Raw genomic sequence first — 47,669 nt, forward strand, 5'->3', positions numbered from 1 at the left:
GAACGCGTGTCTCCTCCCGCGCGCCGCCGACTTGCGTGCCCTTCTCGGCCATGATGTAGGCGGTGAGGAAGATGAGCAACTCCGAGTCACTGTAGTCGTAGCTCGTGCCGGTGAACAAGATCTTGCCGATAATGGGGATCTCGCTCAGCAGCGGCACTTTGCGTTTGCTCTCGCTGATGTTCTTGCGGATGAAGCCACCCATGACTATCGTCTCGCCGTCGTCCACACGCAGCCGCGTCGGCAGCGTGGTTGCCGTGGGCTGCGGTATCTGCTCGCCGTCCGGGCCAGTGATGAAGCCCGCGATGTCGGAGATCACGGTGGTGACGTCACACGTGATGGAGTTGTCCCCATTCACCTGCGGCAGAATTGTGAACGTGGTCACGACCGGCAACGCGTTGAGGATGTTGCTGGTGATGACCTGGCTGCCGGCGAACCCCGGCGGCTGCACGACGGTTTCGCTGGTGAAGTAGAAGAAGGTACGGCTGATGGTGAACGTCACCGGCTGGTTATTCATGGTCGCCAGGCGCGGCGCGTTGATAACGCGCGCCCGCTGCTCGTTGAGCAGTGCCTGAAGCAGGGCTGTGAAGTTGCCCTTGGCAAAGGATATCCCCACGTTGCCGCCTGCGGCTATACCGGCAACATCCATGCTGGTCTCGCCGCCGATCCAACTCCAGTCAATCCCGAACCGGCGCGCATCCTCGACGCGCATTTCGACGAACTGCGCCTCCACCATCACCTGCGGGATGCGCACGTCGAGAGTCTCGACCAGCTTGCGGAATTGTTCGATGGCTTCGGGCGGCCCTTGAACGATGAGTGCGTTAAGCGGCGCGAACGCGACGGGCGGCGATAGGCCTTCGGGCAGCATGTGCTCGAGAGGCGCCCCCGCGCTAATGGCCAGCTCCTCTTCCGCGGCGAGTTCCTCGCCCGGGAGCACTTCCCCCGCGCCCGGCGCCGGCTCGATGACGCCGGGCAGGACGACCTGGCTCAGCTCCTCGAACGGGTTGCCGGAGACCGCCGCGGCGGTCCTGGCGCGGGGGCCCGATCTCATGTTGGCTTGATTGCCGACACCGAGCGGCTGCCCCACGCGCTCGCCGGGCTGGCCGTAGGGAAAGACCACTTTCTGCATCCTGCGATAGGAGTCAGTGTACGGCTCGTCGGCGCCGCCGAAGAAATATGCGAGGTCCTGCGCCTTCATGTATTCGAGGGTGAGCACGGCCCTGGTCTCTTCCGGCTTGAGAGACTCCGGCAGCGGCTCGGCCTCGACCGGCTTCGGCTCCGAGTGACTGCCCCGCGGCTCGCCGCTGACGACGTACACCCCGCGCTCTTTCCACCAGTAGAGCTTGTTGGCCGCGCAAATGAGGTCGAGGATCTCCTCGGGCGTCTTCTGCGAGAGATTCATGGACACCGTGCCCTGGACATCGTCAGTCATCAGGACGTCCATGTCTTGCGCCTGCGCGATCAGGCGGATGACCTCCTCCACTGGCGCGTCTTTGAGGGTGAGGGTCTCAATGCCCGTCGGCGGCTCCTCGCCGATTGCGGGTAACGCGATGAGCACAGAGACTGCGCACGTCAGTGCGAGGATGGTGCGCCTGAGCGTCGCTACTCGTATCATTTGGCACCCTCCTACTTTGGGCCTGCGGCGAACCGCTTTTACGCCGGGAAATCGCCCCCCGAGGCATCCTACACAGTCGACCGGCGCCCGACGGGACGGACGGCCCGCCGGGCGCGCAACGAAACGCGGCCCGGCCTGCTACCACTCCGGCAGCAGCCGGTCTCAGCAACGCATGCCGTTTCTACGCCGGCGTGCCACGTACCTCTTAGAAACCTCGCCCAAATCCGCTGCCGCCGAAGCCGGATCGGCCACCGAAGCCGGATCGGCCGCCGTAGCCGCCGACGCCGCCACGCCCGCCGACGCCGCCCATCCCGCCGTAGCCGCTACGCCCACCATAGCCGCCTATGCCGCCGTAGCCGCCGACCCCGCCGTAGCCGCTACGCCCACCATAGCCGCTCATGCCGCCGTAGCCACTACGTCCGCCGTAACCACCCATGCCGCCGTAGCCACTACGTCCGCCGTAACCACCCATGCCGCCGTAGCCGCCGCCGTAGCCGCCGCGCCCACCGTAGCCGCCGCCAATACCGTAACGAGACATCCCCGGCATACCGGCCGTGCTGGAGTAGGCCGCGGTCCCGCCGAACCAGAACGCCATGTCCATGACCGAAGCATGCCGCACCGGGATGATCCCGAGGTGATCCGCGCCTTCGGAGGTCGGAGCCTGATCCGACACCGGGACGATCGGCGGCTCACTGACGCTCGGCGGGGGCGGGGGCGGCGGGGTCATTGCAGCCGGGTAGATGTGGTACACCTCACCCTCGAGCCGGTACGTCAGGTTGAGACTCTCCAGCACCGCGCGCAGCGCTTGGTCCCAACTCACGTCGTTGAGGCTCACATTGGCCGTTCCCCGAGCGCCACCTTCGAGCACGAAACTCCGGTCCGTGTTCTTGAAGAGCATGGTCAGAGCGCTCTGCAGGTCGGCGTCCTTCAACTCCAAGGAGATACGATCTTCCTGGGCCAACGCGGCACCCGATGAGCTGAACGCCAGACCGATCATGAACGCGCACACTACCACCCACGCTGTCGTCCGCATCGTACACCTCCCTACCCGTGACGGGTAGCAACCAGATTCGTCCGCTTCGCCTCCGCCACTGCACGCTGCACCGCGCCCGACTGCCTGTCGTCGCGGCGCCCCGAGAGCAAGTCTGTCTGCCGCTGCAGGCCACGGCCCGCGTGCTACGCCTCAGTACGCCTGGGGAGCCGCGGGCCCGGGCAGGCCCGGGCGGCCCGGCGGCGTCGCCGTACGCACCACCGATGGCGCGGGCCCCGTGCGGTTGCGCAGCGGCACCTCGACCTCTTGGCCGCCCGTCGTCGCCAGCATCAGCGCCTCCGGGCTAATCGAACGCACCGTGCCCCCGTCCACCGTATCCCCGGGTTGCACCACAGCCACAGTGTTTTCCGTCTCGATGATTGCGTACACTCGATCGTTCCACAGCACGCCAGCCATGCGGCGCCGCTCCTCCGGCGGGCGCGGTACGGCTTCCGGAGGCAGCTGGGCTATCACCGGGGGAATGCCGACCTGCACGACCGCCGGCGGCGGCGGCGGCGGTGGCGGCGGCGGCGGCTTGGGCGGCGGCGGGAATAGCGGCGCAAATGGATCGACGCGGTACGGCTCAGCGGGCGCCGCCGCGGGCCCTGCGGGGGCCCCCGGTTTCGGCCCACCGGCAGCCGCCAAAGCGCCGGGGGCGCCCGGTCGCGCGGCAATGCCTACCGCACCTGCCCCAGGCCGGGCCTTCGTCTTGCTCGCCGCCGTCGTCTCTTTCGTTGCGGCGGAGGTCTCGGCCGCGGTGGTCTCCTCTCCCTTGGGCTTGCGCAAGACCAAGAAATACAGGGCTACGAGCACGACGACCGCAAGCCCGATAGCGATACCCAGTCTCTGCTTATCCTTGGCGCTCATTGCCTTCTCCACAACTTTGGACGACCGGCACTGGCCCAGGGTTCCCCGACGTCAGTCGCGGCCGCCACCGCCCATGCGCAACCGGATCTTCGTGCCGCCCGGCGCGCCCGGCGCACGCGCTCCGCCAGCCTTCGCAGCCCCGGCAGGCCCACGCATTGCCGCTATGGCGGCCGGTGACGGCCGGGCCAGCGCCTGCTGCGTCATGATGTACACGGTAAGCGGCATGGTGACATTGAGATTCGGGCTCGTGCCCTGGATAGTGATCCCCCCGATGACCCCAATGCGCGGCATATCCTTGAGCTGGCGCAGGAAGTTGAGTGCGGCAGGCAAGCTCTTGGCCTGGATGCCGAAGCCTCCCATCGGCAGAGTCAGGAGCGGCGGCAACAGGGTTGGCTGTAGGGGCGAAGCAGGCACAACTATGCCTCGCGGTTGGTAGCCCCGGGAGGCGAAGAATTGCAGCAACGCCGGGCCGGTGCCCGTGCTGTACTCGCGGTGCAAATCGAACATGGCCTGGAACGGCTCGGTCGATAGCTTGGGCATCGAGGCCAACAATTCCTCTGCCGCGCTTTGCGCCGTGTCCCGGCTCTGCTGCGCTTGGCTAAGGGCGGCGACTTTCTCCGGCAGTTGTCGCCACGTCGCCTCGGCCTGCTCCTGCTTCGCGCGCACATCCTTGATGTGCTGCAGCTGCGGTTGGAGGAATGCGAGCGAGAACGCGACGAGCAGCGCCACGAAGATGACCCCGCTGGCGCCTATTATGTGGAGTCTGTTGACACGCGACAAGAAGTTCATGGCTGATCCCTCAACCCGATTCAGTTGCGGCCGCCGCCCAATCTCAGCTTGATCTGGCCGGGTTGTGCGCCCCGCCCGCCGGCACGCCCGGCACGGTCGCCCGCCGCGGGCGCCCCGCCCACCGGCGGTCGCGGCGGGACCAACCGCCGCGCGGCTTCCGGCCTCATGGTACACACGAAGGTCACGGCGATGGGCAGGCGGTCGGTCATCAGCGCCGCCGCCCCGCGCGCGGCGCCTCGCGCTCCCGGTCCGGCGGTGCGCCGGGCGAGTGGGCCCACACCGCCGGCGGCAGGCCGAGCGCCGCTGCGCGACGGCTCATTGCGCCCCCCGCCGAGACGCAACTGAAGCCCCCCCGACGCGGCAGGTCGGGCCGCACCAACCCGTGCCCTGGCGCCGGGTGCCGGCCGCGCGCCGGCTCCTTGATTCCAACCGCCAGGGACGCCTCCGATAGAGAAGGCGACGTTTGCGTAGACCGGCGAACGAATGATGTTGAGGTACGCCTTGCGGAACGTCTCCAGACTCTCGGTTCTTCCCTGGATCTGCACCTGCAGCGGGGATGGCGCCAGCGAGTGGATCTGCACCCTGCTGTAGATCCACTTCGCCATCTCGGCCAGAGTGTCCGCCCAGGCCGCATGGTACTGGTCAATCTGCTTGTCCCAGGTGACCCAGCGACCGTAGAACCCGGCCTCCGCCTGGGTGGTCTGGATGGCCTTGTCGTACTTGCCGACGTTGGCCGCCAGGTCTTGCCAGTATGCGAGTTCCCTTTCCGCATCGGCGACCTGACCCCTGACTCTCGTCATGACGAAGCCGAGCACCGCCAACTCCAGGAGGATGACGACGATGACGAGGATGATGACGCTGCGGATGCGCTGCCGTTCGAGAATGTGGGCGGGCAGGAGGTTAATCTTGATCATCGTCTCACTCCAGGATATCTCGTATGGCCAGCCCGACGGCGATGGGCAACAGACACCCGACCTCGTCGAGGTACTGCTTCCTGTAGAAGGGCGGCAGGAAGTCGAGTTTGATCAGAGGATCGCCGAGGTCGACGCGGATTCCGATTTCGTTGGAGATGAAGGGGGCGAGGTTTTCGAGCTTGGCGGTACCCCCGAAGAGCACGATCCGATCCACGCTCGAGTCCGGATAGCGAGAGCGATAGTATTCGAGGGAGCGGCGGATCTCGGCGACCAACTCCGAGAGCGCCGGCAGCATCGCCTCGTATACCCTGCGCGTGACGGCATGCGTGCTGAGCTCGATGCTCGGCGCGGGGAAGGATTCCGCCGGCGCCTGCTCAAGCGGCTGTTCCTCGGCGGCTTGGGCCTCGGGCGGCGGCTCGGCGGCTGTCGGCTCTGGAGGCTGGGGAAAGTCGAAGATCTGCTCCGGTACCGGAGCCGCCTCGCGCCGAGCGGGCACATCATCCAGCTCGGCTGAGAGATCGAAAACGGGTTCGGCGGCAGCGCCCTCCGCCGCGGCGGGCGCCTCCTCGCCAGCTTCGGCGGGCGCCTGTGGCGTTTCGGGCATCTCGATCTCTGTCTCAGCGGGCGGGGGCATGGCAGCCGCGGGCCGCTCGCCGAGTATGACCATGCCGGCTTCTTTCTTCAGCCGCTCGGCTTCGGCGAGGTCGCGGCCGAGGTTTTCGCTGATCGCATTGGTCAGACTGTCGCCCGCCATCGGGACCGGGCGGTTGAAACTGAGCAGCCCGTCGCGGATGATGCTGATGTCGGTGGTGGTGGCGCCGACGTTAACCAGCGCGATCGTCTCGTCGTACAGCCCGTCGTCGGCGCGCACGTCCACCAGAGAGCGCGTCGCCGCGAGCCCTTCGATGTCCAACGCGCGGGGCCGCAGTCCGGCGACCTGAAATGTGGCGAGGTAGGCGTTGATCATGTCCTCTTGCGCCACGGCGAGCAGGACTTCCATATTCTGCCGTTCCTCGGGCAGCTCTTCGGGCTCCGCCAACGGCTGGTAATCCATGATCACCTCGCTGGCGGCGAAGGGGATGTGGCGTTCCACCTCCCAGCGCATGGTGTCGGCCAATTCCGGCCGCGACATCTTGGGCACCTCGATCGGACGCACAACGAGCGAGGACTGCCCGGCGACGGACGCGACCGCCTCGCGGGTGCGTATGCCTTGCGCCTGGAGCAGCCCGCGAATGGCAGTACCCAGCGCTGCGGGGTCGACGATGACGCCGTTCGCGATCACCTCCGGCGGGGTCGGGCGGATGCCCACGTTGAGGAGCTGCAGCGAACCCCGTGAGGAGCGCATCTCGACGACCTTGATCAGGTTGGTGCCGATGTCCAACCCGAGAACGGTCATGTCACGGGCGATGCTAGGAATGGCTGGCATATACGTTCCCTTGCTGGCGTGGCCGGCGACCCAGGCTTTCCGCGGTCATTATAGCACACGCGCAGTGCGGCGGCAAGGTCGCCTGCGGACGCCCGAGCGCCTCGGATATCGCCCCGATTCGACTCAGCCGGACTGCCCCCCTGCACGCTCTGATGCGAGCCGGCTTCCACGCCGCCAGTCGCGATCTCGCGCGCTTTCCGCTATCAGAAGCGTCGGTCATGGAAGCTCTGGGTCGAAGGCCTGGTAATACACGTCGCTGTCCGCGGCCGCTTCCCCGGCAGGCCCGGTGGGCGCGCCGCGAGTGCTTGTCCAGAACAGCCACACTTGCGCGTACCGCGGGTCCTTCACTGCGTACAGCCCGAGCTCGTTGGCGCGGTGGTCAACCGGCACCGCGCGCGCCGCGCGTTCGGCGCCGAAGACCAGGGGCGCGGTGAGTCTCGACCCCGACCCGCCCTCGTAGATGAAGTGCGCCTGAGCGCTGCCGCCGACCACCGCCAAGACTTCGACGTAAATGCGGTCGGTAGCGTTCAACGCGAACGGGCCCTGTCGTTCGACAATTGTGTACTGCCGCGGCACCGGGTCGAGCTTGGGGCTGAGCGCGGTCTGGAACAACAGCGCGTTGACGTTCCCCGGTGTGCTCCGCCGGTACACCCTGAAGTAGATTTGCGCATTCTCCGTGGCGTAGTCGGCATACTCGCCGTACGCCGTGAAGTTGAAGGCCCACACGCCCTCGGGTATCGCCGTCACATCCGGGGTCACGGCCTGGGTGTCGAACGGGATCCCGGCGCCGACCGCGAGGTCGACCCCAGCCGCGTCGGGCCCGCGCTGATGGAGCTGTCCCGCGGTGGCCGGCTCGGCCGACGCCTCGTCGTGGAAGTAATACGTCAGTGCCTCGCGCAGGCTCAGGTACATGATGTCCGCACCTGCGGTCGGCTGGCCGCCCTGGGTCCAGAACACCCACAGGCGCGGATCGTAGGGGACCGGTTGCGGGGCGCCGCCGCCGTCGAGGTAGCGATAGGTTTCGACGAATGCGGACGGGTTTGATTCGTCGGCCGGGTCGGTGGTGAGCCGCAGCAGCTTCGGCGTGTAGTCCGCCGTCACCTCCGCCAGCGGATCGGCGCTGAAGTAGACCGTGCCGAGCGCCGGATCGAACTCGGGGTTGTACGTTCCGTCGTTGATGCGATAGCGGCCGGTGCCGAGATCCACCGGCGCGCCTGCCAGCCGGACGCCGCCGACGTAGATATTGACTTCCCCGTCGACCGGCGGGTCCGATATCACCCATTCCTTATGGCGGCTGGCGAACACCGTCCGGCCCGCGCCGGGAGTAAGCGTTTCCGAGAAGCGCGCAAACGGCGCCTGCGCGAGTGTGCCCGGCTCGTAGCGAGCGCAGTAGATGTCGTAGTTGCCGTGATACTGCGAGGCGCCGGAGAATACGACCCACAGGTAGCCGTCGAAGCCGAACGCGCTGGGATGACGCGAGGCTTCCAGGCCTGCGGAGGTGACAAGCGCTTGCCTCGCCCACCCGCTCCACGCGCCGCCGCCCGCGGGGCGGCTGCGGTAGAGCACCGCCAGCGCGGACGCCTGGGTTGTGCTGTGCTCGCTGAAGACGACGTAGTCGTATTCATTCACGCCGTCATCCAGAGCTTGCAGCACCGGCCGCGGGCGCAGCCGAAAGACGTCGCTCATGTTGGCCGGGTTGCCGCTGGCCCCGGCGACGTCGGGTAGATCCTGGACCTCGCCGGGTGCCTGCCATGGCGAGGCCCACAGCAAGCGGTTATCGTAGGTATGCCCGCCGGTGCCGGTCTGCCGCAGCGCCGAGCCGCCCCAGAAAAGCCACTCATTGCCGTCGGCATCGACGCCGTGGCCGGGCGTGAGGTGGCCCTTGCTGATCCAGCCCGCAGGCACGTCCATGGGGTCCCAAGCAGGCGCCGGATAGCTCACGGCGCCTGCCCACGCGTCGGTGGGGCGATCCAGCGCATCGTACCACAGCATGTACGGATCGGCCTCGGTCGGCTCCGTGCCGTCGGTTCGATGATTGCTCGACCAGAACACACGCAGCGTATCCGGGTCAACCCAGGTGACGCACGGATCCACGTCAACCCCCAGCACCGGATCTCCGTTGTTGTCGTAACCCGTGAGGCGGCGTTCGACGACGCGGACCCTGACGGGAGAGCCATCGCGAGTGGTGACGCCGAAAGCCGTGGCCACGGCATCGGGCGGTGCGCTGTAGGTGCCCGAGGGCTGGTCGTGCGGGACGACGAGGTCATCCGCGAGGTTGCCGGGGTCGTCGAGCAGCAGCCATCCCTGGTCGGGGCGCACGGCGCCGACCGGGGTCTTGGCGATAATTGACATGACGCTCGTTGGGTCAATGTCCCAATAGGTCGGCCGCGATTCCTCCCACGGCGTCGGCTGCAGGCTGGTCAGATCGGCGCGCTCGAGACGCACCGCGGCCAAGCCGGTGAGCGGATCCACGTCCCTGGGGTCAACCTGAATCGGGTTGAGGTCGAGGTTGCCGAGGTTAAGCAGCGCCGGCATGGGGACGCCCGCGACGGTTCCCGGCGGCGCCTTGGCGGCGTCCACCGTTTCGGACGCGATCCTGAGCCAGGGTTGGAGCGAGAGGGTCGCCGCAATCTGGAACGGCGCGAAGCCGCCCGGGGCAGGCACCTCGACGAGCCGGCCGTCCACGTCGAAGTCGAACTCGTTCTCGAATTTCGTTTCCCCGGGGTCCCACGTCATGTTGCCGTTGAGGTCAACGTAGATCGCCATCTCGGAGGTCAGCGGGTTCAGATTCGGCGCCTGGTAGATGCCGGGGGAGAGATAGCGCGGTATGTCGCCCCACACCCAGACATTGTCGCTCTGCCCCGGGCCGAGCGACGCGTGATCGGGGCCGATGTTGATGCGATTCTCGGCCAGGTAGTTCTCGTCGCGGAACTCGTAGCTCGGATACGTGCCGCCCGCCTGGGCGAGATCCACCTTGCTCCAGCGCACGACGTTGCGGGGATAGGTCGGCCCGGTGCCGGTGATGGACTGCTTGCTGATGTTGACCACGGCGAAGGAGGTGTTCTGCGTCTGCGTGCCCGGGTTGACGGCGGCGCCGCCGGCGAGATCATATGCCACCGGCGTCACCTCCAGCGGGTTGTGAATCATGAAGTCGAATTCCTGGGTGCGCGCGCCGCCGGCGTCGAGGTTCGGCGCCCACAGCGGCCCCCAGTCCTCGCGTCCGGGCGAGCCGCCGCGGTTCTGCTCGATCGAGAGGCGCCAGTAGTACGGCGTCCAGGGGCGGTTCGGTGGCTCGGTGACGGAGACCGCATTGGGGCTGTACGCATAGCCGCGCGGGGCAAGATGAATCTTGAACGCAGTAAGCCCGAGGTTCTCCCCGATGTATTCCGGCCGCGGATCGGGGTACGCGGCATCCTCGTACTCGTAGGCCTCCTCCGGGCGCCCGCTGCGGCTGTCGGCGGCGGTCAAGACGTATTCGATGGCGTATGAGAGCGGCTGGTTCTCGGGCGGCGTGCCCGCGGCGGGATCATTCACCGGGTCGTAGGTGAAGACGACCCGATAGCGCTTGCCCCACCCGGCGTACACCGTCACCGGCTGAGCGATTGCCTGCTCGCCGGTGCTCGCCGCCATGACCGCCCCGGAGTTGATGGTCGTGCCCGGCTTGCCGCGCCCGCCGAGGAAGACGTACAGCATATCGCCCCACGCGAATTTCTCGGGATCCCAGGGGTAGAGCGGCTCGGTCACTCCCTGCGTCACCGGGTCGGTGCGGCTGACGTACACCTCGGGCGGCTCCAGCGGCGGGATCACCTGCACCGTGTCGTTGACCGTCGCGCGGAACGACACCTCGCCGGTTTCCTGTGGCCACAGCTCACCGATGGCAGGCCACATCACGGTGCCTGTAGCCACGACGTAGTACCCGCCGTTGCTGGCGCTGCCGTCAACGTAGTCGAGTTCCGCCGGCAACACGTCGGCGATGACGACATCCTCCGCCGGCACGGCGAGCAGGCCGGCATCATTGCGGAAGCGCAGCGTGTACGTGATCTCCTGGCCGACGTCGGCGACTTCTTTGTCCGCCTGCTTGGTGAGAGTCAACACGCTGGGCGTGATGACCGGCGGCGGCACCACAGGCGGCGGCACGCCGAACGCTGCCGCCGGGCCGAAGGCGTACATGATGCCGTCATGCCCGCCGAGGTAAACCAAGGCGTCTCGTCGCCGCGCGACTTCGGTGACTTCCCCGCCGCTCTCGGAAACCACCCGCGTTGTCTCCCCCTCCCACAGCCCCGGCGAAGCGGTGAAGGCGGTGGGCTCACTCAGCGCACCGCCGCCGCGCGGGTTGAAGCCGGGCAATCCGTCGTTGGGGTCAACCCAGACCGCGCGACCGGCCTGATCCACGCAATAGACGCGGCCGCGCGCGAGCGGCGCAGGCTGCGCGACGCGGAGCACCGAGGTCGCGAAGTAGATGAGCGACGGACCTTCGAGACGGCTCGTGAAGTTGCCGTCGTATGAGAAGTACAGCACTCCGCGGTTGCGTGCGCCGAGGGTGACCCGGCCCCAGACTTCAACCCTGAGGTAGTCTTCGGGATCCAGCGTCGCGTCCGCGGCGAGCACGGCCTCGCTCTCGTATTCAATGGATCTCGTGCTATCGTCAATCAGCTCCGCAGGGAAGCTCAGAATCAGCGATCCGGTCGCGTCGCTCGGCGTGCAGTGGAAGACCTTGAAGTAGAGCCACGCCTGGTCGCCCATCGGCTGGAGATCGGCCCGCGCCCAGAAGTTCATGGTGTAGGTTCCGCGCGGCAGCACCGACGGCATACCCGACTCCGACGCCTGCGGGTGGGTGCGGAACTCCTGATCGAACTTCTCGTCGGGCAAGGTGACCTGCGCCGCCGCGGGGTTGTAGAACGCGAGGGTCATCTGCCCTGCGGGCTCGTCGCCGTCGCGGTCTCCGGCGCGCAGCGTGCTCAGGTGCCGCGGCCGCGGCGTTTGGGGCGGATCATCGGTCACGATCTCGTTAACGAAGTACAACAGCACCGGCGCCGCAATCGCCGCCGACGACTGTATCTCACCTGCGGCGGCGAACGGCCACACCCCGGCCGCCGGCGTGCCGTTTGGATTCAGCGCGTACATGAAGCCGTCGAGCGAACCGATATACACCGTACCGTCGGGGCCGACGGCGGGGGTCGCGGTGACACGCCCACCGGTCGCAACTGCCCACTGGAGCTGGCCCTCGATCTGGTTCGGCGCCGTGAGCACGGGCTGCACGCAGTAGACGTTTCCGTCGTTGGCGCCGAAGTAGATGTGCTCTCGATCCGCGTCAAGCGCCGGCGATGACTCGATGGAGCCCAGCGCGGGGTCGCCCGATACCGGGAAGCGCCACAGGATGCCCCCGTCATTGCCGTCGAGCGCATAGAGGCGCCCGTTCATCGAGCCGACGTAGACTTTACCCGAACTGCTGTAGGCAGGTGACGAGCGAATCTCATCGGCGAGGTCGCCCTGGCGCAGCGCCCGCGCCCACCGGCGGCTGCCGTCCACGGCTTCCACCGCGTGGATGAAGCCGCCGTGGGTGCCGAAGTATACGACGTCGTCGCCGCTGATGACGGGGGACGAGCTGATGGCGCCGAGCGAAGTCTGGCTCAGCCCCGGCGTAATAAGTTGGGAATCGGACCCGCCCTGGGTATCGTTGCCCTCGAGCAGCAACTCCCAGCCGCCGGTGCCGCTGCCGGTTGAGGTCACCTGGCGTATCATCAGCTCGACGAAGATGTACTCGCCCGCGACGAAATGCGCCTCATGGATGCTCGGCGTCTCGATGTGCGTCCACACGCGCTGGCCGGCGGGGAGCAGCAACTGCCGGGTGTCCTGGGTCCAGCCGAGCAGCTCCTCCTCGAGCACCAGCGACGGGCCGCCGGGGTCAATCGTCACTTTGCTCATGCGGTACGTAATGAACCCCGCGGCTTGCTGCGTGTTGCTCGCGTCGGCGCGCAGGGCGAGGTCGAGCACCCACTCGCCCGCGTTGAGCGTGCGCTCCTGCGCGCTGTCGTTGATGTGGAACAGCCAGCCCGCCTGCGTCAGCGCCGCCGGCGGGGTGTTGACGACCGCCGCGTTGGTCGTCCGCGGGATGAACTGAACGTAGCGCCCGCCGGCTTCGGTCGCGGTGCGCGCAATGGTTGCGGGATTGGGGTCGGTGCCGCTGCCCGGGAAGGGGTAGAGCGGCGCGGTATCGGTCGGGAAGTCCGCCGGGAGGTCCGGGGACAGGTAGCCGCTGCGGAAATACGCGATCTGGTTGACCGCCGGGTAGGTCCACTTGACCGTACCATTGGGGTTGAACGCATAGAGGCGGCCCAGGTCGCGGCCGGTCCCCTCGTAGCTGCCGATGTAGATGCTGCCGTCATCCCCAACGGCAGGTGAACTGCGGAACCACGCGTCGGGCACCGCGGAGCTCCACAGCACATTGCCCGTGGATGCATCGAACGCCCATACCGAGCCGTCGTCCGCACCGGCGTAGACCGCGGGCACCTGGATCGGCGTCTCGACGCGGCTCAGCGCCCGGCCCTCCACCACGAGCACCGCGCTGCCCGCCTCCACGGAAACGCCGATGGCGATGCCGTCGGTGGGCTGGAGCAGCGCATCCTGAGCCATCCGGTGCACGTATTCGATACGGCGCAGCGCGCCGTTGGGCGTCTGGGGGATGGGGATCGTCACCGGATCGAGGCCGGGCACTGCGGTGCGCGTGTCGGGCGTGGCATGGGCGAAGCGATAGATCGTGAAGTTGATGTTGGTCGCTGCGGGGACGTCGGTGATCCAGAAATCGAAGGTCCACAGCCCGGCAGGGATGCGCATCTTCGCCTGGTAGGTCCCGTCGGTCTGCTTGACGAATTCCTGGCGGCTGTTCGGATCCTGATTACGGTAGAGCAGGCTGTTGAGCGTATCGCCGCTGGCGCCGGCGAACTGCATCGCCGTGCTCGTTTCGAAGAAGACCTCGGTCGGCGCCGCCAGGATCGGCACGCCGTACGCGTCGTCATCCGGGAACTCAGAGCGCAGCACGAGCGGATCGGTCGGTCCGGGCGGAACCGCGCCGCGTCCGGTCCACGCGTTGTAATGGAAGTACCAGACCTTCTTGGCGCCCGGCACGTCCTCATCCACCTCGGAGGTTGCTGCGGAAGACCACATGGCACCCTGCGGCCCGTGCGGGACGTGGTCGGCCTCGTAGGGCAGGATGGCGTCGCCGCCCTGCCACCAGCGCGTTTCGGCCACGGCCGGGCCGGACTCCCGCGCATTCCCGCTGTGTGCGGCGTCGCGATGGAACATCGGCCATTCGGTGCTCGCCAGGCCCGCCCCCCACACGGGGCGCGACGCGACACCGAAGGCGACGAACGCCGCCACCGCCGCCACTCGTACCCACCTGTATCTGGACGTGCTCACGATTGCGTCATCCTCCGCCGGCCCTAACGCCGATCCACGGCGCGCGGCTGGCGCAGCGGCCCGGCGCCGCCGCGCAGGGCCGGGTACTCAGACCTGCCCGGATCGGGCACGATGAAATGACTCCACATGTACGGCTGCCAGTCCCCGAGTTCCTCATCCCAACTGTCTACAATGCGCTGGCCCAGCGGCTGCGACGGGTCAACCTCGAAGACCTCGCTCGTGACGGGGGCCATCACATCGAGCGGGCCCGTGCTGAGGTAGGGGTCCGGGTAGCCATTGACGATGAGACACCTGCCGTCGCGTTGCCACGTGGCGAACACGGGAGCGAAGGGCACCTCGGCCGCCGCGGCTCCGCGCACCGCCGTCGCCTGGACGTAGCGCCGGATATTCTGGAACGCCGCCGCGCGCAGCGCATCCCATTCCGCCGGGGTGAAGCCGGTGCGCGGTTCGCTGATCAGCGGCGGATAGATCCCGCTCGCGGCCGGATCGCCGAACTCGCCGACCCAGTTGACCAAGGCCATGGCGAGACCCAGGATTTGAAGCCCCTCGTAATCGCCGCCGACTATCTCCTCCTCGTAGGTCGTGAGGAAGTCGCCGGGACGCTCGAGCCCCGGATCATGCAACCACGGTGCGACGCCGCGCATCTCGAACACTGGCGTCAGATAGTAGTCGGTCGCCGCGTCGTTCCACGTCGCGCTGTCAATCAGCTTGACTCCGACATCGTCCACAACCATGGTGCGCAGCAGCGGCAGGCCGGTGGCCTCATCCTGTTGGACGACCTGGTCGGCCTGTCGGATGCCGAAGAAGTCGCGCTCGGACTGCTCGGCGTCGGCCGCGGTCCACGGGCTCGAGCGCGGACGGAAGACGTTGATGCCCTCCGGGTTGCCCACGCCATCGAGACGCGGCAGCGCCGTGCTTGTGCTTACCCGGCCGGCGGCATCATAGGTGACGCCGATCTCGACCAGGCGCGTATAGCGATCCCCGCCCAACGGGTCATCGGGGCTATTGCCCACAGCACACATGATGTTGGCGCTGAGGAACGGGTATGTCGCGTCCACCATCGCCGCCGCGCCGTCCACGCCGACGAAGCGATCGGCCGTGACGAACTGAGCTTGGGCGCTCGTCGTCCCGCCGGCCGCCGTGGGCCATGCCGTCAGCGTGGGGCTGGCGAGCACCCGCACGATATCCATGTACGGCGTCGCCGTCGCGACGTCCGTGACTTCCGGCCGATACCTGCCGTTGAGCAGCGGGCGCACCACTTCGAGCACGCGGTAGTTGCCCGCGTCGGCGATGAGCGTGCTGACCCAGTCCACCACGACGTCGTCGGTGGGCTGGATGATGCCGCGCGGGTCAGCGAAATCCGCGCCGGATGCCGGCGACTCGGGGCGGTAGTAGTAGCGATGCGCGTCGGTCGGCGCAAGCAGGCGCGCTTGCTCCTCGTTCATGCCGCCGAGATCCGCCTGCTCGCCGCTCGGATACCTCCAGACCACATCGCCGCCGGCATCGAGCTCGACGACGCAGCTCGCCCCAGTGTCAACAACGAGCAGATTGCCGTTCGGCAGCGCTCGCACGCGCTGCGGCCTTTCCACCGGCTCGAATCTCCGCTCCGGATAGGAGTCGCTGACGGGGATGCCCGCCGCGCCGGTGGCACGACTCGGATCAAGGTACGACACGGATTCCTGCGACGTGGCGCTGCGCCCCGCCGGATCGGCTGCCAGCAACCGATGATTGTCCGCGATGATCGTCTCGGGGGTGCCGAGCCCCACGACCCCGCCGAAGGACCCCAGAGTCGTTGACCACACGACACCGCGTTCGGTGACCGCGAGGCTGCACAGTTGGGCGGAGCCGACGCCGGTCACCAACACTTTCACGTATTCCGGTTCGGACGGATGCGCCCACAGCGGATCGTCGACCGTCGGATCCTCCGGCACCGCGCGGAAGCCGATCAGCAAGTAGCGCTCCAGCGCGTGGTCGTACACAACGACCATCAGCATCCCGTTGGTCACCACGGGCGGACCGACGAATTGCCACCCGTCGGGTGCGAGGTACAGCCACTTCACCAGCGGTGTGACCTCCATCACGGTGTCCACCAGCACGCCGCCGCTGAAGTAACGCACCCGCACCTGCTGCGGGAGGTAGCGGTCATCTGTCACGTCGCCCGGCGTGCCCATATCGCTCCACACCGGACAGGCCAGGCTGCCGAACACCCCACTGCCGAGGCGGATGATGCTGTTCTGGAAGTCCACGGTCCAGTTCATCGTCGCGCCCGCGACCTGGGGCACGGCGTAGCGCGGGCTATTGTAGGCAGGATCCGTGGGATCGGTCCTGGTGGATATCCATACGGCGGCGCCGGTTCGGTCCGCGACGACAACCTGGTTCGGGTCGGCGCTGAACGGCCCTGGATTGACGCCGTTGTTGCGCGGCGCGATGGCGTCTATCGGCGCAGCGAACACGGGGTCGGCGGTGCCGGGGTTGACAAGCTCCGGTGACGCCTTGAGTTCCAGCGCGTAGAGCATGCCGGACGGGCCCTCGGGAAGGCTTTCGTTGCGCTGGTCCTCTTCGTTGCGGAAGAACTCATAGTTGCCGGCAGCGAACAGAGTCTCCTCCGCGTAGGCCGGAGTGAAGGAGAAGCTCGAGAAGTAAGTGCCGTTAACGTCTTCCGGCACCTGGCCGCGATACTTGTCGCCGACGAACGTCCACTCCGGCCTTCCCGCGCGGTCAAGGTGCAGCGAGTAGCAGGCCACGCGCCCTTCGCTCGACGGCGTGGGGTAGGCGTTGACGGCGTCGGTGCCGACGTAGATGTTGTTCTCGAACACGCACGGCACGGCATAGCCCGCCTCGCTGACGTAGCCGCCGAGCGATACCGGGAAGCCCGGGTGCAGCGGCTGCGAGAGAGACCGCGAGGTGCCGGAGGTGTCGCGGTAGCGGACGTGAATCTGGTCGAAGCCCAGCGGGTACTGCCCCTGGCCGAACAGCGACCAGGAGGTAAACACGACGCGCATGTGCCCGCCGACGGTGGTGCGAACGTAGTTGAGCGGCCGGTTGGGATCGTCGCCGATGTGAGGCGGCACCTGCACCCCGGTCCCCGCGGGATCGCCCACCCACACCGTCACCGATTGGTTGGCCGCGGTATCGGGCTGCGATGGATCCACGAGCCAGGTTCGGTCCCAGCCAGGCGCCGGGAAACGCACCATCAGCGGGGTGACCCACAGCCTGCCGGTGGCGGACGGCCCCGGGCGCGGCAGGCTGTTGCCCGTAATCACCGCCGCCGGTGCGGCCTCGGTGCGCCGCAGCACTTCGTCCCACGCCCCGGTCATGACCATAGCCGGCGGGTTGGTGAAGCTTGCCGCGCGGCCGCCCTCCCCCATCTTCACGCTCGCCGCAGGGGGGTCAAGGAAGCGTTCGTCGGGCGTAACCGGCCCCGACGCATCGTAGATCAAGAGATGCGCGTCGCGGTTGGGCGCGTCCAGGGTCCCACTGTCCGTCGTGAGCAGGGCAAAGAACTGGTCTATCGCCACCGGGCCGGAGTTGACTAGGCCCAGGTCATCTTCCGGGCGCGCGTGGTCGTAGCGCTTGATCGTCGCCGACCACACGGGATCGGTCTGGATACCGTCAAGCGGATCCGCGAGGAAGGCGTGCAGTGAGGAGTCCAGGTTATCCTCGGTGCGCACGGCCACCGCGACGACTCTCCGCGGTCCGGTGCCGTCGTACGTCGTGTTGACGGCGGGGGAGCCGACGACCTGGCGAGGCAGTTCCTCGGGCGTCGGGCGCAGGGGATCGGCTGCGCTGGGCACGCGCGCCGGCGGAGCCGGCACCGCATCCTGATCCGCCATGTCCTGCCAGGGCACGATCAGGCTCCACAGCAAGTCCTGGCTCGATCCGGCGACGTAGTCGGGCTCTCCCTCATCGCTCCAGTAGTCGAGGTCTCGGTCGGCGAACGGGTCGGTATCCCATACGGCGAGAGCGCCGCTGTACGATCCGGCAAAAGCGAGGCCGCGACCGACCGCTGCGGCGCCGGCAAGCGGGCCTTCGAGGATCGTGAGGTCCTGCCACGTAATCAGCGGCGGCCACGCGACCTCCTCGTTGTACTCCCCGCGGGACCGGATGCGCCCGTGAGTGCCCGACCAGTCCATCCACCACTGGATCATGTTGTAGGCGAACTTGATGTCGGGCAGCGCCCACTGGGGCAACTCGGTGGCGGCCAGCGCCGCGCCGCCGCTGAGGGCGGCGTACCAGTCGCTGATGCCGGCGGCGACGCCGCACGCGGCGGCCACGATGCAGCCGTCGCCGTAGTAGCCTGCGGCGATGACAGGGGTCCTGGCAATCGTGCCTCCGCCGGCGTCGTACAGTTCCCCGACCACTTCCTGAAGCGGGGTGAAGGCGGCGATGCCGTTATTCGGAGGGAAGGGATTGTTGACGCCGTTCGTGATGCCGTCGAGGGGGCTCATGGGCGTGTTGGTCAGATCGCCCACGGAGCCGTAGATGTATTGCTGGCCCAGGAGTTCGACTTCGTCCTCGCTGAGCCGGTACCGGCCTCTCAGCAGCGGGTGGGTGAAGTCAACGCTGGTCTTGGGCGCCCCGACGGTGCGGTCGCGCAGGGCGAACTGCAGCGGGGGCTCGAGGAAGAAGCTCCCGAGCTGCGGGTCGTCACCCGGATTCGGGTGATCCGGCTGATTGTCTATCCACAGCAGGCCGCCCTGGTCAACCCACCTCTCCAGGATGCGCTGCTGGTGAATGGAAAGGTCAACCGTGCCGCCGACGATGGGCAGCAACAGGACATCGAAGTTCTGGATTAGCGGCATGTCAATGCCGCCCATGCCGACGGCCCAATAGGCGGCCGCGCTCTTGTCCAAGCCCGGCGTAGCGATCGGATTGATGATTTCCCACCCCGGAGGGCGCGGCGGGTTAAACTCGAATGCCTGCCCGCCGGGGAGCGGGACATAGACCGAATCGCACCCGAGCAGGTACATGGCATACTGACTTGGCGGCGCGGCGCCAAAGGTGAGGATGCCCGCGCGGATGACGCGGCGTTCCTCGGCATAGCTGTGCCAGGTGCGCCCGGAGTAGAGCGGCTCCACCGCACCCAGGATGCAGGCTGCGGCCGCCGCCACCGCCAGAACGGATGTGACTCGTCGCGATAGCATCATTTTCGTCTTGCCGCGGATTCCCTTTGCTGCAGCCGCGGATAAACGCCGACCTATCCGCCTCAGACGGACGAACGCGGACTCCTGATTATGGTTCTCTGTGCGCCCCGCAGTTCACACGGTCCTAGATCCGCTCGCCCCATGCGATCATCGCGGGGCTGACCGGGAGCTTCGGCAAGCGCGGTGGCCCACCCGGCTCGCCGGGGACGAGCGCCCCGCGCAACGATGGATCGTAGAGATAGCGCAGGGTAAACTGGCTGATGCCGAGGTCGGGATCATAATTCGGGCTCGTCGGCAACCAGCTTTCATTGGACCCGCGCCACTTCGCAGTCCAGTCCATGACATCGCCCACGGGCGCGGTGCGGTTCTCGGAAATGGCGCCGCGGACCGTGATGCGGACGTCGAGGGGCTCGCCGGGCGCGGGATCGCCGAGGGGATCGCTCGTCGGGTCCGGCGGCGGCGGATTAAGGAACGTGCCCGGGATGACGAACCAACTGCCGTGCTCCGCGAACATCGCGGCGTCTATCTCGACGTCCACGCGCGCCCGAATGTCGCGCACCCAGTAGTACCTGCTGGTGTCGGGGGTGACCTGTAAGCGGACGACGTGCGGCTCGCCGATGGCCGTGGGCGCGAAGGTGATGCGCTTGTCGGTTCCCGAAACCGGATCGAGGCTCGGAATGGACTCCCAGCTCGGATAGATGGCGTTGGTTTCGTTGTTGTAGGCGGCCAGCGGCGGCGGCAGGAACAGCCAGTACTTGGTCGAGTAAGCCAGCGTTCCGTCATCGTACACGCCGGGCGGGTCGGCCAGGTTCCAGTCGTAGGCGACGCCGTTGATGAGCACCTGCATGATGGCCGCGCCGGGATGTCCGGTAACCGGGCTGCCGGGCTGCCCAGTGTGCTTGAGGTAGATCTGCACCGGATCGAAGCTTGCCGTCGTGACGGTGCAGTCCAACGGCTCGCCCGGACGGATCTCGTGGTACGCCGTGCCCTCCGGCCCCACCGAGGCGGTCGCCTGCGTCTCGATCAGGGCGGTGGTGTTGAAGACAACGGAGTCCCGCGCCAGCAGCGCGATCTTGCTGTCACTGCCGGCCTGGGTCGCCGCGGCAGTGTCGGGATCGAGCACCTGCGCGGTCACCGGGCTGAGCAGGCTGCCGTTGACGAAGATGTTGCCGCCAGAGACGACGGTCACGTGGTAGAACCGGTTGCTGTCCACCGCGGCCGCGAGGTTGTCTATGTCGTACGGGAGTTGGTCATAGTAGGCATCCGGGCTCCCGACCGCGGGCGGCAGCGTGCCGCTCACCGCGACATCGCCGGCGGCATAGATCACGCCGTTCTGCGGATATGGCAGGTACAGATCCTGTACCCCAGTCGGCGACCCGTTGGGGTAACGCCAGACCTCCCACGGATCGTCGGTGCTCGTCCACGTCAACTGGACGGCGGGGACGCCGAGGCCGCCCGCCGACACGGGATGGAAGGTAATCCTGACGAGGTCCGGGGTGTAGCTGGTAGCGGTATTCCAGTTGGGATAGAGCAGCGGATCGGGCGTCGTCCATTCCGTCCGCATCTGCTCGTAGTCATGCTCGTAGAGGATGTGGCCGGGGTTGTCCACGTAGATGCCCTTGCCCCAGCCGAACCAGCCCGAGTTGACCTGCTCGCCGAGGTAGATATCCTGCCCGTCGGTCCACACGCCTGAATCGCGCGCCAGAGCGAGATACCGCTCGGGGTTCAACGCCGGAGGATCGAGATAGCGCACCCAGCGCGGATCGCCCGCGGCGTCGGTCTGCTGCCGCCAGTCACGGTAGTAGCTGCCCAGGGCGGTGAACGCGGGATCCTCGCTCGGCAGGACGACTCGCGGCACGCCCCCGTCAATGGACACCAGCACTTCGGTGGGGTCGCCATCCCACTCCAGCGTGTCCTTGTTCCACCGCGCAGCCACGTCGTGAGAGATGTCGCCAGCCACCGCGATACTATCGCCACGACTCGACGACAGGTTGACCTGCACGTCGCCGTGCCAGGTGAGGTCAGCATTGACGCGGATGGCCCCGTCGAGCACCGTCTTGTACCTGTGGGCGGGGTAGATCTCCGGCGGGTTCTCGTAGAGGTACATACGCACTGCCGCGCCGAGCAACGCGGGCAGGGGGTTCTTTTCGCCATTGGTGACGAACCGAACGTAATCCGTGATGAGAATCGGCTTGTAGGCGACCATGCGGCGCTGCAGGAACGGGTTGCCCTTGAGCTGCGCCAGGCTCTCGAGCTTGATGAAGCGGGAGTACGGGTCGCCCGCCTCGGGTTCATAGGTCACGGTCAGGCGGAATTCGCCTTCGCCGTAGTCGAAGGTGCCCGGGTTGGGATCGGGGCGCCAGTCGGCCCCCTCCGGGCCGCTCACCAGATTATGATCGGCATACCGCAGACCCGCCTCGGCGATTTCCTGAAGCGCGATCACGAACGACTGGCGCTGCGCCTGGCGCAGCTGCGACGCAATGACCGCCAGGAACAGCGCGGCGAGCACCGCCACGATAAGCATGACTAGGACGGCGAGTATCAGCGCCTGCCCGGATTCCTCATTCAGTTTTCGCATTCGCAACAGCATCGCTCTTTCGATTCGACCACGGATTCACGCGGAAACGCGCGGATTCCTGTATTATCTTGTTTGGTCGCGCAGCCATCCTTGGCCGCGCGTCTCCGGGCAGCCCAGACGCCTGCCCTACCTTGCATGATTCCGATCGGCGTCAATCCGCGTCCATCCGCGGCGGCATCTTATCGCGGGACGTTTTTCAGTTTCACCTTCGCGACCAGGCTCACATCCTGGCGCGACGCCTCGGGTTTCCGCGCGGCGCGGTCGCGCTTGCTCACCGTGATGCCGATATTGATGACGGCCTTGGTGCCGTACGTCGCCACCACGAGCTGGCCCTCAGGGTTATTCCGATAGCGGTAGCGGACGTGTATCAGATCGCCGTCCGCAGGTCGCTCCGGGCCCGCCGGGTTGTCATCGAAGATCAGCTGCGTCCCCCTGACGGCAAACCGGTTCCTGCCCATGGTATTGGACCCTACCGGGTTCGGCGGCGGTTCGACCTGCTTGTAATACGCTACCTCTTGCGTCACCGGGTCTTCGACCCAGACGGTGACCGAGCCGCGTACGACCGCCGGCGAGTATGCCACGATTGATGAAACCGGCTCCAGATCATAGATGTACATGCTGGCGGCGGCTGTGATGAGATCGACCGCCGGGAAATCGAACATCACCTCGCCGCGGTCGTAATCAATGCCGAAGGCGAACTCCGCCTGGTCGGGATCGTTCACGTCGCGGAGCGGGTAAGCCCCCGTGTTGTATATTGGCGTGCCGTCGGCGACGCGCACCACCCACACGTCGCCGGTCACCGCGTCAACCCCGGTCTGGTACGTCAGAACCCGCGGGTCCCCCACGTACACCTTGACCTCCCCCATCATGGCGAAGTCCGACCCGGCGGGGTTCCACTGCGCGCAGTGCGCCCACAGGGGGTAGCGCGAACGATAGCGGCTGTAGTCGCGCGGGAAGGCGCCGGTCCACGGCACGAGCGCCTCGTCGGTCAAGCGGGTGGGCGAGAACCCGACCGAGGGGATATCGTAATCCGCGTTGTTCGGCGTCAGCCCGACAGCGCGCTCGCGATAGAAGTCGTAGGCTGCCCGCGGCGCCGGCGGACCAGCGCCGAACTGGAGCACTGCCTCGAGCCAGGGATAGCCGGGCTGCGCGGTGGGCCACGTCTCACCGACGTACGTGTGCCCGTCGGGGTACCAGAAGACCGCGCGCGTCAGCGCGGCGGCGGAATCGTTCCAGTCGTCGTCGCGCGCGGCGGGATCCTCGATCTCCGTTCGCGCGAGATAGTACGGGTTCACGGGGTCGGCGTCAGTCTGGTAGAACGGCGCGTATGCGTACGCCGGATCGCGCAGGGCGCGCCAGTAGCGGATGGCGATGGCCTCCGGCTCGATGGGCGCCGCGCCCTGCGGCGCGCTACGCGAAGGGAGGAAGGCGACGAACATCCCGCCGAGGGGGGGATCGAAGACGTACATCGCCTCGGCCAACTCGCGCGTCATGGCGTCTATGGCCAACCGCGCGGCTGACTGCGCGTCGGCGCGGGCGACGCTCTTCTCCATGAACGCCAGGCCGGTGAGAATCGGATAGCCGACGAGCGCGAGCAGTAGGATGACAAGCCCGATGGTGACCAGGATCTCGATCAGGGTGAAACCCGATATCGTGCGTTTGTCTCGCATCGTCAGCATCTATCGCTCATCCACTCTCCGCGAATCCTCTCCCGCTCAGGGAGACGATTCAGGTGAGAGTACGCAGCCTTGCTCTTCACCCTCACCCGGCCCGTCTGCGCCGGGCCGGCCTCTCTCTGGCAGGGAGAGGCGTCTACAGACGTAGGCCGGCCCCGTGCTACCCGGTCACACCGTACACTCCTACTGCCGCCGCAGGAAGGTCTCGACGATTACCTGCCGCCAGCTCTCCGGCGAAGCCTGCCCGGCAACTGCGTCAGTGCGGCCGCGCCCGGCCCACAGCACGCGCGCGCGCATGCTCGCGCCCTGGACACGGATATCGCCCCAGGCGGGAGTCTCGGCGAGACGCACCAACCCGCGCCCGTTATCGAGCACGACCTGGTGCAGCTCGCCGGAGATCAGGACGGGATCGCCGTTGTCATACATATAGTAGTTCGCGACGACGCTCTTCGCCACCTCGGAGGGGCCGAACTCGAGGTCGCGCGGGTTGGCCGGCTCGTCCCACACCGCAAAGCGATACCCGGGCTGCGCGGTAGCGCCGACGACGATGCTGTACTGCGCAGCGGCCTTCATGGGCTGGATGCTCCAGTCCAGATCGCTGCGGTAGTAGACTCTGTAAGTTCCGCCCGCCGCCGGCTCGGGAGGTACGCCGTTGCCGGAGAGGGTGATCAATCCGCTCTGGAAGTTCACCTCGTAGTCGGAACTCGCCGGCGCGCCGTCCACGTAATCGAACCGCGACCCGTCCTCGGTGTCAATCACGATCACCATATCGTCGTCGCCCGGGATGATGCGGTCGCGACCGGGTTGGCGCGGAGGATTGATGTAACCCGCGCTCTTCACCGGCGCGACGACGAGCTGGATCTCCAGGCGGTCATCCGGCACCCGCTCCTCGACGAGGATCTGCCAGTCGCGCACCTTGTAGTCCACGTTGACGGTGCGACCGGCGTCGCCGGGATCGAACAGAATGGATGCGGACGGCTCGGCGATGGGATTCGACGTGTCACCGATGAGCCTGAAGTAGCCCGGCCCGTTGAGCGGCCAGTCGTCGTTGTCCATGATGAAGGCCTGATGCACGCGCTCGCTGAGCGGGATGATGCCGGCGAAGTTGACGGGCGGCGCGCCGAGCTCGGGCCACAGGGTCTTGGGGCTGGCGACCGTGTCCTCGCCCGCGGCGACATCGATCAGCGTGACGACGTCCCACATCTCGTAGCGCCGCTCGGCGCGCGCCCCAGGGCCGGTGTCGATAAGATATGTGAACTCGACGCGGAAGCGGCGCATATAGTCGGGCACGAGGTCGAAGCTGATCGTCCCGGCATCGTAGTCCACGTAGTATCGCCCCCAGTCCTTCGGGGCCGGATCGGTGGCGTCAATCAGGAAGTTGACATTGTCAACGCGCTCGTACTCGGTGGTGTAGATAAAGAGAGCATCGTAGCCCGGGGGATTCGCCACGTGCTCCGCGTCGCCGTTGCCATCGTAGTCGTAGTTGTGCGCGTAGAGATGCTCCAGGGGGCCGAAGCGCAGGCGGCAGAGGGGGACGCGGATGCCGACGGCGTTGGGATCTACGCCGTTGGGGTCGGGCACGCTCTCGGTGACGTCGCCGACCGGCAGCACTTCGCCGATGATGGTGCGCGGGCGATACGCGCTGTCGGGCTGCCAGTTCGGATGGGGGCGGTCGTAGACACCGTTTGAGTTGAGATCCGTGTACGGCTCACCCGTATCCCATACGCCATTATTATTCGCGTCACTGAACGGCTCACCAGCATTGGGCGTCAGGCCGTTCGGGTCGTAGTCGACATTGTAGCTGAGGCTGAGGGTGGGCGGGACGGTGCTGTCGTCCACGACGTCAACTTGCGCCCAGACGATGGCTTCCGGGAGGCTGCCGGCGGCGAGCCGCCAGCGCTGGATTTCCTGGTCGGCGAGGCGCGCGGCGAGGGATTCTATCCGCGCGCGCTCGATAGCCGCGAACCCGGAGGGGAACACGCGCAGGGCGACATAGGCCCCGATCAGCAGGAGCACCAGGGCGACGAGCACCTCGACGAGCGTGAAGCCGCTGCGGCGGTGGGGCCGTCGTTGTCGCGCAATCCCAGCTTCGTCCAGTCTTCTGTTGCCGGCAGAGTAGCCCAACATGATGATCTCGATGAATAGAATTGGATGCCGCTGGCCCACTCGGGGCATGGCCGCCTGCGGCCTTCGGCAACGGTCGCCCACCTACCGGAGGGCAACCAGCCTCAGGCGGGATGTCGCTGACAGCTAGCGCGGCTGCTCTGCCTTATACTGGTCGAAGCGGGATGCCATCCGCTCGACGCTGCCGTCCGCCCACAGCACGAGGTCGTGGTCGCCCGGCTTGACGTCGCCGAGATCCGTCTCGTCCGCCGGCGGCGTGTCGCGGTGCATCGGGCACCACGTGACCACCGTGTGGTCGGGCGGGAACGGCTGGGTCAGCTTGCGCAAGCCCTGCTCCGGCCAGATGTCCGACCTATCGCGACGGTAGTTCCAGTCGTATACGTTGTATCCTCCCAGGTACGGCCAGTCGCCGTAGTCAGGCCGGTCGCTCGGTGCGCGCGGACAATGCAGCACGCGCGCTTCGGTGATGTAGTTCGCGGGCGGCATGACGTAATCCATCGGCGTCGCTTGCGCGTACGCCTGGTAGGCGTAGTAGAGCTGCGACAGCCCGAGCGCGCGCTGCCCCGGCTCGGCGCCGACAGGCCGCACCCACCACTCGCTTGCATCGGGCGGGAACGCGAGGTGGTCGCTGCGGTACATGAGCAGCGCCTGGCCGATCGTCTTGAGGTTGGCGGCGCACACGCTCATGTGCTGGCGGTACTGGAACGCGCCAAAGATGGGCACGACGATGGCGGCGAGGATGGCGATGATGATGAGCACCACCATCACCTCTATCATTGTCATGCCGTCGGTCGGTCGCGAATGCCGTGACATCAAGCCGCGGTCTCTTTCACGCTCGGGCGCAATGCGCGCTGGCGCCGCCGGCGACGACCTCGCCGCTCGTCACATTCGAAGATGACAGTCCCACCCGCCTACTGCGGCGGCTGATTGACCCAGTCGTAGCTGGCGACCTGGAACATGGTCGCGTCGCCGCCGACCCTCACCACGATATCCTGCCACCCGGCTTCGCCGCCGAAGAAATCGCGGTGATAGGGGCAGTGGCTCACAATGGTCTCGTCAGGCGCCCACCGATTGCACAGGCCGGGGTACTTGATGCCAAACGTCGCAGGTGGGTCGAGCAGACTCAAGCCGTAGCCGCCGGCGGTGGCGGGGTTCGCGTAGCCGTTGCGGTTATACAGCTGGTACGGGCCGTCCGGCGCGCCTCCGACGATGGTGATCGCCGTGTGATCAGTGTTGTAGCTGCTGTAGTGCTCGAGGAAATAGCGGCTGGTGGTCCACAGCGTATCGAAGGCGTCCGGGTCCGCCGCCAGATCGCGGTAGAGCGCTATGTACTGATCGACCGCCGTCGAGTCGTCCGGGCAGCGCAGGTTCTTCATGTTGGTCATGTAGTCCTCGAGATAGAGGGCGGTGACGCCCCCGTACCCCGTCACCGGATCGTAGGCCTGCGGATTGACCTTGTAATCCATCTGGTACATCTTGATGGCAAGGGCGATGGTGTGCATGTTGCTCAAGCAGGTCGCCTGGCGGCCCTTCTCGGTCGCCCTGTTGTAAACCGGAATGACGATGGCGGCCAAGATGGCGATAATGCCGATGACCACTAGCAGCTCGATAAGCGTGAAGCCGCCCCCGCGACTCAGCGCCCCGAATCTGCTCCTCACTTGACTTCGGTAACTCTCAGCCTGGCTGTGAGTGCCCATTCTCTTACCCTCGCTTCCGCAAAAGTCTGTATCGCACCATGCCGGAGGCGTACTTCCAGTGTACGATACCCCCCGGCATTCGCGCCTAAACCCTGGGCCACCGCCCGCTCGATGAGTCCACAGTTACCGATTCGTCGCCCGGTTCGCCTCCCCTTTTCGGTCTCCTCGGCTGCGCAGGAAATCCTGAGGCGCCCGTCTCCCGTGAGCCGTCGCCGACTCACCCCGACCAGGTTGAATACCAGGCCCGGTAGGCCTGGCTGACCATGTCGCTGATCGCGTTTGGGAACAGCATGACCGCGAACGCGCAGACCACCATGAACGGGCCGAACGGTATGTACTCGTGGCGTCGGCGCAGACGCGTCACGATGAGGACGATGCCGACCAGCGCCCCGGCAACCACAGCGAGAGCGAAGCTCAGCAGCGCCATCGCGGGGCCGAGGAGAGCCCCGATTGCCGCGCCGAGCTTGAGGTCGCCGCCGCCCATACCTTCCTTGCGGAAGACGAGTTGACTGAACAGCTCCATGAGGATGAAGAAGACGGCCCCGACGACGATGCCGACCACCGAGGCGGGCAGCGACAGCACCCACGACGTCCACGGTATGCCGAACGTCAGGAGCGGCTTGTCCCACAGCAGGATACCCGCGACGTCGAGGACGACGCCGACCCCGATACCGGCAAACGCCAGCTCGTCGGGGATGATCATATGCTCCAGGTCGATGAAGAAGATGGCGATGAACAGCCCCGCGAACACGAGCTTGCCGACGAGCCACGCGATCGCCGGCGCGCCGGCGGTCCACACCTCCTGCGACGTCAACCACGCGGTGAGGAATGCGGCGCCGGTGATCAACTCGACCACGAAGTAGCGCCAACTGATGGGGACGCCGCAGTAGCGGCATTTGCGCCCGAGGGCGAGGAAGCTGAGCAACGGGACGAGGTCGAGCGGGCGCAGGCGCTCGCCGCACGCCGGGCAGTGCGAGGGCGGCTGGACGATAGACTCGTCCCGCGGCAGTCGGTAGATGCAGACGTTGAGGAAGCTCCCCACGGCTGTGCCGAGGGCGAACAAGAAGATGGCGATGATTGCATCCGCCATGCCGGCGCGATTACATCCCGCCCCCGCCCGCCAACTCGTTGATGATGGCGATCAGGGGGAGGAACATGGAGATGACGATGAAGCCGACGATGCCCCCGAGCAGGACGATCATGACCGGCTCCAGCGCGGCCGTCAAGCTCTGGAGCGTGGCCTCGACTTCGCTCTCGTAGAAGTCGGCGACCTTGCTGAGCATCGCATCGAGAGAACCGGTCTCCTCGCCGATGGAGATCATCTGCACCACCATGGGAGGGAACAGGCCGCTCTTGGCCAGCGGGTCGCCGATGCGTTCGCCTTCGCGAATGGCGGCGCGGGCGGCCATGACGGCGTCGGATATGATCTCGTTGTCGATCGCCCCGGCGACGGTCTCCAGCGCCTGGAGGATGGGGACGCCGCTGACCAGCAGAGTCCCCAGAGTGCGGGAGAAGCGCGCGATCGCGACCTTATGGTTGAGCTTCCCGAACACGGGTATACGGAGCTTGACCCAGTCCCACTGGCGCTTGCCGGTGCGCGTTCTGATGTAGCGGCTGAACGCGGTCCACAGCAGAACCGCGCCGATGATTATGATGTACCACTTGCTTTTCATGAAGTCGGAGCAGCTCACCAGGATCTGCGTCGGCAGCGGCAGCTCCTTGACCCCCAGCTCCTCGAACAACTCCATGAAGCGCGGGATGATGAAGGTCACCAGGCCGAGCACGATCAGGACGGCGAAGACGAGGACCAGGGTCGGGTAGGTCATCGCCGACTTGATCCTGCGCTTGAGGCGCTGATCTTCCTCGAGGAAGGTGGAGAGGCGATTGAGCGTCTCGTCGAGCACACCGCCGACCTCACCGGCTCGCACCAAGCCGACGAAGAGGTTGGTGAACACGCCGGGATACTTGGTCAGCGCGCGCGACAGGGTCTCGCCCGCCTCGACCGATGCCTGGATATCCCGGATGATTTCGCGCAGGCGCAGGCTGCTGGTTTGCTCCTCGAGCACGGCGAGGCAGCGCACCAGCGACACGCCGGCGTTCATCATCGTCGCGAACTGGCGGCAGAAAATGGAAAGGTCACGCCCGCTGACGCGGCCGAAGATGACGAAGCCTTTGCGGGCGGGGCGCGCGGCCCCCTCCGCAGGGGCGGCCCGCTCCTCGCTGACCTTCTGCACCCAGAAGCCCTTCTCGCGCAGGCGGCGCACCAGCACCTGCTCGTTTTCGGCCTCGGTGCTGCCCTTGTGCACCTTGCCCAGGGCGTCTTTTGCGACGTAGCTGAAAACTGCCATGTGCGGCCTCCTGCCTGGCTATGCTGGCGCTCCGCTCTTGGTGAACAGCATCTTCTTCAACTCGTCCACGTTCATCGCCCGCGCCAGCGCTTCTTCGTAAGTGATGAGCCCGCGCTGATAGTAATCCTTGAGGCACTGATCCATGGTCTGCATGCCGAGGTGGGCGCTGGTCTGGATCATGGACGTGATCTGGTGCGCCTTCGCCTCGCGAATCAGGTTGCGGATGGCGGCGGAGGCAGTCATGATCTCGATCACCGCGATGCGGCCGGGCATGCCGGCGCGCGGCAGCAGTTGCTGCGACACCACCGCCTCGAGGTTGTTGGACAGCATGATACGGATCTGCTCCTGCTGGCCGACCGGGAAGACGTCAACGATGCGGTCGACCGTCTGCGCGGCGTTGTTGGTGTGGACGGTAGCGAACACGAGGTGCCCGGTCTCGGCCGCGGTAATCGCCAGACGCATCGTCTCCAGGTCGCGCATCTCGCCGACGAGGATCACGTCGGGGTCCTCGCGCAGGGCTTCGCGCAGTGCGATCTGGAAGTCCTTCGTATCCTGCCCGAGTTCGCGCTGGTTGATGATGCTCTTCCTGTGCGTGTGCAGGTACTCGATCGGGTCCTCGATGGTGATGATGTGGCGCGACATCTCGGTGTTGATGAGCCCGATCATCGCGGCGAGAGTCGTGGACTTGCCGCTGCCGGTGGGGCCGGTGACGAGGACGAGCCCGCGCGGCTTGCGCGCGAGGTCCTCCAGCACCAGGGGCAGATTGAGTTCGCGGATGGTCGGGATCTTGGCGGGAATGAGCCGGAACGCCCCCGCCACCGTTCCCTTGTCGCGGAACACGTTCACGCGGAAACGGGCGACCTTGCCCAGCGCGTAGGAACAGTCCAGCTCGTAAGTGCTCTCGAAGGTCTGAATCTGCTCGTCGTTGAGGATGTCGTAGATCATCCGCTGCGATGTGTGCTCGTCGAACGGCGTGTAGTTCGTCGCATAGAGTTCGCCGTCCACACGGATGACCGGAGGGATGCCGACTGCGATATGCAGGTCGGAGGAGTTCTTGGTCACGACGATGTCCAGCAGCTCATCAATGTGGACATCGCTCAGGTTCTTGACGCGCGCCTGCGGCGCCTCACGTGGGAGAGTCGCTTCCTCCTCGGCTTCAGCGGCCGGGGTCTCTGCCTGCTGTGTCTCGCTGACCGCTTCCACGAGCCGTTCACCTCCTGGTCCAGACGCCTACCCCCCCAAACAAGTTCCCCGCCTGCGTGACGCGGGCGGGGAGCTCAGGGCATGGCCGAACAGGGGCATTAACGAGTCCCTTGAGTGAATACCACCCGCATCACTTCTTCAATAGTCGTGATACCCTCCACGACCTTCTCGAAACCGTCCTGCCTGAGCGTCTTCATGCCGTTCGCGATCGCGGCCTCGACGACCTCCGACAGCGGCGCACGCTTGACGACGAGATCCTGGATCTCCTCGTTCATCAGCATCATCTCGAAGATGCCGGTGCGGCCGTAGTAGCCGGTGTGCATGCACTGCTCGCAGCCGCGGCCGCGGTAAAACACGACATCCTCAGCGTCGGCGACGCGGAAGCCGACTCGCGTCAGCGCCTCCATCGGCGGGCGGTACTGCTCCTTGCAGTTGGGGCAGATCTTGCGCGCCAGCCGCTGGGCGAGCACCGCCGCCACCGACGCCGAGATGAGGAACGGCTCGACCCCCATGTCGACCAAGCGCGTCACCGCCGACGGCGCGTCGTTGGTGTGGAGTGTGGACAGCACCAAGTGACCGGTCAGCGCCGCCTGCACCGCGATCTCCGCCGTCTCCAGGTCGCGGATCTCGCCGACCATGATGATGTCCGGGTCCTGGCGCAGGAAGTGCCGCATCGCGTTGGCGAAGGTCAGCCCCGCCTTGCGGTTGACGTGCACCTGGTTGATCCCCGGCAACTGGTACTCAACCGGGTCCTCGATGGTGATGATGTTCTTCTCGACCGAGTTGATCTTATTGAGGATGGCGTACTGCGTGGTTGTTTTCCCGGAACCGGTCGGGCCGGTGGAGAGGAACATGCCGTTGGGCTGCACGACGACGGTCTCGACGTCCGCCTGCACCTCGGGGAACATGCCGAGCCTGGCGAGGCCGATGAGCACGCTCGACTGGTCGAGGATGCGCATCACGGCCTTCTCGCCGAACACCGTAGGCAGGGTGGAGACGCGCAAGTCGTAGTCCTTGCCCTCGTGGCGGACGTGGATGCGTCCGTCGAGGGGGACGCGGCGCTCCGCGATATTCATGTCCGCCATGATCTTGATGCGGGAGATGAGGGGCGCGTGGACGTACTTCGGGATATTCATGCGCTCGTGCAGGACGCCGTCAATGCGGTAGCGGACGCGCACGCCGCGGCGGTCGGGCTCGATGTGGATGTCGCTCGCGCGTTCCTTGATCGCGGTCTGGATGATGACGTTGACGACGCGGATGATGGGGGCTTCTTCGGCGAGCTGCGTGGCGCGGTCAACGTCTTCGTCTGCGCCCGCCCCCGCCATGACTTCGGTCTCAACGCTGGTCGCGCCGCCGCCGCCCACGCCGAGGGCTTGCAGGGCGGTCTGCAGGGATTCGTCCGAGATCGCCCCGCCGGAATCGCTGCGCTGGATGGCGGCGATGTCCTCGGCGCTGGCGAGCACCGGCTCCACTTCGTAGCCGGTCATGAGGCGAATATCGTCCAGGGCGAAGACGTTGGTGGGGTCGGCCATCGCCACCACCAGCCGATTCCCCTCGCGCCGGATGGGAATCGCGCTGTGGCGCTGGATCATGCTCTGGGGGATGGACTTCGCCGCCTGCTCGTCAATTTGGGTACGGTCGAGTTCAACGAAGGGGACGCCGATCTGCTCGGCATAGGCGCCGAGGACGTCTTTTTCCTTGACGTAGCCGCGGTCCACCAAGATGCGCCCAAGCTTCTCGGTCGTGCTGGTCTGTATGGTCAGGGCTTCGTCAAGCTGCTCCTGCGTGATGAGTCCACGATCGAGCAGGATCTGCCCTATGGGCTTCTTCGGTCCGCGGGATGTCGCCATGCCCTATACCTCAGTGACTGAGGCTCCCTGGCTCCCGATCCATATAAGTTGCATTAATGCCGTGGCCGCCCACAGGACCATGAGCATTATACCACAAACGGGGGCCGTCCACAAAGCACTGCCCGAACCGGCACAGCACATCTGCTGGCCACAAAAAGAAGTCGTCCGCAGGTGATCCCGGCCCTTCGGCCGTGACTCCAGCAGTTCGACGCCTCCAATATACCGTTCGCCGCTGTGCTCTAAACCCTTTTCAGAAATGGGACGCGCCCAAACGCCTTCTGGTGCACCTTCGCTGCACGGCCCGGCTTCTCCTGCCGCGCCTCGCGAGTTTTCGAGAGACGCCCGCGACCCGGGCATCGACGGGGCAACTCACCCGCTCAATGCCCGCGCCAGCGCGTCATGCATCACCTCGACCGGCGCCGCACGCCCGGTCCAAATCGTGAACGCCGTCGCCCCTTGGAGCACGAGCATCCGCCGCCCGCCCACCACTCGGCACCCGCGTTCTTCCGCGCGTGCCAGCAGCCCGGTCGTAGAAGGGTTGTATACCATATCATATACCAGCATCCCCGGCCGCAGCCATTCCGCGCGCACGGGCGGCTCATCCTCGGGGTGTGGATACATGCCGATCGGTGTCGCGTTGACCACGGCGTCCGCCGCGTTGACGGCGCGTCCCACGGCCGATTTCTCCCACGCTATCGCCGCGCCCTGCGCCCCGGAGCGCGCCTGTCGCGCCAACTCTGCCGTGCGCGCCCCCTGCTCCAGCCTGCGCGCTACCACCCACACCCGCGCCGCCCCCATTTGCGCCAGCGCCACGACCGCCCCGTGCGCCGCTCCCCCGGCGCCAAGCACCACGACCGTGCGTCCGGTCATATCTTCGGCTCGCTCCGTAAGCGACCGCGTGAAGGCCTCGACGTCGGTGTTATAGCCGAGGAGTTTGTCGTCGCGGCAGTGAACCGTGTTCACCGCGCCGACGAGATCCCCAGGCGGGACGATCTCGTCCACAGCGCGCAGCGCGTGTTGCTTGAGCGGAATCGTCATGTTGACGCCGACGATGTTGAGGGCCGGCAGCGCCCGCAGCGCCTGGTCGAAGTTGTCGGGCGCCACAGCGAAAGGGAGATAGCACCAGTCCATGCCGAGGTGCTGGAACGCGGCGTTGTGCATGTGCGGCGACAGGCTGTGGCCGACGGGATAGCCGAAAACCCCCACCAGCTTGGTCTGCCCAGTGATGTTCATCCAGCTTCCTTGACGCTGCCGCGCAGCCGGCGCAGGACGAACCATTCCAGGATGCGCATGATCCGGGTCGCGGGGAAATCGCGCCCGCTCAGCGGCCGCACCAGAATCGTGAACAGGCCCAGGCGATTGCCGCCCATGACGTCGGTGAACAACTGGTCGCCGACCAGGGCTGCGGCGTCCGGCGTGACTCCGAGCATCGCCATCGCCTGCCGCAGGCCGCGGCGCGAGGGCTTGCCGGCGGGCGCCAGCCACAGCGCACCCACTTCGTCGGCGATTGCCGACACCCGCGCCTTGCTGCGCGCGTTGGAGGCGATGCACACGCGCATGCCCATGCCGCTGGCTTTCTGCAGCCAGCGCTGCACCTCCTGGCGTACGCGGTTGCGATTCCAGTCCACGATGGTGTTGTCGAGGTCCACGATCAGCCCCTCGATGCCGCGCCCGCGCAGCTCGTCGAGCGGGATCTCCCAGATCGCCTCCGCCATCATGTCCGGGCGAAGAAGGTCAAGCATGGCTACCTATGGAGTCCCGGGGATTGCCGCAGGGCCGGAGACTCCGCAGATCACTCTCCCAGCCGCGCCGCCAGCGCCTCAACACGTTCGCGTAGGGCGGCAGCGTGCCGTTCCGACTCCTCGGCGCGCGCGCGGGTGTCGGCGACGACCTGCGCCGGCGCGCGCTTCAGGAAATTCGCATTCTTCAGCTTGCCGCGCACGCGGTTCATCTCGCTCTCCAGCTTGGCAAGCTCCTTTTGCAGACGATCCCGCTCCTTCTCGAGTTCCGCGGCTGATACTGCGGCGGCGACTGCGACCCGCACCTGCCCGCCCTCCCAGACCACGACGTCGGTGGCGGCGTCGGACTGCGGCGCGCCCGACTCGACGCTCACCGACTTCGCCCGTACCAGGTGAGCGACTACTTCCCCGGCCGCCGCGAGCGTTCCCGCCGCCGCTTGCCGCTCCGGCGTCAGGATCACGTCAACCGTTGCCGCGGGCTGCACGCCCTGCTCTGCCCGGAGACGCCGCGCCGATGTTACGACGTCCATGACCAAGGTCATCGCCGCCTCGGCCTGCGCGTCGCGCAGTGCGGCATTCGACTCCGGCCACGGCGCGATCATGATGGACGCCCCGGAGTGCGGCAGCGCCTGCCACAGCTCCTCAGTGATGAACGGCATAAACGGGTGCAGCAGCCGCAGGGTCCGCTCGAACGCGTAGATAATCACATCCCGTGTCAGCGCCTGCGCCTCCGCGTCATCGCCGTGCAGGGCCGGCTTGGCGATCTCCAAATACCAGTCGCACAGCTCGCCCCAGAAGAAGTCGTAGAGCGCGCGCGCCGCCTCGTCCACGCGGTATTCGGTGAGCGCTTGCGTCACGGTCGTGGTGGTCGCTTCGAGCCGGCTCAGTATCCAGCGTTCGGGCAGGCCGCCGGCGGATGCGAGCTGCTCGGGGTCCGGCCACGTGCGCCCCGCGCGCGCGTAAGCGGCGTCATCGAGGTTCATCCGCACCAGGCGCGCGGCGTTCCAGATCTTGTTCGCGAAATTGCGGCTCATCTCGATGCGCTCCTCGGTGAAGCGCACGTCTTGTCCGCTCGAGCACTGGACGATGAGCCCGAAGCGCGTCGCGTCGGCGCCATAGGTGCTGATGAGGTCCATCGGGTCGACCCCGGTGCCCAGGGACTTGCTCATCCGGCGCCCCTCCCAGTTGAGGATCGTCGGGTGCACGAGCACGCGATAGAACGGCACTTTGCCCGTGAACTCAAGGCTCGTCATCACCATGCGCACGACCCAGAGGTAGAGGATGTCGCGGCCGGTGATGAGCAGGTCGGTGGGGTAGAAGCACTCCATCTCGGGCGTCGCCTCCGGCCACCCCAGCGTCGCAAACGGCCACAGGGCGGAACTGAACCAGGTGTCGAGCACGTCCGGGGCCTGCTCGATCTTCCGTGTGCCGCAGGCGCCGCAGTGATCGGGCGGATCCACCTGCACCGTGAGCGCGTCGCACTCCTCGCAGAACCACACGGGCAGGCGGTGCCCCCACCAGATCTGCCGCGAGATGTTCCAGTCGCGCAGGTTGTCGAGCCAGTCCAGAGTGTAGCCGAGGAAGCGGTCGGGAACGTACTCAACTCCGCCGGCCTGCAGGCTTTTCTTCGCCATGTCGGCGAGTTCGCGCATGGCGAGGAACCACTGCTCGCTGAGCAGCGGTTCGATGGCGGTGGCGCACTTGTCGTGGTGGCCGATGGAGTAATGGTATTGCTCGGTTTCGATCAGCAGGCCCTGCGCCTCGAGGTCGCGCAGCACCGCCTCGCGCGCCTCGTAGCGATCCAGGCCCGCGTACTTGCCCGCGTCCTCGGTCATGCGCGCGTCCTTGCCGATGACCGTCACGCTCGGCAGCCCGTTGCGCTGTCCCGCGTCGAAGTCATTCGGATCGTGCGCGGGGGTGATCTTCACCGCGCCGGAGCCGAACTCCGGGTCCACCAGCACGGCATCCTCGACCAACGGAATCTCGCGATTCATGAGCGGCAAGATGAAGGTCTTACCGCGGAGAGCGCGGTAGCGCGCGTCGTCGGGATGAACGCCGACCGCAGTGTCGCCCAGCATCGTCTCCGGCCGCGTCGTCGCCACGACGACAAAGGATGATCCGTCGGCTGCGGGGTAGCGGATGTGCCACAGCTTGCCGTCCACCTCGCGGTGCTCGACTTCGAGGTCGCTCACCGTGGTATTGCAGGCGGGACACCAGTTGACCACTCGCTCGCCGCGGTAGATCCAGCCGCGCTGGTAGAAGTGCACGAACGCGGTCAATACCGCGCGGTAGTAGCCGTCATCGAGGGTGAAGCGCTCGCGGCGCCAGTCGTATGAGCAGCCCAGCGCGCGCAGTTGCTTGAGGATGGTGCCGCCGTACTTCTCGCGCCACTGCCACATGCGTTCGAGGAACTCCTCGCGGCCGAGGGCGTGGCGCGACGTGCCCTCCGCCGCGAGTTCGGCCTCGACCTTCATCTGAGTCGGAATGCCGGCGTGGTCGGTGCCGGGGAGGATGAGGGTTTCCTTGCCGAGCATACGCTGCCAGCGCGCAAGGAGATCGTGGATCGCGTGCTGCAGCGCGTGCCCCATGTGCAGCGATCCCGTCACATTCGGCGGGGGGATGGTGATGCAGAAGCGCGGCTTCGACGCATCGCCCTCCGCGTGGAAATGGTCCGCGCGATTCCAGAAGTCGTACCACTTCTGCTCGACCGCGTGGGGCTCATAGGTCTTCGACAGCTCTGACGCGTCCATTCAACTCTCCAGTACCTCATAGTAGCGCAGCCGTCGCGGCTGCGTCTATGCCTGCAGGGCGGGGATTCCCGCCACACGCGGGCAAGCCTATCCCCACCGGTGTTGCGGCGGGCGTGGGAACGCCGGCCCGACAATCCGCGGCGACCCGCCGTTCCCAAACGCAAAACGCCCCTCTCGCTCAAGGGCGAAAGGAGCGCTTCCGCGGTGCCACCTTGATTGTCGCCAGCATTAGGGCCTCACGCCTCTCCCTCTCCAAGGGAGAGGCTGGGTGAGGGTGCCTTCTGCCCTCTCCCTGAAAGCGAGAGGGGGGCCGACGGCATCTCTCGCGCTGTAACGGGCTTGCCCGGAGGCGGCTACGCAGACCGACGGCCGTTCACCACCTCGGCTCCAGGGCGACGTTCACCGATGCTGCTCTGCCGGCCCTTGCAGCCGGGACGCGATTCCCGCGACTTCCTAGCGACGGGGACGTTCCCGCGTTTTCCGCAAGAAAACCGGGACTGTACCCTTCAGCGCCTGGGGACAGTCCCCGTTCGGGGACAGTCCCTGCACCCCGGGGCCGGCTCTCTGGCGAGCGCGTATCGGCTACTCCTCCCCTTCTCGGCCTTTTGGCGACGTTATGATAGCAACAAAGCCCTCGGCCCGTCAACACGAACCGCTGTGAAAGCGCGGCAACCGTGCAGGCGGATTGAAGCGCGCGCGGTACACCGGCGGGGACGCCTGCGCTACCGTGCCGGGTGCCGCGGGGGCCTTGGATTCCAGCTCCGCTCCAGCGGGCCCACCTTCGGTGCTCGAACCGGAATAACGAAGCACTCCGCGCCGTCCTCGTCCCGTTCGATTCTACCACCTGCCGCGAGCACCGTCTCCCGCGCGATCTTCTCGCAGGCACCGAGGAGCCGCGGGAAGCTGTACTCCGTAGTGCTGAACACGCGGCCCATGTCGAGCCCCGCGGTGTAACGCGGATCGAGGCGCGAGAACCCGATCATCGTGAACAGGATGCCCGCCGCGTTGGAGGGATTGCAGTCGGAATCCTGCCCGCAGCGGCAGGCAATCGTCATCGTCTGCTCGGCATCGCGGTCACCGTAGAGCAGCCCGATGAGGATGTAGGCGCCGTTGAGCTTGGCGTCAATGCAGAACGCATCCTCGCCGCCCGGTTCGCTGCACAGGCCGTGGACGTACGCCGCGTCCTTGTGATACTTCTCTTCGACCAAGCGCCAGGTGCGTTCCCAATCATCTGGATTCTGCTCGTACCATCGCAGGACATCGCGCACCATCTCCGCGTACTGGCTCGCCGCGGGAATCGCTCTGAGCGCTCTTCTCGCGAGGGTCACGGGATCGCTCTCGAAGAACGACTCCGCGTACATCGCGCCGACGAACTGACCGGCGTACACGCCATCGCCGTAGTTCATGAGATGGCCGAACGTGTCGCCGAGAGCGATGACCGCGTTCGGCAGCCCGGGCGCGACGAGTCCGCTGAAGTCGGATTCGATCTGGAAGTCTATGTCATTGGCGTGGTTGTTGAATCGCGGATGCCCCGAGTCCGGCGGCAGGATGCCGGCGCGCAGGTTCCGGCGCCCGGCGTCGTTGGCGTGGGCGAGGCCGTACTGACTGGCCGCGAAGTCCGCGCCCGCCTGCTTCGCCGAAACCTCCAGCCCGTGCCGCTCCAGCGTGCGCAGGAACGTCATCTCGACGTAGAGGTCATCCTGGCCGAAGGCGTCGTTGATCATGCCCTCGCGCCACTGCGGCATCTGATCCGCCGGCGTGATCCGCCCGCACCAATGGAACTCGGTCGGTGCGCCGAAGGACACGCCTGCCATCTGCCCGACCCATCCCGCCTTCATCTTGTCGCGATACACGGCGACGGGCAAGCGGCGGAACGTATCCCGGCGCCCCTCGGCACGCGGAATCGCGCTGAGCGACAGGCAGAGCAGCAGGATGCACACCGTCATTCTCGACATGACCGACTCACCTGGGCCCCGCAAAGTGAGAGGGGCACGGCCCGCTGCAGGCGGTAGGTCACCGTGCCCCTCGGCTCTTCCCTCATATCGAATTGGCATGCTTGCAGCGCACGCCGCTCCGCGCCGCGCTCACATGACGCGGGAGACGGAGGGCTGCTGCGCCGGCCGGTCGGCCTTGCCGGCGCGCTTCGCGGCCGGAGCTTCTTCCGGCTTGGGCAGCAGCGCAATCGCCAGTACCTCGTCCATCTGCTCGACAGACTTGAAATCGAGGTCGCGCTTGACGTGCGCGGGGATTTCCTCGAGGTCTTTTTCGTTATCTCGCGGCAACACCACCGTCGTCATCCCCGCGCGGTGAGCGGCGAGGACTTTCTCCTTGACCCCGCCGACCGGCAGCACGCGTCCGCGCAGGGTTATCTCACCCGTCATTGCGACATCGCGGCGCACCGGGCGCTTGGTGAGCGCCGAGATGAGCGCCGTGGCGAGGGTGATGCCCGCCGACGGGCCGTCCTTCGGGATCGCCGCAGCGGGCACGTGGATATGCACGTCGAGGCGGCGATAGAAGTCCTCGTCTATGTCGTAGGCCTGCGCGCGGGAGCGAGCGTAGCTGAAGGCTGCCTTGGCGGATTCCTGCATCACTTCGCCCAGCTTGCCGGTGAGGATGAGGTTGCCACGCCCCTTCATCAGCGTCACTTCGATGGAGAAGATATCCCCACCAACCTCGGTCCAGAACAGGCCGGTGGCGACGGCGACCTCGTCCTCCCGTTCCGCCATGCCGTGGCGGAAGCGGATGGCCCCAAGGTACTTATGTAGAGCCTTCGTGCCGATGGTCGCGGAGACCGCCTTGCCCTGCGCCACACTCTTGGTCACCTTGCGGCAGACGTTCGCGACCTCCCGTTCCAGATTGCGCACGCCGGCTTCGCGCGTGTAGTTGCGGATGATCGTGCGCAGGCCCTTTTCGGTGAACCTGGCCTGCTCCTCGGTCAGCCCGTGCTCCTTCAATTGCTTGGGCACCAAGAAGAGCTGCGCGATCTTGAGCTTCTCCTCCTCGGTGTAACCGGGGAACTCGATAATCTCCATGCGGTCACGCAAGGCCGGCGGCACCGGGTCGGGCAGGTTGCCGGTCGTGATGAACATGACCTCGGAGAGATCGAACGGCACCTCCAGGTAGTGGTCGCTGAAGGCGTTGTTCTGCTCCGGGTCGAGGACTTCGAGCAGGGCGGCCGCCGGGTCGCCGCGGAAGTCAATGCCGATCTTGTCAATCTCGTCCATCATGAACACCGGGTTGCGGCTGCCGACGGTCTTCATGCCCTGGATAATGCGGCCGGGCAAAGCGCCGACGTAGGTGCGGCGGTGGCCGCGGATCTCGCCCTCGTCGCGCACGCCGCCGAGCGAGATGCGGACGAAATTGCGTCCCGTCGCGCGCGCGATCGACTTCCCCATCGAGGTCTTGCCTACGCCCGGGGGGCCCATGAAGCACAGGATGGGGCCCTTGGACTCGGGGTTGAGCTTGCGTACCGCGAGGTACTCGAGGATGCGCTCCTTGACTTTCTTCAGCCCGTAGTGGTCCTCATGCATGACCTTCTCGGCATCGCCGATATCGAGCTTGTCCTCGCTGCGCGTGCTCCACGGAAGAGTGACGAGCCAGTCGAGGTAGGTGCGCACGACGACGACCTCGGGGGAAGCCGGAGGCATCTTCTCGAGGCGGTCGAGTTCCTTGTAGGCTTTCTCCTCGACCTCCTTGGGCATACCGGCCGCCTCGATCTGCTTGCGCAGCTCATCGAGTTCCATCGTGCGGTCGTCGCGCTCGCCCAACTCCTGCTGGATCGCCTTCATGCGCTCGCGCAGATAGAACTCCTTCTGCGTGTCCTCGAGTTCTTTCTTGACGCGCGAGTGGATCTTCTTCTCGATCTCGAGGATCTCGATCTCGTGGTTGAGGTGCTCGGAGATGCGCTCGAGGCGCTTGAGCGGGTCAACCACCTCGAGGATCTGCTGCTTGAGCGAGACCTTGATGTCGAGGAAGCCGGCGATGAGGTCGGTCAGGTGTCCCGGCTCATCAATGCCGCGCGCGTTTTCGAGTGCCTCAGGCGGGATGTTCTTGCCCAAGTTGATGCAGCGCTCGAACTGGGCGACGACGTTGCGCATCAGCGCCTCGATTTCGACGCCCGTGCGCGCCGGCTCGCCGAGCACTTCGACCTTGGCCTTGAAGAAGGGCTCCGTCTCCACGAACTCGACGATGCGCACGCGCGCGATGCCCTCGATCACGACGCGCACCGTCTCGTCGGGCAGACGCAGGGTCTGCATGCTCTCTCCGACGGTGCCCACGGTGTACAGATCGCCGGGCTGAGGATCGTCAATGTCCACGCTCTTCTGCGTGACCAACAGGATGTAGTGGCCGTGCTCGAGCGCGTCTTCCAACGCGCGCACGGATTTCTCGCGCCCGACGAACAGGGGCATCATCATGTGCGGGTAGATGACCTGGTCGCGGATCGGCAGCACCGGCATGACCTCCGGTATCTGCGCACTGCGGCTCTCAGCCTTGACCGCACCCGCACCTTTCTGTCGCGCTTCGCTCACGATTACCTCCCAGCCGCGTACTGCAGTTCAAGATCTCGGTGACGTGGTATTACCGCGAATGCTGGCGATTCGCGTGGGATTAGCCGACGTGAAGCCGCCTCGTCTCTATTATTCCCACTTGCGGCGCGGATTCCTGCGCCCCCCGCAACCCAAAGGAGACACCGGGCCGGCAGCCAGCCTGCGTGATTCATGCCTGTCGCCGGTCGCGGGATGAGCGCTGACCGCGGGGCTCGTCATCCCCGTCGCTTAGGAGCAGCGGCGAAGAGCGCTCGCGGACCGCCTCCTCGGTGACGACGCAGCGGCGGATGTCCTCGAGCGAGGGGAGGTCATACATCACGTCGAGCATGACCTCCTCCAGGATGGAGCGAAGTGCCCGCGCCCCGGTCTTGCGGGCGATGGCCTCGCGCGCGATCGCCTCCAGCGCCGCTTGCTCGGTGTGCAGCTCCACGCCCTCCCACTCGAAGAACCTGCGGTACTGTTTGACCAGGGCGTTGCGCGGTTCGAGCAGGATGCGTACGAGATCGGCCTCGCTCAACGCCGAGAGCGTGGCGATGACCGGCAGCCGGCCGACGAACTCCGGGATGAAGCCGTAGCGGAGCAAGTCCTCGGGCATGATGCGCGCCAGCAGCGCATCGTGGTCATCGCAGTCGCCGGCGACGCGCGCGTTGACCGCGAAGCCGAGGGGATGCTCGTCGACGCGCTCCTTGACGATCTTGTCGAGCCCCTCAAAGGCGCCGCCGCAGATGAAGAGCACGTTGGTCGAGTTGATCTGGATAAACTCCTGGTGGGGATGTTTGCGCCCGCCCTGGGGCGGAATATTGGCGGTGGCGCCCTCGAGTATCTTGAGCAAGGCCTGCTGCACGCCCTCGCCGCTGACGTCGCGCGTGATGGATGGGTTGTCGGACTTGCGCGCGACCTTGTCAATCTCGTCGATGTACGCGATGCCGTTCTGCGTCCGGGCGATATCCCCGCCCGCCGCTTGGTGAAGCCTGAGCAGGATGTTCTCGACGTCCTCGCCGACGTACCCCGCCTCGGTCAGGGAGGTCGCATCGGCCATGGTGAAGGGGACGTCGAGGATGCGCGCCAGCGTCTGCGCCAAGAGCGTCTTGCCGGAGCCGGTGGGGCCGATGAGCAAGATGTTGGACTTCTGGAGTTCGACCTCGTCCGATTCGGCTTGCAGGTTGAGGCGCTTGTAATGATTGTAGACCGCGACGGAGAGGACGCGCTTGGCGCGCTCCTGGCCGACGACGTACTCGTTGAGCGCGTCGTATATCTCGCGTGGTTTCGGTATCGCGCGCGAGAAGACCGGCGGCGGCGCAGCGGTTGTGCGGCTGGTGAGATCATCACCGAGCAGGTCGGCGCAGGCCGCGACGCACTCGTCGCAGATGAATACGCGCTCGCAGCCCGAGGAGATCAGGCGATCCACCTGGCTGCGAGGCTTGCCGCAGAAGGAACAGCGGCTGTCTTCGTGCTTCCTGTCGTTCGTGCTGCGACGCATGGCTGCGATTGCCGTAGGGCTGCTGCGAAATCTATTACGTTATGTTGCTGCGATTACTCGGCGGGAGCCGGCTGCTTCGCCACCACCTCGTCCACCAGGCCGTAGGCTTTCGCCTCATCGGCGGACATGTAGAAGTCGCGATCGGCGTCCTTGGCGACCTTTTCCAAAGGCTGACCGGTGTGCTTGGCGAAGATGCGGTTGATCGTGTCGCGGGTGTAAAGCATCTCCCGCGCCTGAATGTCTATGTCCGTGGCCTGGCCGCCGAGGCGGTCGGCGTGAGGCTGATGAATCAGGATGCGGCAGTTGGGCAGCGCAAACCGTCTGCCCGCCGTGCCCGCGGCCAGGATCAGCGCGCCCATGCTTGCCGCGAGGCCAATACACCACGTCGAAACCGGCGGCGCGATGAGCTGCATGGTATCGTAGATCGCCAGGCCCGACTGCACTATCCCGCCCGGGCTGTTGACGTAAAGGTCAATGTTCTTCGCCGGATCCTCGCTCTGCAGGAACAGCATCTGGGCGATGATGAGGTTGGCCAACGTGTCGTCAATTGCCCCGGTGATGAAGATAATGCGGTTCTGCAGCAGGCGCGAGTAGATATCGAAGGCGCGCTCGCCCCCCGGGCGCTGCTGCACCACCATAGGTACTATCACGGCTGTTCCTCCTGCGGCTCCGCCGGCTCCAGCGCCGCCTCGCCTTGATCGGCGATGTCACCCTGCACGCCCGCCGACAGCTCACCCGGCGCGGGCCCCGCTTCCCCTTCGTCCGTCGCGGGCGCCTGCAATTCCGTCGGCCCCGGCGTCGCCCCGCCTTCACTAGTGATGTCGGCATGATCCACCAGGAACTGGAGGACCTTGTGTTGGTGCAGGCGATCCACCAAGCGGCTCATGCCGCGTTCTTCCATCGCTTTTCGCGCGCGCTCCGTGGTGGAGCCGACGCGACGCGCGATATTCTCGATCTCGCGGGAGATTTCCTCCTGCGTGACCTCTATTCCTTCCCGCCGGCCGATCTCGTCGAGCACAAATGATCGCTCCAACGCCCAGCGCGCGCTCATCTCCTCGCGCCGCAGCCAACGCTCGGTGTCCACGCCTTCCTCACGGAGATGCTCCTCCAGGCTGCGGCCCTCCGCGCGCAGGTCGGTCTCCAGGCGGTTCAGTCGCGCCTCCGCCTCGCGGCGCACGAGCACCGGCGGCACCGTCACCTTCGACGCCGCCACGACCTGCTCGAGCAGGCTCTGGCGCACACGGTCCTCCACCTCCTCGGCGGCCATTCTCTCCAGCGCCTCTCGCACCGCCTGACGCAGTTCGTCCGCGGATTCGATGCCGTGGGCGCGCTGCGCCATTTCGTCGGTCAACTCCGGCAGCGTGCGCACCTTCAACTCGCGCAGGGTCACGACGTACTCTCCCTGCTTGCCTGCCACCGACGCATCCTCATGATCGGCCGGGAAGCCAGCGGGAATGCGCACCTGCTCGCCCGGCTTGAGGCCCGGGAGCTTCTCGTTCAGCTCGGGAAACAACGTGTCACTGCCGATCTGGCAGGGATAGCCGTGGGTGCTCTGCCCCTCGATAACCTGCCCGTCAATCACGAGGTCGTAGTCCACGAGCGCGAGGTCGCCTGCGTCAGCGGCGCGGTCGGCGACCGGCTCGTAGCTGGCGTAGCGCTCGCGCGTCCGGTCGAGCTGGGCCTGGATCTGCTCCTCGGTGACCTCGATGGCGCTGCGCTCGCCCGTGAGCCCGCGGTGCTCGCCGAGTTCGACCTTCGGCGTTGGAGCGAAGCTGGCTACGCACGTCGCCGAGCCATCGTCCTCGAGTTCGGATTTCTCTATCGCGGGCGGAGTGAAAGGATCGAGGCCGGTCTGTTCGAGAGCCCACGCAATCATGGGCCCGGCAAGCCTCTCGGCGGCCTCGCGTCGCGCCTCGTCCGGGCTGAGCTGCTGCTCGAGCAAGGCGCGGGGGGCTCTGCCTTTGCGGAAGCCAGGGATGGTTACCGTCTGCGCCAGACGACGGTAGATGTCCTCGACCTGCTCATTGACCTTGTCGGGGCCGGCCTTGATGACCAATCTGATCTGCCCGTCATCTACGGGCTCCTGACTGACCAGTTCCATAGTGAAGTTCTGTTCCAAGCGGCCCGCGGCTTGAGTCTGGCGGCTCACGGGATGACTCGTGCGCGACCGGCTGCCGCAACGGCACTCGGGCAAGAAAAATGGAGCGGAAGAAGGGATTTGAACCCTCGACCCTCTCCTTGGCAAGGAGATGCTCTACCGGGCTGAGCTACTTCCGCTCTCGTGCCGCCGACTGTTCGCTTCCGCGCGCCCGGCTGGCTCCGCCGCGTGATGGAACGGCGTTGTCGCTGCACCGGGATGTCGTGCTGAGCCGGCTCCGCCGCCTTCCGGAACGGCGTTATCGCTCCGCGATAGCCGCCGTGTTGGTGGGCGAGGAGAGATTTGAACTCTCACGGGGTCACCCCCACAAGATCCTAAATCTTGCGCGTCTACCATTCCGCCACTCGCCCGAACGGATGGCTCGCAAGGGGTCCGCGAGAGCCGCTCGCGCCCGACTACGCGCGATTAGAATCTACCACAGGCCGCAGGGCGTGTCAATACCGACGATGCGTAGCCCGCTCTTCCTCCCCGACTAATGCTGCGGTCGCAAGCGACGTGGTACGATCCATCACGACCCGCGCAGAGTCCGCGACACTGCGCTCACCGGCTGGAGCGCGAAGTTCGCGTAGCTGGTCGCGTCAAGGGTGAGGGTGACGGCTCTGCCCCGCGTGATGTAGCCGGACTTGCTGGCCCACACGAAGCACAGGCCTTCGGGCAATCCCGTGTCAATGCTGTACACGCCCCAGGGCGCGGTGGTCGTGGCCGTCGCGAGCAGCACGCCATCTCGATAGATCTCAACTGCGGCGCCGACAATCGGAGCGCCTGCGGCGCTGTCGCGCACTTGCCCCTCAAGTGCGCAGGACGGTAACAGGTTGAAGTTGACGTACGTCGATGCGTCCTCGGACACGCGGATGTTCCACTTCGGCTGCGTCACGTATCCAGCCGTTGACGCGCTGACCTTGTACGTGCCTGGAGGCAACTCCGCGCCGAACTCGTAGATGCCGTATGGTGGCTCGGTCGTGGTACTTGCGACAACCGTGTTGTCTCCGTATACGTACACGCGCAGCGCGGCCCCGATCAGCGGCAGGTTGGTGCTCCGATCTCTGACCTGCCCCTTGAGCCTGACGATACGCTGGAGCCCGAAGTTGACGTAGGTCGTTTCGCCCGCGACGATTGTGATCGGAGCCTTGTTCTGTGCGGCATACCCGCTGGTGACCGCCGTCACGCGGTACGTGCCCGCAGGAAGATCTTGGTTGACCTCGTAGATGCCATAGGGCTCTTTCGTTGTGGTCGCCGCGACCTGCACGTTGCCCGGGTAAGCGTACATGGCCACCGCAGCGCCGATAAGCGGTAGGCCGCTGTCGCGATCCTGCACCTGACCCATGAGTCTGCCAGACGGCTCAAGGTTGAAGTTACAGTATGCCGTCTCGTCGCCACTGACGTCGACGTTCCATTTCGTCTGCCGCATGTAACCGGGCATGGACGCCGTCACATTGTATGTCGCGGGCGCCAGCTCTTCTCCGAACTCATATATGCCGTGAGGCGCTTCGGTCGTCGTGCTCGCGACGGTTGTGTCACCGGGGTAGACATACACGTGAAGAGCAGCTCCGATGAGCGGCCGCCCCGTGCCGCGGTCCCGCACCTGGCCCTTGAGCCTGACCACGCGTTCGAGGCCGAAGTTGACGTAGGCGGTCTCGCCAGAGACCACCGCAATCCCAGCGTTCGCCTGGGTTCGATATCCGGCCTTCGCCGCCGACAACAAGTAGGAACCGCCGGGCAAATCGGTGTCCATTACGTAAATGCCGCGGCTGTCGGTCGTTGTGACTGCCTTGAGTCGCCCGTCGAGATACGCGGCCACGGTCGCATTGGGGAGGTTGACCTCGGTACCGCGCTCACGCACCTGTCCCGTGATGCGGCCGGACATCTCGAGGCCAAAGTTGATGTAGGTCGTATGATTGGGAGTGACGGTGATATCCGCCTTGGTCTGGCGGATGTACCCCGGCTTCGACGCGGTGACCACATAGGTGCCGGCGGTCAGATTCTCGATCACGTACAGCCCGCGAGCATCTGTCAGCGTCGTGCGCCACAACTTGCCGTCGAGGTAAGCACTTACGGTTGCGCTCGCGATATTCGCCGTCGTGCCGCGCACACGCACCTGTCCGGCGATCACGGCGGTGGCGTATTCCGGGAACACAATGGTTCCCCAGTACACGTCAGCGACATAGACGCGGCCGTCAGAGACGGCTACGTCTAGAGCACAGCCTGGGGTGTCCCAGAACGCCACTTCCTTCGGGTCGGTCGGATCCGATACATCCACGATCCAAAGCCCGGCACCGCCTGTGACGACGTACGCGTATGCTCCTGACACAGCAATATCGAAC

At 66.3% G+C, this 47,669-nt stretch carries 26 protein-coding genes and 2 tRNA genes; all 28 read right to left on the reverse strand.

Annotated elements, in window-relative coordinates:
* A partial coding sequence (locus JSV65_17020; protein UCH34215.1) for a type II secretion system protein GspD occupies nucleotides 1–1,612 on the reverse strand: 1,612 nt, incomplete at its 3' end.
* Between the two features lie 205 nt (nucleotides 1,613–1,817).
* Complete coding sequence (locus JSV65_17025) at nucleotides 1,818–2,645, reverse strand: hypothetical protein (protein UCH34216.1); 828 nt, start codon at nucleotides 2,643–2,645, stop codon at nucleotides 1,818–1,820.
* Between the two features lie 150 nt (nucleotides 2,646–2,795).
* On the reverse strand, nucleotides 2,796–3,509 hold the full coding sequence (locus JSV65_17030) for a hypothetical protein (GenBank protein ID UCH34217.1): 714 nt from the start codon (nucleotides 3,507–3,509) through the stop codon (nucleotides 2,796–2,798).
* Between the two features lie 51 nt (nucleotides 3,510–3,560).
* A complete protein-coding gene (locus JSV65_17035; protein ID UCH34218.1) occupies nucleotides 3,561–4,298 on the reverse strand; it encodes a hypothetical protein in 738 nt (245 codons plus the stop codon).
* A gap of 20 nt (nucleotides 4,299–4,318) precedes the next feature.
* A complete protein-coding gene (locus JSV65_17040) occupies nucleotides 4,319–5,212 on the reverse strand; it encodes a hypothetical protein (protein ID UCH34219.1) in 894 nt (297 codons plus the stop codon).
* Between the two features lie 4 nt (nucleotides 5,213–5,216).
* On the reverse strand, nucleotides 5,217–6,638 hold the full coding sequence (gene pilM, locus JSV65_17045; GenBank protein UCH34220.1) for a type IV pilus assembly protein PilM: 1,422 nt from the start codon (nucleotides 6,636–6,638) through the stop codon (nucleotides 5,217–5,219).
* Between the two features lie 216 nt (nucleotides 6,639–6,854).
* The gene (locus JSV65_17050) at nucleotides 6,855–14,054 is read right to left on the reverse strand and encodes a PQQ-binding-like beta-propeller repeat protein (GenBank protein ID UCH34221.1); all 7,200 of its coding nucleotides are present in this window, start codon (nucleotides 14,052–14,054) and stop codon (nucleotides 6,855–6,857) included.
* A gap of 23 nt (nucleotides 14,055–14,077) precedes the next feature.
* Entirely contained in the window at nucleotides 14,078–19,201 is a 5,124-nt protein-coding gene (locus tag JSV65_17055; GenBank protein ID UCH34222.1) for a hypothetical protein, read from the reverse strand.
* A 121-nt stretch (nucleotides 19,202–19,322) separates the two neighbouring features.
* Nucleotides 19,323–21,776, reverse strand: coding sequence for a type II secretion system protein (locus JSV65_17060; GenBank protein ID UCH34223.1), 2,454 nt, complete (start codon nucleotides 21,774–21,776; stop codon nucleotides 19,323–19,325).
* Nucleotides 21,777–21,955: 179 nt separating this feature from the next.
* Entirely contained in the window at nucleotides 21,956–23,455 is a 1,500-nt protein-coding gene (locus tag JSV65_17065; GenBank protein ID UCH34224.1) for a type II secretion system protein, read from the reverse strand.
* Between the two features lie 180 nt (nucleotides 23,456–23,635).
* Entirely contained in the window at nucleotides 23,636–25,627 is a 1,992-nt protein-coding gene (locus JSV65_17070; protein ID UCH34225.1) for a prepilin-type N-terminal cleavage/methylation domain-containing protein, read from the reverse strand.
* 75 nt (nucleotides 25,628–25,702) lie between these two features.
* Nucleotides 25,703–26,389, reverse strand: a complete 687-nt coding sequence (locus tag JSV65_17075) for a prepilin-type N-terminal cleavage/methylation domain-containing protein (GenBank protein UCH34226.1) — start codon at nucleotides 26,387–26,389, stop codon at nucleotides 25,703–25,705.
* A gap of 98 nt (nucleotides 26,390–26,487) precedes the next feature.
* Nucleotides 26,488–27,273 (reverse strand): prepilin-type N-terminal cleavage/methylation domain-containing protein, encoded by a 786-nt coding sequence (locus JSV65_17080; protein UCH34227.1) that lies wholly within the window; start codon nucleotides 27,271–27,273, stop codon nucleotides 26,488–26,490.
* A gap of 217 nt (nucleotides 27,274–27,490) precedes the next feature.
* Nucleotides 27,491–28,363, reverse strand: a complete 873-nt coding sequence (locus tag JSV65_17085; protein ID UCH34228.1) for a prepilin peptidase — start codon at nucleotides 28,361–28,363, stop codon at nucleotides 27,491–27,493.
* Between the two features lie 10 nt (nucleotides 28,364–28,373).
* Nucleotides 28,374–29,621, reverse strand: coding sequence for a type II secretion system F family protein (locus tag JSV65_17090; GenBank protein ID UCH34229.1), 1,248 nt, complete (start codon nucleotides 29,619–29,621; stop codon nucleotides 28,374–28,376).
* An 18-nt stretch (nucleotides 29,622–29,639) separates the two neighbouring features.
* The gene (locus JSV65_17095) at nucleotides 29,640–30,707 is read right to left on the reverse strand and encodes a type IV pilus twitching motility protein PilT (GenBank protein ID UCH36823.1); all 1,068 of its coding nucleotides are present in this window, start codon (nucleotides 30,705–30,707) and stop codon (nucleotides 29,640–29,642) included.
* 215 nt (nucleotides 30,708–30,922) lie between these two features.
* Nucleotides 30,923–32,674 carry a Flp pilus assembly complex ATPase component TadA gene (gene tadA / locus JSV65_17100; GenBank protein UCH34230.1) on the reverse strand — a complete coding sequence of 584 codons (1,752 nt, stop codon included), beginning with the start codon at nucleotides 32,672–32,674 and terminating at the stop codon, nucleotides 30,923–30,925.
* 369 nt (nucleotides 32,675–33,043) lie between these two features.
* On the reverse strand, nucleotides 33,044–33,907 hold the full coding sequence (locus tag JSV65_17105; GenBank protein UCH34231.1) for a shikimate dehydrogenase: 864 nt from the start codon (nucleotides 33,905–33,907) through the stop codon (nucleotides 33,044–33,046).
* Nucleotides 33,904–34,416, reverse strand: coding sequence for a YqeG family HAD IIIA-type phosphatase (locus JSV65_17110; protein ID UCH34232.1), 513 nt, complete (start codon nucleotides 34,414–34,416; stop codon nucleotides 33,904–33,906). Before JSV65_17110 ends, JSV65_17105 begins: the two co-directional genes overlap by 4 nt.
* A gap of 50 nt (nucleotides 34,417–34,466) precedes the next feature.
* Nucleotides 34,467–37,163, reverse strand: coding sequence for a valine--tRNA ligase (locus JSV65_17115; protein ID UCH34233.1), 2,697 nt, complete (start codon nucleotides 37,161–37,163; stop codon nucleotides 34,467–34,469).
* Nucleotides 37,164–37,885: 722 nt separating this feature from the next.
* Nucleotides 37,886–39,118 carry an ADP-ribosylglycohydrolase family protein gene (locus JSV65_17120; GenBank protein ID UCH34234.1) on the reverse strand — a complete coding sequence of 411 codons (1,233 nt, stop codon included), beginning with the start codon at nucleotides 39,116–39,118 and terminating at the stop codon, nucleotides 37,886–37,888.
* 129 nt (nucleotides 39,119–39,247) lie between these two features.
* Complete coding sequence (gene lon, locus JSV65_17125; protein UCH36824.1) at nucleotides 39,248–41,620, reverse strand: endopeptidase La; 2,373 nt, start codon at nucleotides 41,618–41,620, stop codon at nucleotides 39,248–39,250.
* Nucleotides 41,621–41,879: 259 nt separating this feature from the next.
* Complete coding sequence (clpX, locus tag JSV65_17130) at nucleotides 41,880–43,190, reverse strand: ATP-dependent Clp protease ATP-binding subunit ClpX (protein ID UCH34235.1); 1,311 nt, start codon at nucleotides 43,188–43,190, stop codon at nucleotides 41,880–41,882.
* 53 nt (nucleotides 43,191–43,243) lie between these two features.
* Nucleotides 43,244–43,837: an ATP-dependent Clp protease proteolytic subunit gene (locus tag JSV65_17135; GenBank protein UCH36825.1), complete on the reverse strand. Its 594-nt coding sequence runs from the start codon at nucleotides 43,835–43,837 to the stop codon at nucleotides 43,244–43,246.
* Entirely contained in the window at nucleotides 43,837–45,339 is a 1,503-nt protein-coding gene (gene tig / locus JSV65_17140; GenBank protein ID UCH34236.1) for a trigger factor, read from the reverse strand. Before tig ends, JSV65_17135 begins: the two co-directional genes overlap by 1 nt.
* Before the next feature lie 51 nt (nucleotides 45,340–45,390).
* Nucleotides 45,391–45,467: transfer RNA gene (locus JSV65_17145), tRNA-Gly, on the reverse strand.
* Nucleotides 45,468–45,612: 145 nt separating this feature from the next.
* Nucleotides 45,613–45,698: transfer RNA gene (locus JSV65_17150), tRNA-Leu, on the reverse strand.
* A 158-nt stretch (nucleotides 45,699–45,856) separates the two neighbouring features.
* Nucleotides 45,857–47,669, reverse strand: a 1,813-nt coding sequence (locus JSV65_17155) for a carboxypeptidase regulatory-like domain-containing protein (GenBank protein UCH34237.1), incomplete at its 5' end; no start/stop codon positions are given.

It is taken from the genome of Armatimonadota bacterium, from assembly GCA_020354555.1.
Taxonomy (GTDB): Bacteria; Armatimonadota; Hebobacteria.

Bases quoted from the DNA above. Each gene is read 5' to 3' on its own strand.
- JSV65_17025 (UCH34216.1), bottom strand. From the start codon at position 2,645: ATGCGGACGACAGCGTGGGTGGTAGTGTGCGCGTTCATGATCGGTCTG.
- JSV65_17030 (UCH34217.1), bottom strand. From the start codon at position 3,509: ATGAGCGCCAAGGATAAGCAGAGACTGGGTATCGCTATCGGGCTTGCG.
- JSV65_17035 (UCH34218.1), bottom strand. From the start codon at position 4,298: ATGAACTTCTTGTCGCGTGTCAACAGACTCCACATAATAGGCGCCAGC.
- JSV65_17040 (UCH34219.1), bottom strand. From the start codon at position 5,212: ATGATCAAGATTAACCTCCTGCCCGCCCACATTCTCGAACGGCAGCGC.
- pilM (UCH34220.1), bottom strand. From the start codon at position 6,638: ATGCCAGCCATTCCTAGCATCGCCCGTGACATGACCGTTCTCGGGTTG.
- JSV65_17055 (UCH34222.1), bottom strand. From the start codon at position 19,201: ATGATGCTATCGCGACGAGTCACATCCGTTCTGGCGGTGGCGGCGGCC.
- JSV65_17060 (UCH34223.1), bottom strand. From the start codon at position 21,776: ATGCGAAAACTGAATGAGGAATCCGGGCAGGCGCTGATACTCGCCGTC.
- JSV65_17065 (UCH34224.1), bottom strand. From the start codon at position 23,455: ATGCTGACGATGCGAGACAAACGCACGATATCGGGTTTCACCCTGATC.
- JSV65_17070 (UCH34225.1), bottom strand. From the start codon at position 25,627: ATGCCCCGAGTGGGCCAGCGGCATCCAATTCTATTCATCGAGATCATC.
- JSV65_17075 (UCH34226.1), bottom strand. From the start codon at position 26,389: ATGTCACGGCATTCGCGACCGACCGACGGCATGACAATGATAGAGGTG.
- JSV65_17080 (UCH34227.1), bottom strand. From the start codon at position 27,273: ATGGGCACTCACAGCCAGGCTGAGAGTTACCGAAGTCAAGTGAGGAGC.
- JSV65_17085 (UCH34228.1), bottom strand. From the start codon at position 28,363: ATGGCGGATGCAATCATCGCCATCTTCTTGTTCGCCCTCGGCACAGCC.
- JSV65_17090 (UCH34229.1), bottom strand. From the start codon at position 29,621: ATGGCAGTTTTCAGCTACGTCGCAAAAGACGCCCTGGGCAAGGTGCAC.
- tadA (UCH34230.1), bottom strand. From the start codon at position 32,674: ATGGCGACATCCCGCGGACCGAAGAAGCCCATAGGGCAGATCCTGCTC.
- JSV65_17105 (UCH34231.1), bottom strand. From the start codon at position 33,907: ATGAACATCACTGGGCAGACCAAGCTGGTGGGGGTTTTCGGCTATCCC.
- JSV65_17110 (UCH34232.1), bottom strand. From the start codon at position 34,416: ATGCTTGACCTTCTTCGCCCGGACATGATGGCGGAGGCGATCTGGGAG.
- JSV65_17115 (UCH34233.1), bottom strand. From the start codon at position 37,163: ATGGACGCGTCAGAGCTGTCGAAGACCTATGAGCCCCACGCGGTCGAG.
- JSV65_17120 (UCH34234.1), bottom strand. From the start codon at position 39,118: ATGTCGAGAATGACGGTGTGCATCCTGCTGCTCTGCCTGTCGCTCAGC.
- lon (UCH36824.1), bottom strand. From the start codon at position 41,620: ATGCCGGTGCTGCCGATCCGCGACCAGGTCATCTACCCGCACATGATG.
- clpX (UCH34235.1), bottom strand. From the start codon at position 43,190: ATGCGTCGCAGCACGAACGACAGGAAGCACGAAGACAGCCGCTGTTCC.